Annotated in this window: 47 protein-coding genes, 1 tRNA gene, 2 pseudogenes and 1 other annotated feature; of the genes and pseudogenes, 31 read left to right on the top strand and 19 right to left on the bottom strand. The window is 64.6% G+C overall.

Translation table 11 applies throughout. The features are described from left to right. Positions 1–41 precede the first annotated feature (41 nt). The 11 genes from tuf to OXC99_05345 all read left to right on the top strand — a co-directional run bounded on the left by tuf (position 42) and on the right by OXC99_05345 (position 7,232). Positions 42–1,232, top strand: coding sequence for an elongation factor Tu (tuf, locus tag OXC99_05295; GenBank protein MCY4624401.1), 1,191 nt, complete (start codon positions 42–44; stop codon positions 1,230–1,232). Positions 1,233–1,239: 7 nt separating this feature from the next. After that, positions 1,240–1,404: a 50S ribosomal protein L33 gene (rpmG, locus tag OXC99_05300; protein MCY4624402.1), complete on the top strand. Its 165-nt coding sequence runs from the start codon at positions 1,240–1,242 to the stop codon at positions 1,402–1,404. A gap of 5 nt (positions 1,405–1,409) precedes the next feature. Then, on the top strand, positions 1,410–1,655 hold the full coding sequence (gene secE / locus OXC99_05305) for a preprotein translocase subunit SecE (protein ID MCY4624403.1): 246 nt from the start codon (positions 1,410–1,412) through the stop codon (positions 1,653–1,655). 24 nt (positions 1,656–1,679) lie between these two features. Continuing rightward, positions 1,680–2,279 carry a transcription termination/antitermination protein NusG gene (gene nusG / locus OXC99_05310; protein ID MCY4624404.1) on the top strand — a complete coding sequence of 200 codons (600 nt, stop codon included), beginning with the start codon at positions 1,680–1,682 and terminating at the stop codon, positions 2,277–2,279. A gap of 84 nt (positions 2,280–2,363) precedes the next feature. Continuing rightward, positions 2,364–2,792 (top strand): 50S ribosomal protein L11, encoded by a 429-nt coding sequence (gene rplK / locus OXC99_05315; GenBank protein ID MCY4624405.1) that lies wholly within the window; start codon positions 2,364–2,366, stop codon positions 2,790–2,792. After that, positions 2,793–3,527 (top strand): 50S ribosomal protein L1, encoded by a 735-nt coding sequence (gene rplA, locus OXC99_05320; GenBank protein ID MCY4624406.1) that lies wholly within the window; start codon positions 2,793–2,795, stop codon positions 3,525–3,527. It abuts the gene before it with no gap. Positions 3,528–3,715: 188 nt separating this feature from the next. Next, complete coding sequence (rplJ, locus tag OXC99_05325; GenBank protein MCY4624407.1) at positions 3,716–4,270, top strand: 50S ribosomal protein L10; 555 nt, start codon at positions 3,716–3,718, stop codon at positions 4,268–4,270. A gap of 27 nt (positions 4,271–4,297) precedes the next feature. Then, entirely contained in the window at positions 4,298–4,681 is a 384-nt protein-coding gene (rplL, locus tag OXC99_05330; GenBank protein ID MCY4624408.1) for a 50S ribosomal protein L7/L12, read from the top strand. Between the two features lie 196 nt (positions 4,682–4,877). Then, the gene (locus OXC99_05335) at positions 4,878–5,138 is read left to right on the top strand and encodes a hypothetical protein (GenBank protein ID MCY4624409.1); all 261 of its coding nucleotides are present in this window, start codon (positions 4,878–4,880) and stop codon (positions 5,136–5,138) included. 29 nt (positions 5,139–5,167) lie between these two features. Then, positions 5,168–5,881 carry a DNA repair protein RadC gene (gene radC, locus OXC99_05340; protein ID MCY4624410.1) on the top strand — a complete coding sequence of 238 codons (714 nt, stop codon included), beginning with the start codon at positions 5,168–5,170 and terminating at the stop codon, positions 5,879–5,881. 55 nt (positions 5,882–5,936) lie between these two features. Continuing rightward, positions 5,937–7,232, top strand: a complete 1,296-nt coding sequence (locus OXC99_05345; protein ID MCY4624411.1) for an MFS transporter — start codon at positions 5,937–5,939, stop codon at positions 7,230–7,232. Between the two features lie 25 nt (positions 7,233–7,257). Here OXC99_05345 and OXC99_05350 read toward each other — a convergent pair whose 3' ends face one another. Genes OXC99_05350 through OXC99_05360 form a run of 3 tightly spaced genes read right to left on the bottom strand, consistent with a single transcriptional unit; the run spans position 7,258 to position 10,365 of the window. Beyond that, positions 7,258–8,133 carry a DUF1932 domain-containing protein gene (locus OXC99_05350; protein ID MCY4624412.1) on the bottom strand — a complete coding sequence of 292 codons (876 nt, stop codon included), beginning with the start codon at positions 8,131–8,133 and terminating at the stop codon, positions 7,258–7,260. A 19-nt stretch (positions 8,134–8,152) separates the two neighbouring features. Beyond that, positions 8,153–8,995, bottom strand: coding sequence for an alpha/beta fold hydrolase (locus tag OXC99_05355; protein MCY4624413.1), 843 nt, complete (start codon positions 8,993–8,995; stop codon positions 8,153–8,155). A 23-nt stretch (positions 8,996–9,018) separates the two neighbouring features. Then, a complete protein-coding gene (locus OXC99_05360) occupies positions 9,019–10,365 on the bottom strand; it encodes an MFS transporter (protein MCY4624414.1) in 1,347 nt (448 codons plus the stop codon). A 140-nt stretch (positions 10,366–10,505) separates the two neighbouring features. Here OXC99_05360 and OXC99_05365 point away from each other — a divergent pair, with 140 nt between their 5' ends. The 5 genes from OXC99_05365 to OXC99_05385 all read left to right on the top strand — a co-directional run bounded on the left by OXC99_05365 (position 10,506) and on the right by OXC99_05385 (position 15,988). Continuing rightward, positions 10,506–10,643, top strand: a complete 138-nt coding sequence (locus OXC99_05365) for a hypothetical protein (GenBank protein MCY4624415.1) — start codon at positions 10,506–10,508, stop codon at positions 10,641–10,643. After that, positions 10,620–11,999, top strand: a complete 1,380-nt coding sequence (locus OXC99_05370) for a thioredoxin-like domain-containing protein (protein MCY4624416.1) — start codon at positions 10,620–10,622, stop codon at positions 11,997–11,999. The genes OXC99_05365 and OXC99_05370 overlap by 24 nt, the downstream gene beginning before the upstream one ends. Positions 12,000–12,126: 127 nt before the next feature. Beyond that, positions 12,127–12,477 carry an iron-sulfur cluster assembly accessory protein gene (locus tag OXC99_05375; GenBank protein ID MCY4624417.1) on the top strand — a complete coding sequence of 117 codons (351 nt, stop codon included), beginning with the start codon at positions 12,127–12,129 and terminating at the stop codon, positions 12,475–12,477. 76 nt (positions 12,478–12,553) lie between these two features. Continuing rightward, on the top strand, positions 12,554–13,633 hold the full coding sequence (locus OXC99_05380) for an aminomethyltransferase family protein (GenBank protein ID MCY4624418.1): 1,080 nt from the start codon (positions 12,554–12,556) through the stop codon (positions 13,631–13,633). Between the two features lie 27 nt (positions 13,634–13,660). Beyond that, entirely contained in the window at positions 13,661–15,988 is a 2,328-nt protein-coding gene (locus OXC99_05385; protein ID MCY4624419.1) for a xanthine dehydrogenase family protein molybdopterin-binding subunit, read from the top strand. Here the strand turns inward: OXC99_05385 and fabL are convergent. The 8 genes from fabL to OXC99_05425 form a co-directional block, all read right to left on the bottom strand. Further along, positions 15,985–16,755: an enoyl-[acyl-carrier-protein] reductase FabL gene (gene fabL / locus OXC99_05390; GenBank protein MCY4624420.1), complete on the bottom strand. Its 771-nt coding sequence runs from the start codon at positions 16,753–16,755 to the stop codon at positions 15,985–15,987. The two genes, OXC99_05385 and fabL, sit on opposite strands and share 4 nt — an antisense overlap. A 7-nt stretch (positions 16,756–16,762) precedes the next feature. Then, positions 16,763–17,509 (bottom strand): 3-oxoacyl-[acyl-carrier-protein] reductase, encoded by a 747-nt coding sequence (gene fabG / locus OXC99_05395; protein MCY4624421.1) that lies wholly within the window; start codon positions 17,507–17,509, stop codon positions 16,763–16,765. 19 nt (positions 17,510–17,528) lie between these two features. After that, on the bottom strand, positions 17,529–18,557 hold the full coding sequence (plsX, locus tag OXC99_05400; protein ID MCY4624422.1) for a phosphate acyltransferase PlsX: 1,029 nt from the start codon (positions 18,555–18,557) through the stop codon (positions 17,529–17,531). A 190-nt stretch (positions 18,558–18,747) separates the two neighbouring features. Further along, positions 18,748–19,194 carry a hypothetical protein gene (locus tag OXC99_05405; protein ID MCY4624423.1) on the bottom strand — a complete coding sequence of 149 codons (447 nt, stop codon included), beginning with the start codon at positions 19,192–19,194 and terminating at the stop codon, positions 18,748–18,750. A 195-nt stretch (positions 19,195–19,389) separates the two neighbouring features. Beyond that, positions 19,390–20,673, bottom strand: a complete 1,284-nt coding sequence (locus tag OXC99_05410) for an MFS transporter (GenBank protein ID MCY4624424.1) — start codon at positions 20,671–20,673, stop codon at positions 19,390–19,392. A gap of 61 nt (positions 20,674–20,734) precedes the next feature. Next, on the bottom strand, positions 20,735–21,406 hold the full coding sequence (locus tag OXC99_05415; GenBank protein MCY4624425.1) for a lysophospholipid acyltransferase family protein: 672 nt from the start codon (positions 21,404–21,406) through the stop codon (positions 20,735–20,737). Next, on the bottom strand, positions 21,399–22,079 hold the full coding sequence (gene cmk / locus OXC99_05420) for a (d)CMP kinase (protein MCY4624426.1): 681 nt from the start codon (positions 22,077–22,079) through the stop codon (positions 21,399–21,401). The genes OXC99_05415 and cmk overlap by 8 nt, the downstream gene beginning before the upstream one ends. A 41-nt stretch (positions 22,080–22,120) precedes the next feature. After that, positions 22,121–22,396, bottom strand: a complete 276-nt coding sequence (locus OXC99_05425; GenBank protein MCY4624427.1) for a hypothetical protein — start codon at positions 22,394–22,396, stop codon at positions 22,121–22,123. Between the two features lie 155 nt (positions 22,397–22,551). Here OXC99_05425 and gcvT point away from each other — a divergent pair, with 155 nt between their 5' ends. From gcvT to OXC99_05450, 5 genes are all read left to right on the top strand, one after another. After that, positions 22,552–23,691 (top strand): glycine cleavage system aminomethyltransferase GcvT, encoded by a 1,140-nt coding sequence (gene gcvT / locus OXC99_05430; protein ID MCY4624428.1) that lies wholly within the window; start codon positions 22,552–22,554, stop codon positions 23,689–23,691. 12 nt (positions 23,692–23,703) lie between these two features. Beyond that, a complete protein-coding gene (gene gcvH, locus OXC99_05435; GenBank protein ID MCY4624429.1) occupies positions 23,704–24,090 on the top strand; it encodes a glycine cleavage system protein GcvH in 387 nt (128 codons plus the stop codon). Between the two features lie 14 nt (positions 24,091–24,104). Next, positions 24,105–25,439, top strand: a complete 1,335-nt coding sequence (gcvPA, locus tag OXC99_05440) for an aminomethyl-transferring glycine dehydrogenase subunit GcvPA (protein ID MCY4624430.1) — start codon at positions 24,105–24,107, stop codon at positions 25,437–25,439. Beyond that, positions 25,436–26,911, top strand: a complete 1,476-nt coding sequence (gene gcvPB, locus OXC99_05445; GenBank protein MCY4624431.1) for an aminomethyl-transferring glycine dehydrogenase subunit GcvPB — start codon at positions 25,436–25,438, stop codon at positions 26,909–26,911. The genes gcvPA and gcvPB overlap by 4 nt, the downstream gene beginning before the upstream one ends. A gap of 81 nt (positions 26,912–26,992) precedes the next feature. Beyond that, a tRNA-Gly gene (locus tag OXC99_05450) sits at positions 26,993–27,067 on the top strand. An 82-nt stretch (positions 27,068–27,149) separates the two neighbouring features. Here OXC99_05450 and OXC99_05455 read toward each other — a convergent pair. Further along, entirely contained in the window at positions 27,150–27,923 is a 774-nt protein-coding gene (locus OXC99_05455; GenBank protein MCY4624432.1) for a phosphoadenylyl-sulfate reductase, read from the bottom strand. A gap of 364 nt (positions 27,924–28,287) precedes the next feature. Here OXC99_05455 and OXC99_05460 point away from each other — a divergent pair, with 364 nt between their 5' ends. Next, the gene (locus tag OXC99_05460) at positions 28,288–28,581 is read left to right on the top strand and encodes a hypothetical protein (protein MCY4624433.1); all 294 of its coding nucleotides are present in this window, start codon (positions 28,288–28,290) and stop codon (positions 28,579–28,581) included. Between the two features lie 15 nt (positions 28,582–28,596). On the opposite strand, the gene OXC99_05465 is transcribed toward OXC99_05460, so the two are convergent. Beyond that, positions 28,597–29,082, bottom strand: a complete 486-nt coding sequence (locus OXC99_05465; protein MCY4624434.1) for a Mov34/MPN/PAD-1 family protein — start codon at positions 29,080–29,082, stop codon at positions 28,597–28,599. Between the two features lie 155 nt (positions 29,083–29,237). On the opposite strand from OXC99_05465, the gene OXC99_05470 reads away from it, so the two are divergent. The 4 genes and pseudogenes from OXC99_05470 (at position 29,238) to OXC99_05485 (ending at position 36,022) form a co-directional block, all read left to right on the top strand. Beyond that, positions 29,238–30,551, top strand: coding sequence for a PDZ domain-containing protein (locus OXC99_05470; GenBank protein MCY4624435.1), 1,314 nt, complete (start codon positions 29,238–29,240; stop codon positions 30,549–30,551). Between the two features lie 574 nt (positions 30,552–31,125). Then, a pseudogene (locus OXC99_05475) lies at positions 31,126–32,571 on the top strand (ABC transporter substrate-binding protein). 157 nt (positions 32,572–32,728) lie between these two features. Further along, positions 32,729–34,633, top strand: coding sequence for an ABC transporter substrate-binding protein (locus tag OXC99_05480; GenBank protein ID MCY4624436.1), 1,905 nt, complete (start codon positions 32,729–32,731; stop codon positions 34,631–34,633). 123 nt (positions 34,634–34,756) lie between these two features. Further along, entirely contained in the window at positions 34,757–36,022 is a 1,266-nt protein-coding gene (locus OXC99_05485) for a Rieske 2Fe-2S domain-containing protein (protein MCY4624437.1), read from the top strand. Positions 36,023–36,620: 598 nt separating this feature from the next. On the opposite strand, the pseudogene OXC99_05490 reads toward OXC99_05485, so the two are convergent. The 3 genes and pseudogenes from OXC99_05490 to cimA form a co-directional block, all read right to left on the bottom strand. Continuing rightward, positions 36,621–36,902, bottom strand: a pseudogene (locus OXC99_05490) (BrnA antitoxin family protein). Next, the gene (locus OXC99_05495; GenBank protein ID MCY4624438.1) at positions 36,883–37,170 is read right to left on the bottom strand and encodes a BrnT family toxin; all 288 of its coding nucleotides are present in this window, start codon (positions 37,168–37,170) and stop codon (positions 36,883–36,885) included. Before OXC99_05495 ends, OXC99_05490 begins: the two are co-directional and overlap by 20 nt. Positions 37,171–37,247: 77 nt before the next feature. Beyond that, on the bottom strand, positions 37,248–38,858 hold the full coding sequence (cimA, locus tag OXC99_05500) for a citramalate synthase (GenBank protein ID MCY4624439.1): 1,611 nt from the start codon (positions 38,856–38,858) through the stop codon (positions 37,248–37,250). 63 nt (positions 38,859–38,921) lie between these two features. Beyond that, positions 38,922–39,153: a binding site (T-box leader), on the bottom strand. Between the two features lie 123 nt (positions 39,154–39,276). On the opposite strand from cimA, the gene recG reads away from it, so the two are divergent. The 5 genes from recG (at position 39,277) to OXC99_05525 (ending at position 46,137) form a co-directional block, all read left to right on the top strand. Next, positions 39,277–41,739: an ATP-dependent DNA helicase RecG gene (gene recG, locus OXC99_05505; protein MCY4624440.1), complete on the top strand. Its 2,463-nt coding sequence runs from the start codon at positions 39,277–39,279 to the stop codon at positions 41,737–41,739. A 128-nt stretch (positions 41,740–41,867) separates the two neighbouring features. Continuing rightward, on the top strand, positions 41,868–43,529 hold the full coding sequence (argS, locus tag OXC99_05510; protein ID MCY4624441.1) for an arginine--tRNA ligase: 1,662 nt from the start codon (positions 41,868–41,870) through the stop codon (positions 43,527–43,529). A 4-nt stretch (positions 43,530–43,533) separates the two neighbouring features. Beyond that, positions 43,534–44,712, top strand: a complete 1,179-nt coding sequence (locus tag OXC99_05515; GenBank protein MCY4624442.1) for a hypothetical protein — start codon at positions 43,534–43,536, stop codon at positions 44,710–44,712. Positions 44,713–44,791: 79 nt separating this feature from the next. Continuing rightward, positions 44,792–45,322, top strand: coding sequence for a hypothetical protein (locus OXC99_05520; protein MCY4624443.1), 531 nt, complete (start codon positions 44,792–44,794; stop codon positions 45,320–45,322). A 74-nt stretch (positions 45,323–45,396) separates the two neighbouring features. After that, positions 45,397–46,137 (top strand): YceI family protein, encoded by a 741-nt coding sequence (locus tag OXC99_05525; GenBank protein MCY4624444.1) that lies wholly within the window; start codon positions 45,397–45,399, stop codon positions 46,135–46,137. Between the two features lie 6 nt (positions 46,138–46,143). On the opposite strand, the gene OXC99_05530 is transcribed toward OXC99_05525, so the two are convergent. From OXC99_05530 to OXC99_05540, 3 genes are all read right to left on the bottom strand, one after another. After that, positions 46,144–46,680 carry a gamma carbonic anhydrase family protein gene (locus OXC99_05530; GenBank protein ID MCY4624445.1) on the bottom strand — a complete coding sequence of 179 codons (537 nt, stop codon included), beginning with the start codon at positions 46,678–46,680 and terminating at the stop codon, positions 46,144–46,146. Between the two features lie 46 nt (positions 46,681–46,726). After that, positions 46,727–47,239: an HNH endonuclease gene (locus OXC99_05535; GenBank protein MCY4624446.1), complete on the bottom strand. Its 513-nt coding sequence runs from the start codon at positions 47,237–47,239 to the stop codon at positions 46,727–46,729. A gap of 79 nt (positions 47,240–47,318) precedes the next feature. Then, the gene (locus OXC99_05540) at positions 47,319–48,755 is read right to left on the bottom strand and encodes a phosphoglucomutase/phosphomannomutase family protein (GenBank protein ID MCY4624447.1); all 1,437 of its coding nucleotides are present in this window, start codon (positions 48,753–48,755) and stop codon (positions 47,319–47,321) included. Between the last annotated feature and the right edge of the window lie 643 nt (positions 48,756–49,398).

Here is a 49,398-nt window from a genome sequence, read left to right on the forward strand (position 1 = left end):
CCGGCTGTGGGCTCCACAAAGCTGAGGAGGAGTTTTTCGCAATGGCCAAGCAGAAGTTCGTCCGGGACAAGCCGCACCTTAACGTCGGCACTATCGGTCACGTCGACCACGGCAAGACCACGCTTACCGCGGCGATCAGCTACGTCCTGGGCAAGCAGGATGACAACAAGACGCAGTTCGTGGCCTTCGACCAGATCGCCAAGGCGCCTGAAGAGAAGGCCCGCGGCGTGACCATCAACATCACCCATGTGGAGAATGAGACGGGCACCCGGCATTACGCCCACGTGGACTGCCCCGGCCACGCTGACTACATCAAGAACATGATCACCGGCGCGGCCCAGATGGACGGCGCCATCCTCGTCGTCAGCGCGCCCGACGGCCCCATGCCGCAGACGCGCGAGCACATCCTCCTGGCCCGCCAGGTGAACGTGCCCTCCATCGTCGTCGCGCTCAACAAGTGCGACGCCATGGACGACCCCGAGCTGCTGGAGCTGGTGGAGCTCGAGGTCCGCGAGCTGCTCACCCGCTATGGCTTCGACGGCGACGACATTCCGATTGTCCGCGTCTCCGCACTCAAGGCGCTGGACGACGACGCCGAGTCCATGCAGGGCATCCTTGACTTGATGCAGGCCGTGGACGACTACATCCCCGAGCCCGACCGCCCGCGCGACCTGCCCTTCCTCATGCCCATTGAGGACGTCTTCGCCATCAAGGGCCGCGGCACTGTGGTCACCGGCCGTGTCGAGCGCGGCATCATCAAGGTCCAGGACGAGGTCGAGATGGTCGGCTTCACGGACACCCGCAAGACCGTCGTCACCGGCGTCGAGATGTTCCACAAGCTACTGGACGAGGCCGAGCCCGGCGACGCTGTCGGCTGCCTGCTCCGCGGCGTGGACCGCGACCAGATCGAGCGCGGCCAGGTGCTGGCCAAGCCGGGCTCCGTGAAGCCGCACACCGAGGCTGACGCCGAGGTCTACGTGCTCACCAAGGACGAGGGCGGTCGTCACACGCCGTTCTTCCCCGGCTACAAGCCGCAGTTCTACATCCGTACCACGGACGTGACCGGTGAGATCGGTCTGCCGGAGGGCGTCGAGATGGTGATGCCCGGAGACAACATCAAGATGCGCGTCAAGCTCAGCGTCCCCGTCGCGATGGAGGAGGGCCTCCGTTTCGCCGTCCGCGAGGGCGGCCGCACGGTGGGCGCGGGCGTAATCACCAACGTGTCCCAGTAGGAGAGTCATGGCGAAGAAAGGCGACCGGAACGCCATTACCTTCCAGTGCACGGATTGCCGGGAGCGCAATTACCACAGCCAGAAGAACCGCCGGAATGACCCGCAGCGGCTGGAGCGGCGCAAGTACTGCAGCCGCTGCCGGAGTCACACCCTCCATCGTGAGGTTCGGTAGGCGTAATGGCGCGGCAAAACGTCCGTAGGCCGTCCCTGCAGCAGAGCATGAGCTCCGCCGCACAGCGGAGCATGTTCCGCTTGGGCTTCTTTGGAGAGGTCTACGCCGAGCTCCGCAAGGCTGAGTGGCCCACTCGCCAGGAGGCCACCCGGCTCACGGGCGTGGTCATCGCGGTGGCCGGCCTGATCGGCGCTATCCTTGGACTCCTGGACTTCCTCTTCAGCATCCTGGCTCGAAACACGTTGTCCTAGGGCCTTGGTGGAAGGAAGGACGCAATGACTACGCATGAAAACGTAGACCAGATGGTGGAAGACACCCAGGACACGCCCGACGAGGGGCATTGGTACATCGTCCACTGCTACTCCGGCATGGAGGACCGCGTCAAGAAGAACCTTGAACAGCGCATTGCCACCATGGACGTGCGAAACAAGATCTTTGAGGTTGTGGTCCCTACGGAAGAGGTGGTGGAGATCAAGGACGGGCGCCGGAGCCCCAAGCGGGAGAGGCTGTTCCCGGGCTACGTGCTCGTCCGGCTGAACATGGATGACCAGAGCTGGTATGTCGTACGGAACACGCCCGGCATCACCGGCTTCATCTCCGCCGACGAGGAGGGCGAGCGCAAGGCCCGCCCCGTCCCGCTGACGGAGAAAGAGGTCTATAACATCTTCAAGCGCATGGAAGACGCGCAGCCGCGCGCCAAGGTTGGGCTGGCCAAGGGCCAGAGCGTCAAGGTCGTCGACGGCCCGTTCAGCGAGTTCATCGGCGTCGTCGACGAGGTCATGGCGGACAAGGGCAAGGTGCGCGTGCTCGTGTCCTTCTTCGGACGCGAGACGCCGGTGGAGCTCGACTTCCTCCAGGCGGAACGCATCGGCTAGCAGCCGACAGGCACGGACACCGGGCGCCCGCTCGCCTCGAGAGAACTCGAAGGGCGGCCGGCGCCTCGATTTTGAGAGGCATTCATGGCAAAGAAGGTCAGGGCAATTGTAAAGCTCCAGATCCCGGCGGGAGAGGCGACGCCCGCGCCGCCAGTCGGTCCGGCGCTTGGTCAGCACGGCGTCAACATCATGGGCTTCGTCAAGGAGTACAACGCCAAGACGGCCAACCAGAAGGGCAACATCGTCCCCGTGGCCATCACGGTGTTTGAGGACCGCTCCTTCGCCTTCGTCACCAAGACCTCGCCCGCCTCGGACCAGCTCCGCCGCGCTGCCGGCGTCGAGAGCGGCAGCTCCGCGCCCCGCCGCGAGCGGGCCGGCACGGTGACGTTGAGCCAGGTGCGCGACATCGCACGCAACAAGCTGGAAGACCTCAACTCCCAGGATGTCGAGGCGGCGGTCGAGATGATCAAGGGCACCGCCCGAAGCATGGGCATTGAAGTGGTGGAGGGCTAGATGACGACACAGGCAAGCACCCGCTCCCGAGGAAAGCGCCACGACGATGCTGTCAAGCAACGCGAGCACCTTCACCCCTACCCGCCGGCGGAGGCCATCAAGATCCTGCGGGAGATGGCCCCGGCCAAGTTCGACGAGACGGTGGAGCTGCACATCAAGACCAACGCAGACCCTCGCCACGCCGACCAGCTCATCCGAAGCGTGACGCAGCTGCCTCACGGGACGGGCAAGTCCCAGCGCGTGGTCGCCTTCGTCCAGGGCGAGGCTGAGACCATTGCCCGAGAGGCCGGCGCTGACTTCATCGGCGACGCCGACCTCATCCGCAAGATCGAGCAGGAAGGCTGGGTGGACTTCGAGGTGTCCATAGCCACGCCGGAGATGATGGGGCAGATCGGACGTCTCGGCCGCGTCCTGGGCCGGCGCGGCCTTATGCCCAACCCCCGCACGGGCACCGTCGTCCAGCCGCAGGACATTCCCCGGGCCATCCGCGAGGCAAAGGGCGGCCGAGTCGAGTTCCGGATGGACCGTTCCGCCAACCTGCACATGCCCATCGGCAAGCTGAGCTTTGATGATGAGCAGCTCCTGCAGAACCTGGCGGCTGCCGTGGTGGCCATTACCGAGGCCCGCCCGGAGGCGGTCAAGGGCAACCTCTACAAGACCATTCACCTGACCTCCACCATGGGCCCCAGCCTTCGATTGAACGTCCAGGAGACGCAGGCCCTGAAGGTTGAGTAACCTCCAATTTGGAAGCGGGCTGGCACAGCCCAGGGGTTTCCGTTACAATTGTCAAGGTCGCCGAAGACCGTGGGTCGTCGAGAGGCGTAATGGCAAAGGCCCCCCACGCAGGTGGTGTGAAGTGCGCGATTCCGCGCTGCGCCCCGGTCTTCGGCCGGGGTTTTATTTTGGCAATGGGAGTGTGAGCGTTGCCGTCACAGAAGAACGTCGAGACACTGGACGACCTGAAGGAGCGGCTGTCCTCAAGCGATTTCCTCATCAGCACTGGCTTCACCGGCCTGAACGTCGCGGCGATGAACGAGTTCCGGCGCAAACTCCAGAGCCAGGGTCTGGAGTACCGTGTCGTGAAGAACACGCTCGCGACCCTCGCGGCGGAGGAAATCGGCGTCCCACAGGTTGCCCAGATCCTGACGGGCCCCACCGGCCTGATCATGGGCAAGGGTGACCCGGCTGAGGCCGCCAAGCTGCTCACCGAGCACATTCGCGCCGCGCGCATCACCATGCCGGTCAACGGCGCGATGGTCGATGGGCAGGTGCTCAGTTCCCAGCAGGTAAACGCTCTGGCCACCATGCCGCCGCGGCCCGTCATCATGGCGCAGCTCATGGGGCAGATCGCGGGGGTGGCTGCGCGGCTCGCCCGCTCCGTCAACAGCCCGGCGCAGGGCCTTGCCCTCGCCCTGAACGGCCCCGGCCGGGGCGTCGCAACCGTGCTGCAGCGGAACGCAGAGAAGCAAGCAAGCTAACAACAGAAACAAAGAGGAGGAAGGGCAATGAGCAAGGAAGAGATTCTGGACGGCATCCTTGGCCTGTCCCTGATGGACGCGGCCTGGGTGGTGAAGGAGTTGGAGGACAAGCTCGGCGTTAGCGCAGCCATGCCGGTCGCCGCGGCCGTCGCCGCTGCGCCTGCAGCCGCAGCCGAGGCCGCCGCGCCCGAGGACGAGCAGACCGAGTTCACCGTAACCCTGACCGACATCGGCGCCAACAAGGTCAACGTCATCAAGGCCGTCCGTGAGGTCACCACGCTGGGCCTGAAGGAAGCCAAGGACCTCGTCGAAGCCGCTCCCCAGGCCGTCCGCGAGGGCGTGTCCAAGGAAGAGGCGGAAGAGGTCAAGGCCAAGATCGAGGCTGCCGGCGCCCAGGTCACTGTCTCGTAGGGACGGGCGCAAGGCGGTCTATTCGCCCTTCGACAAGATAGGGGCGGGCTCAGGCCGAGCGGCACTGAAGCGAGTCGTTGGCCGCGGGCTTTCCTCATACCGGCGAATGCCGGTATGAGGAGGCGGGGGGAGCGGACAACCACGAGGGTTGCCACTACCAACGAACCGACTGGCACAAGCGGAAAGGCGGTAGCATATGAGCCGCCGTAAAGACAAAGAACGCTTTCTGGCAAACTGCCGCCAGAACCCTGACTACAAGGGGTTTCGCGGCTATGCCAACGATCCGTCGCGGTCGGGAAACACGCCTCTTGTTGCGGTGAACTGTTCCGTGTGCGGCAAGAAACGCAACGTGCCCGTTGGGGTTGCCGAGGAGCAGGGAGACGGGTACGTGTGCATGACGTGCCAGGACGAACAGACAGCCGTCGAGGCAACCGGCCCGTCGTCGCAGGCGCCATAGATGAAACGCAATGAGGGAGGACAACCACAGTGTCCGAGCTATCGCCTCCCTCCGGGTACCAGGGCAGAATCCATGACCTCCCCGCTGAGGAGCGGCCCCGTGAGCGGCTCCGCGACCAGGGGCCCGGCGCCCTGAGCAGCCACGAGCTCCTCGCAATTCTGCTCCGCACCGGCACAAGGGGTGAGGATGTCTTCACGCTCTCCAAACGCCTCCTCGCCATGCGGCAAGGGCTCTCAGGTCTCGCCCAGACCAGCTTCGGCGAACTGATGCAGCAGCACGGGCTGGGTCCGGCCAAGGCCGCCGAGGTGATGGCGGCGATGGAACTCGGCAAGCGCATCGCCTCGCTCCCCAGCGACGCTCGGGCCCGCGTCTCATCGTCGGCTGACGTCGCGCACCTGCTGCTGCCGGAGATGATGTGGTTGAGCAAGGAGAGCCTTCGCGTCCTGCTACTGAACACGCGAAACTACGTCATGGGCATCCGTGAGGTCTACAACGGCACCGTGAACTCCGCCGACGTCCGCGCGTCGGAAGTGTTCCGTGAAGCCGTCCGGGAGAACTGCAAGTCCATCATTGTGGTGCACAACCACCCGTCCGGCGACCCGACGCCCAGCCGCGAGGACGTGCAGGTTACGAGCAGGCTGCTGGAAGCGGGCAAGCTGCTGGACATAGATCTGCTTGACCACGTCGTCCTGGCCCGCGACGGATACGTGAGCCTCAAGGAGCGGCGGCTCGGGTTTCCTTAGGACCCAGCCGGCCAACATACACCCGCCTCACGGGGCAGAAAGCAGGCGCGTACCCTTGAGCACGGGACCCCTCGGCCGAAAGCGTCCCCTGCGCTACTACGGGTGGGTCATCGTCTGGATCACCGTCCTCTCCTCCGTGGCCTCCACCGTCATAGTCAATCCAACCGTTGGCGTCTTCGTCAAGCCGATGGTGGAAGACTTCGGCTGGAGCCGCTCGGTTATTGCGGGCGCCGTGGCCATCGGGACCATTGGCGGCGGGGTTGTCGCCCTGGGTGTCGGCCCCCTCATCGACAGGTTCGGCGCTCGATGGATGCTCTTCGTGAGTTTCCTCGCGATGGGCAGCCTCTTTGTTTACTGGAGCAGTGTCACGACCCTCTGGCAGTTTTATGGGGTCATCATCCTCACCCGGCTGCTGCTGCAGGGCGTCATCAACCTTACCAACCAGACCGTCCTGGCCAAGTGGTTCGTACGACTGCGCGGCCGCGCTCTGGCCTACGGCAACCTCGGACAGCGATTCGGCCAAGGCGCCGTGCCGATCATGGCGCAGACGATCATAAGCGCCGCCAGTTGGCGATGGGCTGCCGCCTCGCTCGGCTTCCTCGTATGGGGGCTTACGCTGGCGCCGGTGCTTCTCTGGATGCGTCGGCAGCCCGAAGACATGGGCCTTCGCCCCGACGGTGACCCTCCCGAGCGCCATGAGGCCACGGGCGCGCGCACGCAGGACGGCCCGACGCCCAGGCCTGAGATCCACTTCACGCTGTCGGAAGCGCTTCGGACGCGCACCTTCTACATCTTGTTGGCCGCTCTGTGCCTCACCAGCTTCGTAAACACGGGGATCAACTTCAACTTCATCCCGTACATGAGCGACCAAGGCCTGACTGAGGCTGAGGCGGTGGCCGTACTGACGATCTGGTCACTCATTGGGATCCCCGCCTCACTGGGCGCGGGCCTCATCGTCGAACGCATCTCCGCGCAGGCGGTCATCGCAACATTCCAAGTCGGCATGATTGTCGGCACGCTGCTGCTGATTGCCTTGGACAACATGGCGATTGGAGCGGTGTTTGCCGTGGTGCACGGCACGGCCTTCGCGGGCTCACTGCTTGCGCAGCAGGTCATTCTCGCCGACTACTATGGTTCGAGGCACCTCGGCGCGCTACGGGGGGTCGTCATGCCATGGCAGATGGCCACCAACGCCGTTGGCCCGCTGGCCGCCACTCTCGTCTTCGACACACAGGGCAGCTACGTCGTCATTCTGTGGATATACGTAGCGCTGCAGTCATTGGTCTTCCTGGGTTTGCTGGCAGCGAGGAAGCCCCGGCACCATTCCACGAGGGACAGCAGGGAGGGGTAGTCCGGCCAGGCGGCGCCCTTTCCGCCTACGGCCCACCATTCCCAGCCGCCGGCCGCGTCGACTCAATGATGCGCGCCGCCACGTCCGAGGCCGAGGGCGCCCCGTCCGTGTCCAGCTCCAGCGAGCCGAGCCACTGCATCCGCTCGTACGCCGCGCGGTGGATGCTCCCGTCGAGCCCCAGCGTATCGAGCATCTTTGCGACCTCCGGCATCTCCTCCGCCCGGCGGTAGGCCCGCTTCGGATTGCCGGGGACAAACCGGTCCACGAACTGCAGCACTCCCGCCATGGAGCGCGTGTACTGCGCCATCACGGTGTCGGCCACGCCGAGCGCCTCAGCCGCCAGCAGTATGTCCAGCGCCAGCGTGGAGACCCCCTTGGTCATGCCAGCGTGGCACAGCTTTGCGCCGGACGCCTGCCCGACAATCGGGCCCAGCAGCACGGTATTGATGCCGTATTCCCGCAGCGAGGCCACCTCCTGCGCGCGCGGCCCTGAAAGGTAGAAGCTCGCCCCGCCGAGGTTGCCAGGCCCGCCTACGATGCCCCCATCGACGACGTCCATCGCGTCGGCGGCCGCGTCCGCGATCTCCTGCACCGTGACCGGTGCGATGGCGTTGAACTCGCCGAACAGCGGCCGGACACCCACACGACGGGCCGCGTCCGCCACCTGACCCGCAACGAAGGGAGCGGTGTCGGATGCCAGCACCGAGAGGACCAGGTCCGACTGCCGCACCATCTCGTCAACGGAGCCCACGTCCTTGACTCCCGCCGCCTCCGCGTTTGCGCGCGTCCTTGCGCTGCGGCCCTCCAGCGTGGTCACCACCTGCGTGTGCACTCCCAGCGTCCGCGCGACGGCGCTGCCCATCTCTCCGATGCCCAGGAGGCCAATCGTGCCAAAGCTCATCCTGTACTCCTTACGAACGTCATGCCGCGGATTCTCCCAGCAGGAACGCCGTCACCTCCGCGTTGAACCGTTCCGCCTCTTCCATGTGAGGCCAGTGGCCGGCGTCAGGGAAGTAGAGGAAACGTGCCTCCGGGGCCGCCTCGGCCGCCGCGTGCGCGTGCTTCGCCGGGAACACCGGGTCCAGCGCGCCCCACACAATCATCAGCGGCATCTGCAGGTCTCGCAAGCTGTCAAGCAACCGATAGCGTCGCTTTATCCCGAAGACGTCGACGCCCTGGCGAAGCGATTTCAGCACGGCATCCCGGCCGCCGGGAAGCGACCTTGTGCGCAGCAATTCCTGAAAGAGCGCCTCAGGGTAGACCTTCCGCGGCCCGAACACCAACCGCATCATCGCCTTGGCGCTGCGGTGCGTAGGCCCTTCCAAAAACTCGCCCAGGAACGGCAGCGACATCACGCGAAGATAGCCCGCAATCTCCCGGCCGAGTCCCGCCGTGTTGATGAGCGCCAGATGCGATACGCGGTCCGGGTGATTGAGCGCCGTGAGCAGCGCGATCAGCCCGCCCATCGAGCTCCCCGCCAGCGCAGCCGTCGGCGCGCCGATGGCGTCAAGGAAGCCGAGGATGAAGGATACGCCCGCGTCCGTGGTGTACTTGATCCCCAGCTTCACGCTGTCCCCGTGGCCGGGAATGTCCGGCGCATACACCGAGAACCGTTCGGACAGCGGCCCGATGTTCTCTTCCCACGTGATGCAGGACGCCCCCAGCCCGTGGAGAAGGACTATGGGCGGCCCCTCTCCCGCGGCGGCATAGTGAATGTCCATGCCATCCACGGAGACGTGCTCGTGTCGCACAGCGGGAATCATTGCACTCGCCTTGGAGCTAGAGGTTACGAATCGCTCGGCCGAGGCGCCGTCGAGGTTACGGGGATAGGAGGGCGTCTGCAGTTATAGTACAGCAGCCCGGAAACGCCGTACAACAGCATGAAGACGAAGATGGCTGCACCGTAGCCCGATGTATCCGAGATCCATCCTGCAACGACGGGCCCGGACGCGGCGAAGGGTGTCGTGCCCATGCTGAGCATCCCCCAGAGGCGCGCGTAATGGCTGTTGCCGAAGTACTCGCCGAGGATTGCACGGTTCAACGCATGCGCGCCTTGTCCAAAGCCAAAAATGACGATGAAGACGTACACCAGCGGCAATTCATTCAGCAGCAACAGGAACAGTGAGACCGCCTCCAGTCCAACTATGATCCCCATGACCTTGCGCCGCTGGAAGAGGTCGCTGATGTAGCCTCCTGACAGCGCCCCAACAACCCCCATAGCTGCAAGAATACCCACCAGAACCCCCGCCTCGACGCCGGTGAACCCATACCGGTCCTGAAGCATTGGCGACATGTGCAGCACCATGCCTGCCTGCGCCATTTGACGGAGCGCCAGCGCGCCCATGAAAAGCCAGAACGCGTGGGCCTTGAACGCCTGCTTGATGGTGAAGTTCCTGCCCGGCATCTCGACCAGGGCGTGCGGCTTTCCGTCGGCTTGCCGGGCATCCAGCATCGCCGTCGATGCGGCCGATGGCTCCGGCGGATCGCCGTCGGGCAGCAGGCCCATGTCCTGCGGCCGGGTCCGGATGAGCTTGGTGACCGGCATGACCAAGACGAAGATGGCGATTCCCGTCACCACCGCGCCGGTTTCCCAGCCCCAACGCGAGATGATGAAGGCCAGCATCGGCGCGAGGATCACGCCGCCCATCGCCTGCGACGCCATGCCGATTCCCATCGCCCGGCCCTTCTTGCGGTTGAACCAGTTGTTGATCGCCGCCCAGTTCGGGGCAAAACCGCCGATGTTCGCCCCAAGCGACACCATGAACGTCCAAGTCACCACAAACAGCAGCAAATTCCGGGCAAAGAGGCCAAAGCAGATCATTCCCAGGCCCATGAGGAACATGCCCGTGATGATTGGCGGCCGTGGCCCAAAGCGGTCTATGAAGTAGCCGACAATCGGCGCGAGCACAGTGTTCTCCGCCCGTGCCAGCGCAATCGCCAGCGACGCGACGGTGCGGCTGATGCCCAGCGCATGCGATACGGGGTTGAAGAAGACCGTTGCGCCGTAGTTGGTGACGCCGGAGGAGAAGCCCATGACCAGGCAGTTGGCCGCAAGAATGTACCAGCCGTGGAAAACTCCCCGGCGTCTGCCATCCCAACGGGCTATGGGTTGTGGTGAGTCGCTGATTGCCATTGCTCTTTCACAATTGTGCGCGTAGGCACAACCTGCTGAGCATACCTGCTCATTGGCGCGCATAGCAAGCGGAGCGCCGGGGTGCGTTCGGCGGCGATGTGGTGCACAATGAGGGTGGCGCACTCGCCGCGGAGAGAGAAATGGCGGAAGCAACGGCAGGGGCAATCTACGCACCGGAGTTCCCGGACGGCCTGGAGTGGCTCAACACGAGTGCGCCTGTCCGCCTGGCGGACCTGAAGGGCAAGCTGGTGCTCCTGGACTTCTGGACATTCTGCTGAGTCAACTGCATGCACATACTTCCGCAGTTGCGGAAGCTGGAAGAGGCCTACCCCGAGGAGATCGTGGTGCTCGGCGTCCACTCCGCCAAGTTCCCCGCGGAGAAGGAGACCGACGCTGTGCGGCAGGCAATCCTCCGATACGACATCCGGCATCCCGTGGTGAACGACCGCGACTTCCAAGTATGGCAGCGTTACGCCGCCCGCGCATGGCCCTCCCTCTTCATCATTGACCCGGAAGGCAAGGTGCTCGGCAAGCACGAGGGCGAGTATCGCTTTGAGGACCTCGACAATTTCCTGCAGCCCCTCATCGCGGCCTACGACATCAAAGGCCTCATCAAGCGCAGTCCGACGACATGGACGTTGGAGCGCGACAAGCAGGCCGCTGAGAACGCCCTTGCCTTTCCCGGCAAGCTGCTCGCCGACGAGGCCAGCAACCGCCTCTTCATCGCCGACTCCGGCCACCACCGCATCGTCGTAGCCTCGCTCCACGGCGAGGTGCAGGACGTGATCGGCGACGGCGAACCCGGCCTGAGAGACGGAGATTACACCAACGCACAATTCAATGACCCGCAGGGCATGGCGCTCGACGGCGACATTCTCTATATCGCGGACAAGGAAAACCACGCCCTGCGCAAGGTAGACCTTGCAGCCCGGAAGGTGCAGACCATCTCCGGCATAGGACAGGCCGCCATGACCTTCATGCCTCCCGGTCCGGCCGGCGGCATGCCGTTGCGATCGCCGTGGGACGTGACCGTGCTCAACGGCACGCTCTACATTGCGATGGCCGGCACGCATCAGCTCTGGTCGATGGACCTTGCCAGCGCCATCATCGGCCCCTTCGCCGGCAGCGGACGCGAGGGCCTTAGCGACGGGCCGCTCGGGCAAGCGTGGCTCGCGCAGCCCACCGGCATCACCCACGACGGCGAGGTCCGCCTCTACTTCGCAGACAGCGAGACCAGCGCCGTGCGAGCCGCCGGCGCAGCTCCCGGCAGCAACGTCGAAACCCTCGTCGGTATAGACCTCTTCGACTTCGGTGACCGCGATGGCGTTGGGCAGCGCGCGCTCCTACAGCATGTGCAGGGCGTCTGCTACAGCAAGGGCGTCCTCTACATCGCGGACACCTACAACAACAAGATAAAGCGCGTGGACCCGCTTACCAGGGAAACCACGACACTCTTTGGCGGCACGGAGTCCGGCCTTCAGGACGGAGCATGGACAGACACCCGCCTCAACGAGCCGTCCGGCGTATCGTGCGCCAACGGCGCCCTGTACATCGCGGACACCAACAACCACGCCATCCGCGTAGCAGGCCTGGGCACGGGGCAGGTGGCCACTTTAGAATTAAAGGGACTGTAGCCGGCAAGGCAACATTGCATGCCGCCGTTGGGGATAGCATCTGACCATTGGCGAGCGTTGACAGCTTCCACCCCTCTGGCTACCATATCAATACTGCATCGGGCAGGTCATGTTTGGAGGAGGAGTTATGCCGGAGGCGGTAGCCCCACTGACGATCCACATCACGGAACGCGCAGCGAAGAAGGTAGCCTACTTCGCTGACAAGGACCGCAAGGGCGAGGAGTTCGGCCTGCGCGTGGGCGTGAAGGGCGGAGGGTGCTCCGGCCTCACCTACACGCTCTCCGTCGAGGCCGGCCCCCAAGAGGACGACAAGGTCATTGTGGACCAGGGCATCCGGCTGTTCGTCCCCAAGAAGAGCTTTGTCTTTCTGGCGGGCACAGAGTTGGACTTCTCGGACGGGCTGAACGGCAAGGGGTTCACCTTCGTCAACCCCAACGCCAAGAGCACCTGCGGCTGCGGGACCAGCTTCTCCGTCTAGCCCACACACGACGCAAACAGGGCCGCTTGTCCATGCTCCGCAGGACGGCGGCCTTTGTATATCCGAGGGAGAGGGAATGCAGCGGACACCACTCTACGAGGCCCAGGCGAAACTCGGCGCGACGTTCCGCGACGTGGCCGGCTGGGCCGCCGCCGCTGGTTTCGACAACACGGCCGCCGAGCACGATGCTGTGCGCACGGGCGCAGCCATCGCCGACACTTCGCACCGAGGGCGCATTGTCGCCCGCGGCAAGGACACGCTCGACTTGCTGAACCGCCTCAGCACCAACCTCGTTGACCCGCTGCCGGACGGCGCGGGCCAGACCACCGTCATCACCACCGGCAAGGGCCGCGTCCTCGACTGGATCACGGTGCTCCCCTGGGACGAGCGCTTCCTGCTCTTAACCTCGCCGGAGCGCCGCACCGAGGTCGCCGAGTGGATAGACATGTTCACCTTCGATGAGGACACCACGATCGAGGACGTCACGGAGGCCACCGCAATGGTCTCCATCCTCGGCCCGAACGCCGAGTCCCTCGTCGAGCAGCTTCTCGGCGTCCCGGCCGCCGCCCTTCCGCCCCTTGGCGCCGTCACGGTGTCATGGCAGGGCAGCGAGGCCCTCGTCGCGAGGACAGCGCCCGCCGGCCAGCCCGGCTTCGACGTCGTCGTGCCCGGCGAGCCGGCGGAGGCGCTATGGGATGCCGCGCTCAACCTGGGCGCGACGCCCATCGGCCGACACGCGCTCGAAGCGCTGCGCATCGAAGCCCGTGTGCCGCGATGGGGCGCGGAGTTCACTGACGACAACAATCCGCTTGAGGCGGGCCTCATCAACGAGGTCTCCTGGACCAAGGGCTGCTACACGGGCCAGGAGGTTGTCGCGAGGCTGTACAATTACCACCGGATACAACGTTTCATGGTAGCCATAGAGCTACCCGCCGACGCGGAGTGTCCTCCGGGCGCCGTCCTCATGGCCGATGGGTCGTCCGTCGGCCGCGTGACGAGCATCTCGCCCATCGCGCACGACGGTGTCCAGGAGGCGCTTGCGTCGGTCCGCTCCGGCCACGCGGCCGCCGGCAACACGTTGCACGTCGGAGAGAGCGGCCCGTCGGTTCAAGTCACATGGTCACCGGAAGAAGCTCAACAGGGCGCGGCGGCGTAGCCGCGACATAACTATTGGAGGGCTAGCATGGCATCCAACGGACACGGCAACGGCGACTACACCAACGGCTACCGCGTGGTGGGCACCCGGCCCGTGCGCCATGACGGCGTCGACAAGGTCACCGGCAACGCCCGCTTCAGCGCCGACATCAACCTGCCGGGCCTGCTCTACGGCAATGTCCTGCGCAGCCCCCACAGCCACGCCATCATCAAGTCCATCGACACCAGCCGCGCTGAGGCCTATCCCGGAGTCCGCGCCGTCATGACGGCGAAGGAACTGCCCCAGCTTTCCGGCCTCGTCGAGGACCTTGTTGAGGGATCTCTCCACAACTTCCGCTTCCTTAGCAACAACGTCATGGCCCTCGACAAGGCGCTCTACAAGGGCCACGCCGTCGCTGCGGTTGCGGCAACGAGCGCCGCAGCCGCCGAGCAAGCCCTCGAACTCATCGACGTCGACTACGAGGTGCTCCCCGCCGTCACCGACGCCCGGGAGGCACTGAAGCCCGGCGCGCCCATCCTGCACCCGCGCCTCCAGACGATGGAGACCGCCTACATCCGGGCAGGCGGCTATCGCGGCGAAGACCAGGAGGGCGAGCAGACCAACCTCGCCAACCGCTTCGAGTTCAGCATGGGCGACCTCGAATCGGGCTTCGCCGAGGCCGACGAAATCGTTGAGCGCGAGGTCCACACGTCGCCCGTGCACCAAGGCTACATCGAGCCCCACGCCGCGACGGCTCACTGGGGCCCCGACGGCAAGCTCACCATCTGGTCCAGCAGCCAGGGGCATTTCATGGTGCGTGAGCAGACCTCACGCCTCCTGAACATCCCGATTTCCCGCATCAAGGCCATCCCCATGGAGATCGGCGGCGGGTTCGGCGGCAAGCTGCTGGTGTACCTGGAGCCCGTGGCCGCGATCCTGTCCCGCAAGTCCGGCCATCCGGTCAAGCTGCAGATGAACCGCGCCGAGGTCCTCGAGGCCACCGGCCCCACTGCCGGCGCGCACATCCGCGTGAAGATGGGCGCAACCCGTGAGGGCAAGATCACCGCCGCCGAGGCCCACCTTGTCTATGAGGCCGGCGCCTTTCCGGGTTCGCCGGTGTCCGGTGGTTGCCAGTGCATGTTCTCGCCCTACGTCATCCCCAACGGCTACATCGAGGGCATCGACGTCGTTGTGAACCGCCCCAAGAGCGCCGCCTACCGCGCGCCAGGCGTCCCCGCCGCCGCCTTCGCCGTCGAGACAGTCGTCGACGAGCTGTGCGAGAAGATAGGCATCGACCCGCTGCAGTTTCGCCTCATCAACGCCGCCCGCGAGGGCGAGCGTCGCCTGACGGGGCCCGCCTTCGGCAGTGTGGGAATGTCCGACACTGTAGCCGCCGTGCAGGCCCACGACCACTACAACACGCCGCTTGAGGGCAAGTGGCGCGGCCGCGGCGTCGCTGCGGGCTTCTGGGGCAACGGCACCGGGCCGTCGACTGCCACTGCAAGCGTCAACCCCGACGGCACCGTCAGTCTCGTCGAGGGCTCGCCGGATATCGGCGGCACCCGCGCCTCCGCGTCCATGCACGTCGCAGAGCTGCTTGGGATCCCAGCTGAGGACATCAAGCCCACCATCGGCGACACTGACTCCATCGGCTACACTTCCAACACCGGCGGCAGCTCCGTCACCTTCAAGACCGGCTGGGCTTGCTATACCGCCGCCGAGGACATAAAGCAGCAGATGATCGCCCGCGCCGCCAAAATCTGGGACGTTGCCGTGGAGGATGTCCTGTACGAGGGCGGAGTCCTGAAGCACCGAACAGACAGCGCCCTGACGAAGACGTTCAAGGAAATGGCGGCGCAGCTCAACGCCACCGGCGGCCCCATCACCGGCAACGCGTCCGTAAACCCGCGCGGCCAGGGCGCCACCTTCGCGGTTCACCTCGTCGACGTTGAGGTCGACCCCGAGACCGGCAAAGTGGAAATCCTGCGATACACGGCTGCCCAGGACGTGGGCCAGCCCATCCACCCCAGCTACGTCGAGGGCCAGATCCAGGGCGGCGTCGTCCAGGGCATTGGCTGGGCGTTGAACGAGGAGTACTTCCTCGACGCCGAGGGACGGATGGTCAATTCCAGCTTCCTCGACTACAGGATGCCCATTGCGCTGGACGTTCCGCTGGTCGAGACGCTGCTCGTGACGGTGCCCAGCCCGGGACACCCCTATGGCGCGCGCGGCGTCGGTGAGGTACCCATCGTGCCGCCGCCGGCCGCCGTCGCCAACGCCATCCACAACGCCATCGGCGTGCGCATGCCGGACCTGCCGATGTCGCCGTGGAAGGTGCAGAAGGCGATTTCGGAAAGCGGCGCGGCCGTCGCCTAGAGCGTCAGCGACATCCCGCCGTCGACGACGATGACTTGGCCGCGGATCATCGCGGCTGCGTCACTGCACAGGAAGGCGACGGCCTTCGCGAGGTCTTCCGCCGTCAGCAACTCGCCGCCCGGTGTCTTGGACCGTGCGCTGGCCAGCATCTCCTCGCGATTGGGGAAGTGCTGGAGGGCATCTGTCTGCACGTAGCCGCCGGAGACGGCGTTTACCGTGATGCCCAGAGGCGCCAGTTCGACGGCCATGTAGCGCGTCACGGCTTCCAGCCCCGCCTTCGACACGCCGACTGAGAGGTAGTTCGGGAAGACGCGACCCGCGCCCAAGCTGCTGATGTTCACTACTCGCCCGCCCTCGCGCATCAGCGGGACGGCTTCCTTTGTGCACAGCCACGGCGCTTTGGTGTTGATGTTCAATGTCCAGTCCCAGTGCTTCTCCTCAAGCTCCAGCCCCGGCCGGTTCACCCCCGATGCGGCGTTGTTGACGAGGATGTCCAGCCGTCCAAACCGATCGCGCACTGCGTCCATCAGCTTGCGCACCTGCGCCGGCTCGGCCAGGTGCGCCGCCACGCGGATGCACCGTACGCCGAGCCCCTCAATCTCCTCCTGCGCGGCGCGCGCCTCCGCGTGATTGCGGAAGTAGTTGACCACGATGTCCGCGCCGAGCGTTGCAAGCTCGCGGGCGATGACGCGTCCGATGCCTCGCGACGCCCCGGTGACGAGCGCAACTCGCCCGGCGAAGGGTTTTTTGCGTTCGGGAGAGGTCATACCGGTCCTAGGAGATCACCAGGCCGCCATCGACGGCGATGGCCTGGCCGGTGATGTAGCTGGCGGCGTCAGAGGCGAGGTAGCCCACGAAACCCGCAATCTCTTCCGGCATCCCGAATCGCCCCATAGGCACCCGGTCCATGATGTATTTTTTCAGCTCCGGCGGCAGGGCTTCGACGATGTCCGTCTCGACGTATCCGGGCGCGACGCAGTTGACGGTGACGTTGCGCGACGCCACTTCCTTGGCCACGCTCTGCGTGAACCCGACCATGCCCGCCTTCGCAGCCGCGTAGTTCGCCTGCCCCTGGTTGCCGCGAAGGCCCACCACGGAGCCGATGTTGATGACCCTGCCCCACCGGCCGCGCACCATCGTGCGGATGCCCGCTCGCGTGCAGAGGAAAACGCTCCGCAGGTCCAGATTGACCACGCTGTCCCAGTCGTCGTCGGACATGCGCATCAGGAGCGAGTCCTTGATGATGCCCGCGTTGTTCACCAGCACCTCGACGGGGCCGAAGGCCTCGGCCGCCTGTGTGAACAGCCGCTCCACGTCCTCTACCCTGGTCACGTCACACTGCAGCGCCACGGCCTTCGTGCCGGCTTCCCTGACGCGTTGCACCACTTCTTCAGCGGCCTCCGCGTTGCTGACGTAGTTAACGACAATGCGCATGCCTTGCGAAGCAAGTTGAAGCGCAATCGCCCTGCCAATTCCCCGTGATCCCCCAGTGATCAGGGCTACTCTACCGTCAGATGACAAGCTCGTTCTCCAGTCTTTCCTACTCCGCGGTGCGCGTCCGCAGAGAGTTCAATTCCTCTTCCATCTTCCCGGCAAGCCCGGTCTCACACACGCGGACGGCCGTGTGTACCGCACGCGATATTCCGTTCGCCCTTGCCCGCCCATGACCGACGATGACGTTCCCCTTGATGCCGAAAAGCGGCCCGCCCCCGTTGTACTCAATGCGGTTCAGCAGGTAGTAGATGTCCTGGCCTACAGCGGCGGCGTCGGCCTCGGATAGATGCGAGGCGAGCCGGCCCGTCACGTAGCGGGCAAGGTCCTCGCCAAGCCCCTCGATGGTCTTTATCAGGATGTTGCCTACGAAACCGTCGCACACCACGACGTCCGCCTTGTCGCTGCCAAGGTCGTGGCCCTCGAGGTTGCCGACGAAATTCAGCCCGCTGGCCTGGAAGAGGGGGAAGGCTTCCCTGGACTGCCTGTTCCCCTTGCCCTCCTCCGTGCCCACGCTCAGGATCCCCACCCGTGGGTCCGTCACATCCAGGTACGTGCGGCTGAACGCGACGCCAAGCGCCGCGAAGTCCACCAGTTGCGACGGCCGACAGTCAATGCTGCTGCCCAGCTCCATGAAGACGGTCGTGGGCGCGTAGCCGAGGATCGGCCCCCCAAGCGCCGGACGTTCCAGGCCCTCCATCATGCCGAGCAACAGCGCACTCGCGGCCATCGCCGCGCCGGTGGAACCCATTGTGACGAAGGCGTCGGCAATGCCTTCCTTCACCATGCCAACTCCCACTACGGCGGAGGCCTTCGGCTTGGCGCGCAATGCCTGCAGCGGCGATTCGCTGTCCAGTATTACGCCCTCGGACGGGATGACCTTGATGGGCAGGCCACCGCCGCCCTGGCGGTCCACCTCCGGTTGCACGGCGTCGGCGTCGCCGACCAGCAGCACGGCCACGCGGCCTCGTCCCTCAGTTACGGCGGCCACAGCGCCCGCTACCGTCTCCGGCGGCCCGTAATCACCGCCCATCGCGTCGAGCGCAATACGCAGGGGTTGTCCGGGTGAATTCGTCATCGGCTCCTCTAACAGCAGGCGGCCCTGCTAAGTCAATGATGCGCGGATTATACGAAGGGCCGGTCAGGAAAAGCAAGAAGGGCGCCTGACGCACACTTCTCTCACTACGAAGTACGGCGCAAGCGCTGTGACACGCTTGCGCCGCCGAGTCCACATGACAAGCCGCTCACGATGGCTCGTTCGCGGCCGCCTAGCCTTCAGTGATTCTCTCGCCCTCGACCTGAAAGAGGCCGGACAAGCCATAGAAGCGACGCGGGGTCTCTGCGGTATCGTAGCAGTGATCTGACAGTCCAATCCCTTGGCCTGGGAAAGCAAGCTGGGCTTGGACACTGATTTCGCCCGACCTTAGGAGCCCGCCCAGGTGCCTGTCCGCGGCCGTCCCGTTCGCGAGCGTGCCGGCGAAAATGTATTCGTCGGGTTCAAAGTCAATCACCGTGCCGTCCGCCAAGCTGCCTGGGTCGGTTGTGGTCCATTCGCCGTCATAGAAGTCCAGGTAGTCGTCGGCGACCCAGTTCCCGTTGGCCCAGTATACGGGGAAGCCCTCACCGTACACCTCAGGGTTGGTGTAGGTGTTGTCTCGTGCGTCGACGTCAAGGGTGCTGCCCAACACGCGGAATTGGTCTGCGTACGCAGCCAACGCGACTACTACTTTGTCGCGAGTGCTTCCACTTCTGACGCCCTTTGTGCTGGATGAGGGGTGTTTCGCAGAAAAGGCCTCGCTTGACTCGACTCTAATCGGGTCACTGCCGGACGAGGGGTTCAAGTCTATTTGGACAAGGCAATAGCCAAGCTCAGGGAGGTTGAAGGCGGAGGCGATATGCGTGGAGCGCCCCTACGCCGAGGCCCGTTCCAGCGCCTGCTGCGTCGTGACGCCGACGATGCGGATCTGGCGCAGCAGCAGCACCGTGAGCGCCACCACCGCGACGACCCCCCCGCCGAGAGCCACGGCAAACTGCGGGCTCACCCAGTCAGCCACGAGACCCGCCTGCAACGCGCCCAGTGGCAGCATGCTCCATGTGAGGCTGAAGATGCTGAATACTCGACCACGGAGCTGATCCGGCACGAGCGCCTGCAGCGATGTTTGCACCATCACCATGTAGAAAGTGGTCGCCGCGCCGCCGATGAACAGCGCCACCAGAGAGAAGATGTAGTTGGTCGACACCGCAAATGCGATGACCGTCGCGCCGAAGACCACCGCGCCGCCAACCAGCCACAGCCCCTTATTGCGCGATTTGCTCATCGCCGCCGCCACAAGCGCCATGATTATTGCCCCGCCGCCCGCAACCGCGTGCATCTGTCCGAGGCCTTCCGGCCCCACGTTCAGGATGTCCGTCGCGAAGATGGGCATCAGGATGACGAAGGACATGCCGAAGAAGCTGTTGAGGAACGACAACCCAATGAGCACTGCGAAGACCTGGTTCTTGACCACGTACCCAATGCCCTCAATCAGGTTCTGCACCATGCTGCCGCGCGCGGCCCGGGGGATGGGCGGCACGCGCACCATCATCATCGCACCTGCCATCAGCACAAAGCCCGCAACCGCCAGGAACAGCGCCGACCCGGCGCCGGGCCCTGCGATCAGGGCCCCGGCTACCAACGGGCCGATTACGCGCGTCCCCTGCCACACGATGGAGTTCAGCGCGACGGCGTTCATCAGGTCCTTCCGTGCGATGAGGTGCGGGTACAGCGCCTGCCGTGACGGGTTGTCGAACGCCTGCGCCCCCGCGATAAAGAAGGATATCAGCAGCAGATTCCAGAGGGTGGCCATGTCCATCGTCACGAGCACGCCCATTACGGTCAGCAACACTGCGATGGTGATCGACACCAGGATGATGAGCAGCCGCTGGTCGAAGCGGTCGGCAATGACGCCGCCGTAAAGGTTCAGGAGCACCGTGGGCACCGCCGTCACCCCGCCCAGGTAGGCCAGCGCCTTTGGGTCGCCCGTGATGTCCCAGACAAGCCATCCCTGGATGACTAAGAGCATCTGAAATCCGGTGACGGAGAAGAGGAGGCCGGTGAAGTAGAGGCGGTAGTTGCGGTGCTGCAGCGCCGAGGTCACGGTTGCGAGACGCTCTTTGAGGGCGGGTTTCCGTTCAGACGTGGTCTGGGCTTCCATCTATGCTGTCTCGCGCGAACGCCCGGTGGGTGTAGGGCCGCCTGAGGCGCCGCGGCCGCCATTAAGTCGCTGCGTCCGTCCCTGGCTGGGCGTTCCTCCCGTAGACGCCATGATAGCGTTCAGGAAGGCAGGCCGCAATCCGCAACATAACGCTGTCCATCAACTCCTTGAGACGCTCCGGCTCCAGCCTGCCCTTCACGTCCGGCAGCGTAAACGGCTCACCGATGGTCACGGCAATGTTCCCCGTCGGCACCGCGACGCGCCAGATGGGCCCGACGCTCTCAGACCCTGCGATGCCCACCGGCAGTATCGGCGTTTGCGTCTTGATGGCCATCAGCGCGACGCCCGGCACGCCCTCACGCATGCCTCCCTCCGGGTGCCGGTGTGACTCCGGGAACACGACGACAGCGCGGTCCTCCCGCAGCAGCTTGCGCATCCACAGCAGCGCCTCAATGTCCTTGCCCTGCTCATCCGGGTTCAGCGCATAGGCGCCGTACGCGCGCAGGAACGTCCCGATGAGAGGCTTGAACAGCCCCCGCTTGGCGATGAAGTTCAGCCGCCGCGGCAGGCTCGCGCCCAGCAGCGGCGGGTCCAAGTTGCTTATGTGGTTCGCGGCTACCAGCAGCGGCCCCGCCATAGGCACGTTCTCCGTACCCGTGACGGACCAGTTAGCGAAGAGCCGAAGCGCCCCGCGCATCATCGAATTGGATACGGCGTACGTCTTGTCAGGCATTCCCACTCCGCTCCCCTGCCATCTCCAGCACCCTCTCGACGACCTGCTCTATTGTGAGGCTGTCCGTATCAATGACCACCGCGTCCTCTGCAGGTTGCAGCGGCGACGCCTCCCGGCTCGAGTCGATGTGGTCGCGCTCCCTCAGCGCCGCCTCCACTGCCTCCAGCGAGGTCTCCTTGTCCGTGCCCAACCGCTCCGAGTGGCGGCGCTTTGCCCGCTCCTCAACGCTCGCCTGCAGGTACGCCTTCACGTCCGCGCGCGCCAGCACCACGGTCCCGATGTCGCGGCCAACCATGACGATGGCCCCGTCCGCCGCCACGGCCTGCTGCTTCGCCACTAGCACGTGCCGTACGCCCGCGACGGCCGCCACGCGGGACACGACGCCTTCAACGTCAGGGCCGCGCAGCTTGTCGGTCACATCATCGCCGTCCAGCAGCACTCGCGTGCCCTCCGGCGCGTCGCCCAGCGACAGATCCGACGCGACCGCGCAGGCCGTCAGGGCATCGTCATCGGTAAGCGGAACATCGCCGCGGAGTGCGGCGAGGGTAACGGCCCGGTACATGGCGCCGCTGTCGAGGAACCGGAACCCCAGCGCGTCGGCGACACGCCGTCCAACAACGGTCTTTCCGGATGCCACGGGCCCGTCAATCGCGATGGTGGTGACCGTAGGCACCGTACCTCTTTCGCGTGAGGATGAGATCTGCCGGGACGCCCCTATTGCTCAGCGTCCTCCAACCGGGCTTTGACGTCGTTGTAGTCCAGTGTGATCATCCGGATGAACACGTTCCAGGTCGCCACCGCGCTGACGCCCACGATGAACGCGAACCAGATGGTGAGGCTCCAGCGCAGCTCATCCCGGCCGATGTTCGCGTCGATGACTGCCGGGATGGCGCCGAAGCCAACAAGAATGGCGAGGTTGACAATGGTGAATCTGATCGGGCACCCGGGGCTGTCATGCAGCCAGCGGTGTAGCCTGTAGCGCCAACTCACGGGTCCTCCTTGCAGCTGTTTGGCCGGAAACAGACCATTTCTAGCGAAACAGCATAGCGGACTGAACGCGAGCGAGCAAGCCGAGACAATGGGCCTCATTGACACGTCCTTTTGCGGCTTCATACGATGGATGCAACTGGTAATTGGAGCACGCCGTGAACTCCGACTCCGCCCCGCTGCTGCGCACCCCCCTCTACGATAGCCACGTCGCCGCCGGCGGGCGGATGGTCCCCTTTGCAGGATGGGAGATGCCCATCCAGTACCACAGCGTCATAGCCGAGGTGAAGGCAGTCCGCAGCGACGTCGGCATTTTCGACGTTTCCCATATGGGCCGGCTGAACATCTACGGCTCCGGAGCGGCCTCGTTCATGGACAGCCTTGTCACCTTCAGCGTCAAGACGCTCGCAACAGGGCGGGCGCGCTACGGTTTTATCCTCTCCGACAGCGGCGGCATCCTCGACGACGTCATCCTCTACCACACCCAGTTCGATGACGGCAGCGACTTGCTGCGCCTCGTCTGCAACGCGTCCAATCGCCTCGCCGTGATCGGGTGGATGGACCAGAATGCAGCAACATTCCCCGGCGTCACCTTCAACGACCACACGTACGAGACCGCGCTCATTGCCATTCAGGGCCCCCGCGCTTTGGAAGTCGTCGACGGCCTCTGCATCGGCGACCCCGGCCCCTCCGCGCTACGGCCCTTCGCCGCGGACACGTTCCCCTTCGCCCTTGGCGACGGTGTTAGAGCGGAGGGATTCGTAGGCCGCACCGGATACACGGGAGAGGACGGCGTCGAGATCGCCATCGACGCCGCGCATGCGCCCCGGTTGTGGGAGGCCCTCACCGCCGCCGGTGCAGTCCCCTGCGGTCTCGGGGCCCGCGACGTCCTGCGACTCGAGGCCGGTCTGCGCCTCCATGGCTCGGACATAGACCTCACCACGACGCCTCTCGAGGCCGCGCTTGAACGCTTTGTGAACATGGACAAGAACATCTTTCACGGCCGCGACGCGCTCGAGTTGCAGGAGGAGGACGGTCTCCGCCGCCGTCTCGTGGGTTTCCGGCTGCTTGGCGGAGGTGTCCCGCGCCACGGCTGCGCTGTACTCCATGAAGGCCACGCCATCGGTGAAGTTACCAGCGGCACATATTCGCCAATCCTTGACACTGGTATTGCCATGGGATACGTTCCGGCTGACCACACTGCACCGGGCCAATCGGTACAGATCGACCTGCGCGGACGGCTTGTTGAGGCGGAAGTCTCGGAGCTTCCTTTCTACCGGCGTCCTAAAACCAGCTAATTGGAGCACACCATGACTGAGCACCCCAGCGAGTTGCGCTACACCATCGAGCACGAGTGGGTGCGTGTCGAGGATGACGGCACGGCAACCATCGGCGTGACGTTCTTCGCGCAAGACCAGCTCGGCGACGTCGTCTACATCGTCCTGCCTGCCGTCGGCTCTATCCTGCAGGCGGGAGCGAGGATGGGCGAGATCGAGTCGGTCAAGTCTGTCTCCGACCTCTTCGTCCCGGTCAGCGGCGAGGTCATTGATACCAACCAGGAGGTCATCGATCACCCGGAGCGCGTCAATGAGGACCCGCATGGCGCAGGGTGGATGCTCCGCGTCAGGATGTCTGACCCGTCGGAAGTTGATCGTCTGCTCACCAACGAGCAGTACGACAGCGCAATCGCAACCTAGAACGCAGGGTGGAAATGCCTACTCCCTTCCCGCATTCCTACCTCCCGCACACGGAAGCGCAGCGCCGGGAGATGATAGACGCCGTCGGCGTTTCTTCCGTCGACGAACTCTTCGCCGACATCCCTGACGCCTTTCGCAACCCGGACATTACTTTGCCGCCTGCGCTGACCGAACTTGAGCTCCTCAGGGAGATTGGCGGACTTGCGAAGCGCAATGCCGTACCCGGCGAAGTGCCGTGCTTCGTGGGCGGCGGCGTCTACCGCCACTTCATCCCCAGCGTCGTCGGCGCGATGATTTCCCGCGGCGAGTTTCTCACCTCGTACACGCCCTACCAGCCAGAGGTGAGCCAGGGCACCCTCCAGGCTACCTACGAGTACCAGAGCATGATCTGCGAGATCACCGCTATGGAGGCCGCCAATGCCGGCATGTACGACGGCGCAAGCTCCCTCGCTGAGGCCGCTCTCATGGCCTGCCGCGTCACAGGGCGTCACAGCGTCATTGTCCATGACACCGTAAACCCGCGCTACCGCGCCGTCGTAGACACCTACCTGGTGCCCCAAGGCGTCGAGGTAATCACCGTCGCGCCCGGCGGCGAGTCTATCTCGGACGCGACAGCTTGTGTGCTGACGCAATACCCGGACTACTTCGGGGCCGTCCGCGACCTCACCCCGATTGCCGATGCCGCCCACGAGGCCGGCGCCCTGCTCGCCGTCAGCGCAGACCCGGTCGCCCTCGGCATGTTTCGAGCACCCGGCGAGTTCGGCGCGGACATTGTCACCGGAGAGACGCAGCCCATCGGCGTCAACATGAGCTTTGGCGGCCCGTTCGTCGGCTACTTCGCCTGCCGCTTGTCGCACATCCGGCAGATGCCGGGCCGCATCGCCGGCCGGACCGTCGACCACGAGGGCCGCATCGGCTACGCCCTTACGCTCCAGACCCGCGAGCAGCACATCCGCCGCGAGCGCGCCACCTCCAACATCTGTACCTCCGAGGCGCTCATAGCGACGGGCACGGCAGTGTGCCTGGCTGCCCTCGGCCCCGGCGGCTTGCGCAGAATGGCCGAGCTCAGCTACCAGAAGGCGCACTACGTCGCCGCGGAGATTGCGGCGCTGGACAGCTACGAGGTCGTGGACAACGGCCCGTGGTTCAACGAGTTCGTGGTCAGGTGCCCGCACACTGCGCTGGAGACCAACGCCGCGCTGTGGCGACGCGGCATCATCGGTGGCATAGATGCCGGAAGCGCCGTCGAGAACGGCCTGCTGCTCAGCGTCACCGAGATGCACACTCGCGCCGAGATAGACGCGCTGGTATCGGCGCTCCGCGAGATTGCAGGGAAAGGGGCGCAATGACAACAGACGGCGTCTTCGCGCAGCGAGGCCACCACAGCTTGTGGGACATCTCCGCGCCGGGCCGCTCCGGCGTGCAGTTGCCGGATTCCGACGTCCCTGAGCAGCCGATGCCGAACGCATCCCTCCTCCGGGAGGAACTGCGGCTGCCGGAGGTCTCGGAGTTGGACGTCGTGCGGCACTACACGCGGTTGGCGCAGAAGAACTTTTCCGTGGACACCAACTTCTATCCGCTCGGCTCCTGCACGATGAAGTACAACCCCAAGATCAACGACATGGTCGCGTCCCAGCCCGGCTTTTCCGGCATCCACCCATTACAGCCGGAGGAGACGGTGCAGGGCGCGCTTGAACTGATGTACCGGCTACAGCGAGACTTGCAGTCCATCACAGGTATGCCGGCCGGTTCCCTCGCGCCCCTGGCGGGCGCGCATGGCGAACTCGCGGGCGTCCTGATGATCAAGGCCTATCACGAGGCTCGCGGCGAGCCTCATCGCAAGGTCATGCTCATCCCGGACAGCGCCCACGGCACCAACCCCGCGTCCGCGTCGATGGGCGGCTTTGAGGTGGTAACCCTCCCCTCCGACATCAACGGCATCCTGGACATCGCCGCCGTCGAAGCCGCCGCCAACGACCGCCTTGCCGGCCTGATGATCACCATCCCCAACACCCTCGGGCTCTTCAACCCCAACATCGCGCACATTTGTGAGATCGTCCATAGCGCGGGCGGACTCGTCTACGGTGACGGCGCGAACATGAATGCCCTCTTGGGCCGTGCCCGCCCGTATGACCTTGGCTTTGACGTCGTGCACCTGAACCTGCATAAGACCACGAGCACGCCACACGGCGGAGGCGGCCCCGGCGCAGGCCCTGTGTGCGTCGGCGAGCGACTCGCCCGCTACCTACCTTCACCCGTAGTCGAGATGGTGGAGGACACCGAGGGCGCACAGTACCGTTTCGCCACGCCGACGAACTCCATTGGCGCGATGTCCGCAGGCCACGGCAATTTTGGCGTGCTGGTGCGCGCGTACACGTACCTGCGAGCCCTGGGCGCGGACGGCCTCCGCCAGGCCAGCGGCGACGCCGTCCTCAACGCCAACTACCTCCGCCGCAAGCTCGAGCACGCCTACCGCGTCGCCGTCGACCGCACCTGCATGCACGAGGTTGTCTTCACAGGCCGGTCGCAGCGCGAGAAGGGCGTGAAAGCGCTTGACATATCCAAGCGCATGATCGACTACGGCGTGCACCCGCCCACGATGTACTTCCCGCTCATCGTGGAAGAGGCGCTCATGGTCGAGCCGACAGAGACGGAGAGCAAGGAGACTCTCGACGCCTTCATCGAGGTCATGACAACCATAGCTCGTGAGGTCGACGAGTCGCCTGAGCTCCTGCACGAGGCTCCGCACGTCACGCCCGTCGGCCGCCTCGACGAGGCCCGCGCTGCGAGACAGCCGGATCTCCGCTGGCAAGCGCCCTAAAGCCGAGCCTTGCCCCGGCTCCGCCATTCAGCCTCGTTGATTGACACCCCGCAAAGCACGACCCTAGAATGAGATTCCACTGCGGGCGTAGCTCAGTGGTAGAGCCCTTGCTTCCCAAGCAAGTTGTCGTGGGTTCGACTCCCATCGCCCGCTCCATCCTAGACAATGTCATACCAGACACAAGAAAACCCCGCATGTGCATGCGGGGTTTTCTATTCTGCCAAGTTTCTGCCAGCCGCTATCCCCCGGGCGCGAGGTTCTTGAGGATGCTCAGAAAGCCCGGCTTCTTCTCGACCTGCGGCACATCGAAGTGCAGGCCGCACTCGGTCTTGTCGAAGCCCGCCCACCGGCCGGCCCGCGGGTCCTCACCAATCTGCACCGGGTGCGTGCAGTGCGTGCAGCCGAGGCTTGGGTAGCCCTGGTCGTTGAGCGGGTTGTAGGGCACGTCGTGCTCAGCGAGGTAGGATCGAGTCTGCGCCTCGTCCCACGCCGCCAAGGGGTTCACCTTCACCAGCCCGAACTTGGCGTCCCACTCGACGATGGCCACTTCCTTGCGCGTCGAGGACTGGTCGCGGCGGATGCCGGTGATCCACGCGTCGAAGTCCTCAAGGGCGCGGGCCGTCGGCTCCACCTTGCGCAGGTCGCAGCACAGATTCGGGTCGCGGGACCAGAGCGCCTCGCCGTACTGCGCAGCCTGCTCCAGCGGCGTCAGCGCTGACTTGAACGCTTGCGGCTCGATGCCGTACCGCTCGGCGACGAGATCACGGAGCGCGTACGTCTCGGGGAACAGGAAGTCCGTGTCCGCGTAGAACACAGAGACCGAGCGGTCCAGCTTGAGCGTCATATCGAGCAGCGCCATGCCGCCCACACCGCCGAAGCTGCACGCCAGTGTGACCTTGCCGGGGAACTGCTTCAGCGCCCACGCCAGTATCTCCTCCGGCGTTGCGCCCTCCAGCCGCCTGTTGGCGTCTTCAAGCTCCTCTGCGGTCCACTGCCTCTTCTGCGGTTCCAGTGTTGCGTTCTGCAAGGGTTCCTCCCAGTTCTGCTCTGTCTCGGCGTACAAAAAAATCGCCCTGGCTCATCCGCCGGGCGATTGCGTGATCTCTGCGTGCGTTCTGTGTAGTCCTAGCCGCTCAGACCCTCCATCCCGGCGGAAGCGGGCATACAACAGCAGCAACACACGCAACTGAAAGCTGTCGCGCTGTTGACAATCGTTTGTGCCTGCCGGGCCAAGGTCATCCGTACCTGCCTATTGATTTGTGACAGAGAATACAAGCGCTCTGAAAGCGTGTCAACCCCTTGTTCCAAATTGCCTTCACTTGCCCCCATCGCCGGGCGTGCCGATAATGGCTGCGCATTCACGACAGGAGAAGGAAATGCTCGCGGTGGTCCAGCGTCACGAGCTCGGCGGAGACGAGCATGTCCTGCCGCTCCTTCTTGAGGCCTACCCTATCGACACCGTCGGCCAGCTTCACTACTTCCTCGTGTTCTGGTGCCAGGCGGGCCGGGAGGCGATGACCGCCGCGATGGGCAAGGACCTCGTCGGCGATATGCTCGCTCTGCTTACCGAGTACGGCATCGACCCGGACCGCTGCCGCCTCGAGGAGTCGGACGGCGATGAGGACCCCAGCATCGGTCCGCCGCCCGACTGGTTCAACCGCAGGGACTAGGCGCCTGCCGACGTGCTACGCCTCCCCTGCAAAATGCGCAATCTCCACAAACGTCCGCGCATCGTCCGACCAATCGAACAGCTTGGCCTCGACAACACGCTCCTCGTCGACCCCCACGACCAGTTGCTGCACGGGGAACATCTTGCCTTCGCCCCACGGGTCCGTCGCGTTCTCTATGTCCACATTGGAGAGATATGACCGGCCATTGGGGTGCGAGTGGTAGATGATGCGCGGTGGCTCATCCGAGTCGATGCCCTGGTTGAAGGCCAGCACGTCCTCCTTGCTGAACACGTACGCCGTCTCAGCACCGCGCATCGACGCCGTCGGGTGGATTCCCTGCGATTGTGCGTTGTGGCAGGGCCGCACTGTCGTTACCGCGTCGCCATCGCGAGGGCCAGCCAGCCAGCCGCAGCATTCGGCCGGAAAGGACTCGCGGGCATGTGCGTATACCTCCTGCAGGATGTCTGGTGGAATGGTCAGGGGCACGGGGATATCGGACATGCGTGACTCCTCGTTGTGGTGCTATTCACCATAGGAGTTGCGCCGTCAGCAGGCAAGTGGAGTCGAGAAAAATCCGACCACGGGCTAACCTTCCGCACGGCAATTCCGTTCCCAACCTTGAACACGTTCTGCTGAAGAAACTTCAGGGGGGAACAATGAAGCGATTCTTGGGAATAGGGGCCTTGGCCCTTACGTTGGCTCTCATAGTGCCCGCCGCCGTGCTCGCCTTTTCGTCGACCCAGGATGACGGGCAGAGGTCGAGGGTCTCCGCCAGCGAGAACGACGGCTCGGCGGACTCCGGCGACAGCGACCCGAAGCCCTGGGCCGGCCTCTACGTCATGGAAGTCACTGAGCGGCTTGCCGAGAAGCTGGAAATTGACGCGGAAGACGGCGTCGCCGTTGTGAAGGTGGTAGAGGACGGACCTGCGGATGACGCGGGCATCGAGCAGGGCGACATCATCGTGTCCATCGGCGACAGCAACATTTCCACGGTGTCAGACGTCCGGGACGCCGTAGGAGCGGCGTCTGTAGGCGACACGCTCGCATTCACCATCAAGCGCGACGGGAGCGAGTCCACCTACAACGTTACCGCCGGCGAGATGCCCGCCGCTGACAGAGGCCGAGGATTTATGCACAGAGGGAAGTCCGGCATCATGGGCCCGTCAGGCGTTGGCGCCGTCATCGCATCGCTCAACGCTGACCTCGCCGAGAAGTTGGAGATCGAGACCGAAGAGGGCGTGGTCATTGTGAAGGTAACCGCAGACGGCCCCGCAGACGACGCCGGTCTGCAGTCGGGCGACGTCATCGTCTCCATTGGTGGAAACACAGTCGAAACCGTCTCCAATGCCGTGACGGCCGTACGCGACGCGGATGTAGGCGACACCCTCACTTTCGTGGTCGACCGCGAAGGCGAATCAGCCAACCTCTCGTTCGACGTCACTGTCGAGGAAGGCTATGGTCTCCGCGGCGCAAGCCTGAACTTGCGTGGGCTCGGAAATTTCCGGGGCGTCCTGTCCGGCGACGAGGAAGGGCCGGTCGACATCACGGTCAGCAAGGTCACGGTTTCAGCGATCGGCGAGGACTCCGTGACGCTGACTCCCACTGAGGATGGCAACGACGACATCACCGCCACGGTTACGAACGATTCCATGATCTTCAAGGACGGCGGGAAGGCCGAACTCAGTGACCTGGCCGTCGACGACGAGGGGTACGCAGTCGTCATTGACGGTGACCTGTCGGTCCTCTTCATCGGCGCCCTGGACGATATTGGCCGCGGCCATAGGCGCTTTGGACGCTTCGGTGGCGACGGTGGTGACGACGCCACTACATCCCGCCGGTTCAGCCGCGGTTTCGGCGGCGGCGCCCTCACGCTGCCGCCCGGATTCTCCGGCGGTCGAGATTTCCTCGGTCCGCTTAGCGGGCTGGAGGGCACGTTGGAGCGTCCGCCGCAGGGTGAGACCACCACGTAGCAGGCCAAAGACCACAGCCCCTCCTAGCAGGAGAGGCCGGTTCACGCCGGCCTCTCCTTTTGCTTTAAATAGAAATCATTGAGCAGGTGTATAGACATAAGGACGTTGCAGCAGGACAATGGTTGCAATACGCGCATTGCCAGACCCTCATCGACCGTGTGGCAACCCGGAACTGATACGGCCGTGGTCTGCAGACGAAGGAGGTTCCATGTTTAGCAGTTCTCTGCTCAGAAAGGTAGCCATTCTGGCCGCCCTGGCTTTGGTCTTGAGTGTGCTCGCAGCCTGCGGCAGTGACACCACCACCTCCACAACCACTACTGCTACGTCCTCTGGGTCCTCTGCTGCACCCCAGCAACCCCAAGCGCCGATGCCCGCTGAGGCGCCCTCGGGCGTCTTAGCTGACGTCGGGGCTCCCCAGGCGCCGGAAGCTCCTCAGGATCCCGTCGTAATCACCCCGCCAAGTATGGTGGAGCCTACGGTCGACCGAGTGGTCATTGCTTTCCCCGCACCTTCCACCGAGGGCAACGACCCGAACTTCGACTTCAGTTCACCACCCAGCGTGCAGCTCCGGCCCATGTATGAGTATCTGGTCGGTGTGAACCCGGAGACCGGCGCCTTTGAGCCGCAGCTCGCCGAAACATGGTCCGTCGAACCGGACGGTTTCGGCTTGCGCTACAAGCTTCGTCAGGGCGTCGAGTTTCACAATGGTTGGGGCACCGTCACGACTGCGGACGTTCAGCACGCGCATTGGAGCATCTCACGGGATGACTCTCTTCACGGCTTGGCAGCCCAGTTTCGCCGGGAGATTACAGAGATTCAACGGATCAACGATCTGGAATTCGTAATCCGACTGAACAAGGCCAACCCCGGCAACTTCAACGGCATCTCCCAGCTTATTGGTGGCTGGGAAATCTCCAGCAAGACCATGTACGACGAAATCGGTCAGCCGACGCTCGCGGAACAGCCAATCGCCGGGACCGGGCCCTACAAGTTCTCTGAACGGCAGCAGGGTCAATACGTCCGGTTTGCGCGGCCCTCCAACCCTCACTGGCGCGTTACCCCTGACTTCCCTGAATTGGAGATCCGCTAGACCTCAGAGGCCTCTACCCGGCTGGCGGCATTGCTGACGGGAGAGATTCACCTGACTCCCATTCCCTCGGACCTGGAAGCCCAGGTGATTAGCTCGGGTGGACGCCTCCTCAGCGGGAACGTCCCAGGTTTCCGCACTTTTTTCAACTTCCAGGGGTCATGGTGGACTGACCACGGGGACCCGTCCTCCGGACGCAAGTTCCCGGACAGCCCTTTGCTCGACCAGAATGTGCGCAAGGCGTTGAGCAAAGCCATCGACCGCGCCGCGCTTAACGAGGCCTTCTTTGGCAACGAGGCGGAGCAAGGGGTCCACAGCCACTTCCATCCCAGCCGGCTTGGCTGGAACCCGGCTTGGGTTGACAGGTTTGACGCCGAATACGGGTACGACCCTGCTGGCGCGCGTGCGGCCCTGGCGGAAGCGGGCTACAACGCCGACAACCCGTTGGAGACGAACCTGCACCTGATCAACCTCACCACGTACGCCGGTTCTCTTGACCTCATTGAGTCCGTGTCTGGGTTCTACTCCGACATTGGTGTGAAGGCAAACCTGATCACCCTGGACCCGGCCACAAGGAACGCCAAGTCCCGCGCCCACGAGTTCGACAACCACATCGGCCCCGTCTCCACGTCATCGGACATATTCCTGGCCTCGCGGGTCTATATGACCTCGTCCCACCCGGTGGCGGGCAACTATCAGGATGCGGAGATCAACGGGTACTACACGGAAGCCACGTCAACATTGAGCTTGGAAGGTCAGGACGCCGCGCTTCGCAAGTTGGGTGACCGTTCCTTCGGTCTCAACCAGTCAATCCCACTGTTTTGGATCCCGGCAAAGATTGCGATTGACCCCAGCGTCGTTGCGGACTACGTGTTCCCCGGCAACATCTCCGGCACTTGGACGCACATGTACAACATCCAGGCTGCCCAGTAGCCTGAGTTTCACAGCAACTAACGGTAACGCCCCTGGGGGTACGCCTCCGGGGGCGTTTCTTTATGCAACCGCCTCAGGTATAATCGCGGCAATTTCAGCAGCTCCGTCCGGCCTTCAGCAGATCGGGCAAGCCGTTAGGGACAGTTGGGGGGCCACGATGGGCAAGCGGGCATGTCTAGTTTTTGCCGCAGCAGCGCTGGCGTTGGGCGCTCTGGCTGGCTGCGGTGTTGAGGAGGAGCGGGTCACCGAGCAGGCGCCCACGCAGGATTCAACCCCGGCTCTCCAGACGCCAACGGCAGTAGTGGCAGTGCCAGCCACACCCATCACGCCGCCGCCGATCATCCCCACTGCGGTGCCAACAGCCAGCCCTGAGCCTGTCGGCAGCGCGACCCCGATGCCGTCGTCAACGGCGACACCCGCCACAGCCGTGCCCGCCCCGATGGAGACCCCCATCTCCGTTGCAGCACCCAGCGAGGACGCTACCGTCACCGTTCCGATCCTTGTGCCCGTGGTAGAGCGTGTGGTGTTTGCGCAGCCAGCCCCATCAGCAGAGGGGTGGGACCCCAACTTTGACTTCGGCCCGCCGGATGACGTGCAGACCCGTCCAATGTATGAGCACCTTGTCGAGGTCGACCCCGTCACGGGCGCCTTCCAGCCGGCGCTTGCCACGGCATGGAGCTTCGAGCCGGGGGGCCTCGGCATCCGCTTTCAGCTACGCGAGGGTGTTCAGTTCCACGGCGACTGGGGCGAATTCACCGCCAAAGACGTCGTCCATACCAACTGGAGCATCTCTCGGGAGGGCTCCGGCAACAACGCGTCCGTCTACTTCCGCTCTATAGTGAAGGAGGTGGAGGCCGTGAACAACTATGAAGTCGTCATCCGGATGACGCAGTCGGATACGGACTTCCCGCGTGCGATTGCGCCCCTTCAGGGCGCGTTTGCACTCACCAGCAAGGCCAACTACGACGAGGTGGGGCAACCGGCGCTTACGGGACCGCCGTCGGCGGGGACGGGCCCCTACATGCCCGTGGAGCGGGCTCCCGGAGAGTACATCATTTATGAGGAGGCCCCTCATGAGCACTGGCGCGGGCCTGTCGATTTTCCGGAAATGGAGATCCGTTGGGTCGATGACGACTTGGTCCGCCTTGCCTCACTGCTGGCAGGTGAGGTGCACATTGCACCCATCGCCCCCGGCGAGGAGCGAGCCGCTGTCGAACAAGGCATGGTGATGGTGCAGGGCAGCGCGCCGGACACCCGCATCTATCTGGACTTCATGGGGTCGTGGTGGAATACCCACGGGGACCCATCGTCCGGGCGGAAGCACTCCCACAGTCCGCTGTTGGACCGGAATGTCCGCGCCGCCATGAGCAAGGCCCTGGACCGTGACGCCATCAACGAATTCATTTTTGAGTTCGCCGGAGACAATGCAGTGTCTGGCCATTTCCATCCCTCGCGGCCCGGCTGGAACGACGATTGGGCAGAGCGCTTCCCGGAGGAGTACAGCTACGACCCGGAAGGCGCCCGTGGATTGCTGGCTGCGTCCGGTTACTCCCCGTCCCACCAGCCGCAGGTCGACCTGTATTACGGCGCCCTTCCGGCTTACCCCTGGGGTAATGATCTAATCGAGGTCGCAGGCGCGTTCTTCCTTGACGTTGGGGTCAGGGTCTCTTTCGTTGTCATGGACGAGACGGAGCGCAACGATCTGGCGCTGGCGCACGAGTTCGACAACCGGGTCAACCTCGTTGTGACTTCCACAACGCTGCTGGAAGCCGGCCGGCTGCATATGACGTCACTGGACCCGGTCGCCGGCAACCACCAGGACGCGCACATCAACGCCGCATACAACGCGGCAGCAGCCGCGCTGTCGCCGGAGGACCAGGATGAAGCGTTCCGGGCTCTAGGCGACCTGGTATTCGAGGAGTACGCGCACATCCCGCTCTTTTGGCTTCCGACGTGGGTGGCTGTCAACCCGGACATCGTCAGCAGCTACACATTCGCGGGCAATGCCTCGGGCAGCTGGGGGAGCTTCTACAGCATCGGAGCGGTGGAGAAAGAGCAGTGAAGCGCGCCTTAACAGGACAGGAGTGAAGGGGCGCCCCGTCCAAATTGACGCCCTTACCTCGCGCGTGTATGCTCGCCCGCAATAGCCAGACTGGCTGCAACCGCGACGACGGAGGGAAAGAACATGCTGACCAAGGAAGAAAACCGGTACATGACGGAGACCGGTCCGGGCACGCCGATGGGCGACTTCATGCGCCGTTTTTGGCACCCGGTGCTGCTCTCTGAGGAGTTGCCGGAGCCCGACTGCCCGCCCAAGCGGACCAAGATCCTGAGCGAGGAACTCATTGCTTTCCGCGACACCAATGGGGACGTGGGCCTTGTGGACAACTACTGCCCACACCGCAGGGCGAGCCTCTTCTTCGGCCGCAACGAGGAAGCCGGACTCCGCTGTGTGTATCACGGCTGGAAGTTCGACGTGAACGGCGACTGCGTCGACATGCCCTCGGAGCCCGCCGAGTCCAACTTCAGGGAAAAGGTCAAGATCAAGTCCTACCCCTGCCGAGAGGGCGCCGGCATGGTCTGGGCCTACATGGGCCCGCCGGAACTCCAGCCGGAAATGCCCAAGCTGGAATACCTGGACATGCCGGAGGACCAGTATGTCTCCACCAAGGTGATGTATGAGTCCAACTACGTCCAGGTCATTGAGGGTGAGATCGACACCGTCCACGCGTCCATCCTCCACAGCAACCTGAATTCGCTGGCCAAGTCGGACACCGCGACCACCATTGGCGGGCGCTATTCCTACCGCGACCGGCCGGCGCGCTTCTTCGTCGAGGACACGGATAGCGGCATCCTCATCGGCGCGCGCCGCAACGCTGAGGAGGACAGCTACTATTGGCGCATCTCTCGCTTCCTTTATCCCTACATCACCATGATCCCCCGCGAACCGCATGGCTCGGCCCGGTCCGGCCTCATCGTCCCCATCGACGACGAGAACTGCTGGTTCTTCTGGGTCCGCTGGAACCCCTACCGCCCGCTGGACGCAGAGGAGGTCCGCGCCTACGAGCTGATGAAGGCCAGCCTCGCCCCCGTCACGTACATGGGCCAGGCCAACAAGCGCAACGACTACATGATCGACCGCGAGATGCAAAAGACGGTGAACTACACCGGCATCCCGCAGAACAACGCCCGCGCCCAGGACGCCGCCATGACGGACAGCATGGGGACCATCGTCGACCGCTCCCACGAGCACCTCGGCACCACGGACATGGCGATCATCCGCATGCGCCGCCGCCTGGTGCAGGGCGCGCGGGAGCTTGAGGAAGGCATCGAGCCGTACGCCGCCGGCCACCCGGAGGTGTTCGCGGTCCGCTCCGGCGGCGCCGTCCTCCCCCGCGACGTTTACTTCACGGAAGACCCGTCCGTGCAAGACGACATCTTCGTGCGGTAGGACACTTGGCTAGGTACAGAAGGAGCTCCCGGCGTGGCAGCCGCGCCGGGGGCTCCTTCTACTGTTGATGCATCTACGCGAGTCAGGAGCCGTCGCCGGTGGGCGACGGCTTCCCGGTTCGCAGCATCCCATGCCCGCGCAACCACATGTCGCGCAAGCGACTGCGGTACGACGAGGCGTGGCCGCGCAAGAAAAGGCGGTCGCGGCCCGCCGGCGTCTCCCCGCAGCCGCAAACGCACGGCCCGCCGTTCGCGCGCTTCCACAAGCGCTCATCATAAGCGGCGGCCTCGTCAACAAGGACCGGCTTGCCACTGACACGCATGGACTCGACCACTGCAGCGACATTGTCCCATTGAGGCTGCGCGGTCACATAGCGCACACCCTCTTCCGCGACTTTGGCGGGCGGGCGCGGTGCACGGTTTGCCCAGGGAAGGTTCTGGTAGGGGTAAACATATGCAGGACCCTTGCTGGAGGAAACGGCGCGTTTTGGCCGCCAATCGGGCTCGTGGCGGAGCCTGTCCCGGACGTCGACTGCCTGGGCGATAAATGCGCTGTCGGCCACGTTGGGCAGCATCGGCAGGTTGGCTTGCTTCACCATCTCCATCACATGCCTGCGGAGCGCGGCGTTGATGGCTGTCTGGTAGTTCGACCTGCCGTCGGAGGCGTCCTGCCGGAACCACTCCAGCACGTCGGCGTCCAGCCGCAGAGTGATCTGCACTTTAGGCGGCTTGTAGAAGAGGCCGCTTACGGCGTTGTCCCAGACTTCCAGGCCCGTGGCCTCCGGTATGTCGGACAGGTCTATATCGCTATCCGGCAACGCCGCCAGCTTTGCCAGATCCGCCTTCTGTTTGGCCGTCAGTCTAGGTGCGTGTTTGTTCATACCATCGCTTTTCGCGGGATGTCATACGCCTTGCGGAAATAAGCCTGCCAATTGCTCCAGCTTCAACCTCGTCGATTCGTCCGGTATGAATAACCACGATGTACGCATTGCCTATCATTCCAAAACTGTGCCACCGCTGCTCACCCCCATGCCAGTCCTCCCGAATGCGGAGGAATCCATCGAAGAACACATGCACAGCCGTCTCAAAGTCGATGCCGTGCTTGCTCAGGTTCGCGGCGTTCTTGGCTTCGTCCCATTCCCAGGGCACTAGTCCCTCTTCGTAGTGACATTAGTGTAGTTACATGCAATTGAATTGTCAAGACATGGAGCTACACGTCATCGCGTCTAAAGCGGCTCGTTTGCGCGCTGGCGCCCGAGCAGCCACCACTCCAGGCTATCATGCAGCGCCATCCACGACGCCTCGATGATGTTGGCTGAGCAGCCCATCGTGTGCCACCTCGACTCGCCGTCCGTGGATTCCACGAGTACCCGCACCACGGCGCCCGTGCCCGTCCCCTGGTCGACGACGCGCACCTTGTAGTCCAGCAGCCGGACAGTTTCCAGTTCCGGGTAGAACGAGAGCAGTCCTTTGCGCGCCGCCTGGTCCATGGCGTTTACCGGGCCGTTGCCGCTCGCAGCAGTGTGGATGACCTGCCCGTTTACCTGCACCTTCACCGTCGCCTCGCACGCGACGCTGTCGGCATCGACGTCAGCCGGCCGGCGGTGCTTCTCCACGATGACCATGAAGTCCACCAGGTCAAAGGGCGGCCTGTAGTCCGGCATGGACCGGCGCACGAGCATCTCAAAGGACGCTTCTGCACCCTCGTACTGGAAGCCCGTGTTCTCCTTTTGCTTGATGGCGGCCAGGATGTCCAGCACAACCCCATTTTCGATGGTCTCCCGAGAGTCGTAGATGCCCATCTCCACCAGCTTCTGCACGACGTTGGCCCGGCCCGCCAGCTCGGATACGAGGATGTGGTTGGTGTTGCCCACCAGACCCGGCGCGACGTGCTGATAGCTCTCTTCCAGCTTGGCCACCGCCGAGGCATGGAGCCCCGCCTTGTGCGTGAATGCGCTGGCCCCCACGTATGGCTGGTAGGGGTTGGGCGTCCGGTTCACGATCTCACTGACGAAGTGCGACACCTCCATCATGCTCTTGAGCTGCTCCGCCGAGACGCACTCGTAGCCCATCTTGAGCTGCAGGTCGCCGATGACGGAGATGAGGTTGGCGTTGCCGCACCGCTCGCCGTAGCCGTTCACCGTGCCCTGCACCTGCGTCGCGCCGGCCATCACTGCGGCCAGCGCGTTGGCCACCGCGACCTCGCCGTCGTTGTGAGGGTGGATGGCAATTTCCGCCTCCGGTACGCTCTCCCTCACCTTGGCGACTATGGCCGAGACCTCATGCGGCAACGCCCCTCCGTTGGTGTCGCAGAGGACCACCCTGTCAGCCCCGGCTGCGGCTGCGGCCCGTACGCACTGCAGTGCGTACTCCTCATTGGCCTTGAAGCCGTCAAAGAAGTGCTCAGCGTCCAGGAGGACGGTCTTGCCGTGCCTCTTGAAGAAGGCCACGCTGTCGGAGATCATCGCCAGGTTCTCTTCCAGGTTGGTCTCCAGGATGTGCGTGACGTGCATGTCCCACGTCTTGCCGACCATGGTCACGACGGGCGTGTTCGCCTCCATGGCGTGCCGCAGCGTTGGGTCTGTCTCCGCCGAGCCGTTGGCGTGCCGGGTGCTGCAGAACGCCGCCAGCTTGGCGTGCCGCAGCTCCAGTGACTGCGCCTGCTGGAAGAACTCCGCGTCTTTCGGGTTGGCCCCCGGCCAGCCGCCCTCGATGTAGTCGATCCCCAGATCGTCCAGCTTCCGGGCAATCTTCAGCTTGTCCTCGACAGAGAGCGACATGCCCTCCTGCTGCGTCCCGTCCCGCAGCGTGGTGTCGTAAAGTTCAATCTTTGCCATACCTGTTCCCCTATTCGGCGCCTGATGCGCCCGTCTGTTGCGCACAACAAAAGACCCGTCCCACCAAGGGACGGGCTCTCACCCGCGGTACCACCCTTATTCCTCCCCTCAGGGAGACGCTTGGAGGGCGCCATCACGCCCCTTCCCGGTAACGGCGGGATACCGTTGCGCCTACTGCCCGTTTCAACGCAATGCTCGGGAGGGATTTTCGGCGGGCGCTCACCTGTCCGCTCTCACCATACCGGACTCGCTGAAGGCTGCATCCCCGGCTACTCGTCTCCGTCAACGCAAACTTAGGCTAGCACGAGTGTGCGGCACCGGTCAAGGAACGGCGTATTTAAGCCAACCCTGCGGTTTTTCGCTGGCATTGCCGCACTACCGCTGTGCGATAATGCCTGTACTCCCGCAGAGGTGCTCCGTGACCCTGAAACGCGCTCCGACATTCGCCCAGCGGCTGCGAGATTTTCGCCGAGTCCTGCAGCTCGAGGAGCGGCGCGGCTATGCCGACCGCGCAGTCGTTGGCGGCCTCGGCCGTTTCCTCGATCGCTGGCGAGCCGAACTCACGGAGGAGGAGGCCGACTCCCTGCCGCCGAGCCTCACAGCCGCGCTCGCGCAACGCCGGTACCACGACCTTTCGGCGGAGCTGCGGGAACGCTGGGTCCACGAGGCCCTCACCGCGCTCGGCGATCACGCCGCCGCCTTGGAGCCGCCACCAAAGGAGCGTCCTCCCCGTGCCGTAACACCACGCAAACTCACCCCGCCGCCCGCCGCGCCAACGCTCGATTCACCGCCAACCATCGTCCGAGGCGTAGGGCCCGGCATCGCGGCCAAGCTGGAGAACCTCGGCATCACCAGCGTCAACGACCTCTTGCGACACTACCCCTCGCGGCACCTCGCCGTAACCAGCGTCTCCGAGCTTGAGGGGGCACAGGAGACCGCCATTGCCGGCACGGTGTGGAGCGTTGGACGCCGGGGCTTCGGTCACGGCCAGCAGATGCAGGCGACGGAGGCCGTCGTTGGTGACGCCTCCGGCAACATTCAGGTCGTGTGGTTCAACCAGCCATTCGTCGCCCGGTACGTCAGCAGCGGCGACCGAATCCTGGTCAGCGGTTACTTCCGCGCCTACCGCGGCAGGCCTACTCTGGAAGCCAACAACTTTGAAGTCCTTCAGGAAGACGCTGACCCGCTCATGCCAGGGAGCCTCGTGCCCGTCTATCCCGCCACCAAAGGCCTCACACAACGCACGCTACGCCGGATCGTCGGCAACGCTCTCGACGCGTGGCTGCCCCGGCTCGCTGAACTGTTGCCTGACGACGTCCGTGAGCGGCAGCGGCTGCTGCCACTGCCAAAGGCCCTTGGCACGTACCACCGGCCGGAATCCGTTGAAGCCAAAGAGGAGGCCCGCCGCCGCCTCGCCTTCGATGAGATGATCGTACGGCAGCTTTTCCTGCTGGCCCGCAAGCACAACTGGCAGGAGGCGCCCGCCGTCCGGCTGCCGATGCACGTCGAGGTCCTCCGATCCTACGTCGACGCGTTGCCGTTCAAGCTAACCCGCGCCCAGCGCCACGTTCTGCGCGAGACGTTGGACGACATTGCGGAGGCGAAGCCGGCCCATCGCCTTGTGGAGGGCGATGTGGGCAGCGGCAAGACGGTTGTCGCCCTTGGCGCGATGCTCAATGCTGCTGCCCATGGCTACCAGGCCGCAATGATGGCCCCCACGGAGCTCCTTGCAGAGCAGCATTTTCAGACCGTTTCCAATCTGCTCGTGGGGTTCCAGAGGCCCATCAACGCGCCCAACCGCATCGCGCTTTACATCGACCCGCTGCCGCGCCCAGTCGTCGTTGGCCTGCTCCTCGGCAGTCACACGCAGCGGGAGAAGGCGGCCCTCCGCCGAGAGGCCCGCGACGGTGGTGTCGACATCCTCGTGGGCACCCACACGTTGCTGCAAGAGGCCACCGCCATCCCCAACCTCGCGCTGGCCGTGGTCGACGAGGAGCACCGCTTTGGTGTCGCTCAGCGCAACGCGCTCATGGGGAAGGGCGGCCTGCGCCCCCACCTCATCAGCATGAGCGCCACACCTATCCCTCGAAGCCTTGCCCTCACGGTCTACGGCGACCTGGACATTTCGACCATCGACGAGCTCCCGCCAGGCCGTAGGCCCAACCGCACGCGCTGGCTCCGGCCCGACGAGCGCGATCAGGCGGTCCGGTTCATCCGGAAGGAGGTCCGCGAGGGTCACCAAGCCTTCGTCGTCTGCCCAATCATCGAGGAATCCGAGTCGCTGCAAGTCAGCGCGGCGGTAGAGGAGCACCGGCGCCTGTCTGACGAAGTCTTCCCACATTTGCGCGTGGGCCTGCTGCACGGCCGCATGTCCCTGCCCGAAAAGAACGCCGCAATGGACAGCTTCCGCGATGGCGGGCTCGACATCCTCGTGTCAACGCCCGTGGTGGAGGTGGGCGTCGATATTCCCAACGCAACCGTGATGATGGTTGAGGCCGCCGACCGCTTCGGCCTCTCCGCGCTGCACCAGCTTCGCGGCCGCGTTGGCCGAGGTGAGGCGCCCGGCTACTGCATCCTCATGGCTGACGAAGTCAGCGACACCACTCGCATGCGCCTCGAGGTCCTCGAGGAGGAGACTGATGGCTTCCGCGTGGCTGAGGCCGACCTCCGCCTCCGCGGCCCGGGCGAACTCGCCGGCACGCGGCAGAGCGGCCTGCCCGATCTCCGGCTCGCGGACCTGCACGATGTTGATCTCGTGACCGCTACCCGTGACGAGGCAAACACAATCCTCACCCGCGACCCGCAATTGCAGGAGGACGAGCACCGCCTCCTCTCGGAGACGGTTGCGCGGCTTGCCGCGCGCATTGCCGAGCAGCCATAGCTGATGCTGCCTTTCCACTTGCGCGGGGGATTGCTGTATACTTTACCTACCAGGCACACGCCGATTGGTGACCGTGCCCACCTTTGATCCGGCGGTGAGCTACCCCTTGCCGCAAAGCGTGAGTGAGTATGCACGTTCGTGACCTTGTTGCGGCCCGCGTGACTGAGGCCCTCAACAAAGCGCAGACAGATCAGGCCCTTCCCACTGTTCCGGCACCCGGCAGCATCGTGGAACGCCCGCAGAACCCTGAGCACGGCGACTTCGCCAGCAGCGCTCCGCTCAAACTCGCCCGCACCATGCGTATGGCCCCCATGGACATCGCCCAGGCCCTCGCCGACTGCATTGCCATCGACCGCGAGATCGCGACAGTGGAAATTGCACCGCCCGGCTTCATCAATTTCACCCTCTCACCCGAGTGGCTGCAGCAACAAGTCGAAACGATACTCAAGGCAGGCGAGTCTTTCGGTTCCACGGACGCGGGCGCGGGCAAGCGTGTGCAGGTAGAGTTCGTCAGCGTCAACCCGACGGGCCCTGTCCACGTCGGCCACGCACGCGGCGCGGTCATCGGCAGCGTGCTCGCGTCGAGCCTCGCCGCCGCCGGCTACGAGGTCTCCCGCGAGTACTACCTGAACGACGCGGGCAGCCAAATAGACCTCTTCCACCAGTCACTGTTCGCCCGGTACGCACAGACGCTCGGCCGGGACGTCGAGTTGCCCGCCAGTGGGTACCAGGGCGACTACATGACGGAGTTCGGCGCGGATCTCGCGCAGGCCCATGGCGACGCCTTCCTGCAGATGCCCGAGGACGAGGGCGTCCGCGCAGTCGGCGTCATCGGCATCGAGCGCATGATTAAGAATATCCGGGACGACCTCGCCGCCCTCCGCGTCGAGTTCGACGTGTGGTTCAGCGAGCAAAGCCTCTTCGAGGCATCTGATTACGACACCGCCATGTTGATGCTCCGCGAGGGCGGGCACGTGACGGAGCGCGAGGGCGCGACGTGGTTTGTGTCCACCGCTCTCGGCGAGGACAAGGACAACGTTCTCATCCGCTCCAACGGCCTCCCTACCTACTTCGCCTCTGACGCCGCTTACCACTACAACAAATTCGTGGTGCGCAGCTTTGACCTCGTGACGGACATCTGGGGAGCGGACCACCAGGGCCACGTGAATCGCGTCAAGGCCGTCGTGGGCGCTCTCGGCGTGGACCCCGACCGGCTCAACATCATCATCGGCCAGATGGTCGCCCTGAAGCGCGGCGGCGAGTCCGTGCGAGCGTCCAAGCGCACCGGCGACATCATCACATTGCGCGAGCTCGTCGACGAAGTGGGCCCTGACGCCTGCCGCTACTTCTTCCTGTCGCGCTCGGCCGAGGCCCAGATGGAGTTTGACCTGGAGCTCGCCACCAAGGAGTCCCAGGAAAACCCCGTCTACTATTTGCAGTACGCCCACGCTCGAATCGCCGGGATCCTTCGCAACGCGCGCGAACGGGGGCTCGACTTCGCTGAGGGAGACGTGCACTTGCTCCGCGAGCCCGAGGAGCTCGCGCTGGTACGCCAGCTCCTTCTCTTGCCCGAGATCATCGAGACCATCGCCGAGACGATGGAGCCGCACCGGCTGCCCCACTACACGCTGGAGCTAGCCACCGCCTTTCACTGGTTCTATGACCAGTGCCGCGTCATTTCCGACGATGAGTCACTCACAAAGGCAAGACTCAAGCTGGTGGAGGCGTCACGGATTGGTCTGGCGCGGTGCCTGTCGCTGATGGGCATGGCCGCGCCCGAGCAGATGTAGCGCGATGAGCGAAGGGAGACACACCATCACCAACCGCAGGATCGCCATCACACTCCTCTGCCTCCTCATCGCACTCGCCGCCGGCGGCGGCTACCTCTACATCGACGAGCGCACCACGAGGAACCACCTGCAGCAGTCCCTCCACGACGCAGACCAAGCTCTCGCCGTCGAGCGGGAGGCCCGCAAGGAAGTCGAGATCCACAACCTCACTCTCCTCCAAGACAACACGGCCCTCACCTCGTCTCTCGCCGGCGTCAACGCCCAGCTCACCACAGCCGCGGACCTGGAGACCCAGCTCCGCAGCGAGATTGAGAACGCCGCCGACCGCTACGCCACGCTCACCAAAACGAAGGATAGCATCGACAACGAGCGCCGCGAGCTCTTCGCCGAGAACCAAACGCTCATCGCCACCCACGGCGACATCGCCACCCTGGAGGCCAAAAAACTCGATGTCCTCAGCGCCATCGCGGCCCTCGAGGACAGACGGCGCGCCCTCATCATCCCGGTAACACACACCGAGGGCTTCGCCTGCACCGGCTCCATGGAACCCAAGATCACCTGCCTCGACACCGCCACGTGGCTCACCAACCCTGAACCCCACGAGGTAGTCGTCGGCAGCGTCATTGCTTTCAACTCATCGGTCTGCTGGGACGAGGAAGACACTAGCTTCATCGCGCACCGCGTCATAGACATCGACGTCCGCGCCAGACAGGTCGACTACCGCCATCTCCCCCAGTTCTACGCCCGCCAGAACAACTACCTCACCAAGGGCGATGCCAACCCCGACACCGACTGCTGGGTCCCGCACGCGGCCGTCGCCGCCTATATCATCGAGCTCCACAAGAACACGCGGCCCGAGAACGCCTGGCTCCGCGACAGCGTCAACGCCGCCAAACGCGACTTCTTCCGCGCTCTCGACGACCACCAGGCCAAATACGACCACTATGTCGAGCTCCGCAACCTCCACAACTGCCCGGCCAGGGTCAGCCAGCCCTGCACCCGGTCTGACACCGACTTAATCCGCGCCTTCAACGCCGAGGAAAGAGCATCCACCATCCTCGATATCGAGAGGAGTCACTACACGTGCTGGATCAAAGTCGCGAGATCATCCTCCCCGTCTACTTTGCATGGAGACATCTGCGGGATCAACAGGGACTTCCTGCTCACCCAACGGACAACATGAGACACCACAAACACCCGCCACAGGCCCTTCAACAGGCTCAGGGGGAACGGCAGGGTCAACCGCCGCCGGGGGCAGCGGCATGATGAGCCGTCAGCCGGCGCAGGCCCCGGTGCGCGCCGGCATGCTCAGCGGAGGAGTCGCCGCTGTCGCCGCCGCCCTACTCTCGCTCCCGCTGGAGTCACCCCACGACGGGCTTCTGAACACGGTCAGCGTCGTTGTCATAACACTTATCGCTGGGGGCGTGGCCGGGTTCGCCTGGAAGCTCATTCCCGCCGGCCGGCCACGCACGATTCGCTTTTTCGCTCTCATGCTGCTCGGCTTTGCCCTGACCGCGGGCGCGACTGCGTTGGCGCAAACGCAGTTGGAGCGGGCCGTATCCTTTGGGCTGCCCATCGCGGCGCTGGTGGCGGTCATCATCAGCGGCGGCGTGCCGCTGCTTGCCGACAAGGGCCGCGCGTTGCCGTGGTGGCTGGCGCTGGCTGCGGTCGTGGTCGCGCTGGCTGTGGGCATCGCGCTGGGAGGCCAAGGCGACCAGGAGAGCGGGGAGCTGGAATTGCCGCCGCGCACTGCTGACTTTCAGCCCCACCTCAACGTTATCCTACACGGATGACTCCACGGCTGGACTGCGGTCAGAACACTAGAAAGGCAAGAATGTCGATGTTCAACGCAACCTTCGGGCGACTCATGACCCTTGCTCTACTCTCGGTGATCCTGCTCATCACGTTTGCAGCCTGCGGCGGCGATTCGGACGACGATACGGCCCCGGCGGAGCAGCCGTCCGCTTCCACCTCTATCGCGCCGGCCGCCGAACCGACGACCGCGGCACAACCCGTCGAGGAGCCGACCACAGCGCCGGCGCCCACAGCCGTGCCAACTGAACCAGCGCCCGAGCCACGGGTGACGGGTGAGGTTGACGGCATCACCTTCATCGTGGGCGCGGGGTCGGAGGCCACGTTCACCGTCGGCGAGGTGCTCACCAGCGTGCCGCTGCCCATCGAGGCCGTCATGCGGACTGAGGATCTCTCAGGCGAGGTCTATCTGGACGGCCGCGAATCCCGCGTAAGCATCAACCTGCAGACACTGTCCAGCGACCAGGAATTCCGCGATCGATGGGCCCGCAGCCGCCTGTTTGGTCAGCACCCCACCGGCACGTTCATCCTGCCCACCGCCATTCCTCTGCCGGAGGGCTTCACAGAGGGCGAGACGGTGAACACGGAGGTGACCGGCACGCTGGAGCTGCTGGGGCAAACGTTCCCCGTTACCTTCGAGATTCAGGCGCGGGACGATGGGGATGTCGTGGTCATCCTGGGGAAGACGACATTCACGTGGGATGACTTCAACATCGAGAAGCCGACCGCCCGGTCTGTGGTGTCGATCGAGGACGAGGTGCGGGTGAACGTGCTGATCAGCGCGAGGCCGGTGTAGGGGCGCTCAGCTTACCTCGCCCCCGTCGTCGAAGCCGCCCAGCTCGAGGTACTTTGCGCCGAGGGCTACGTAATGGTCCGCGTTGCGCTTGAAGCGCTCGATGTGGCGGTCCGTGACCTCGCCCTTGACCTCGGCCGGGACGCCCGTCATGAACGTGCGCGGCGGCACCTTGGCGTTCTCACGCACAACTGCGCCTGACGCGATGATGGAGTAGTCGCCGATCTCCGTCAGCCCGCCGTTGACCACCGCGCCGTTGCCGATCACTACGCCGTCGCCCACCTTGTCGGCGTGGCAGAGCACCCTATGGCCCATCACTACGTTGTCGCCGATGACCGCGCCGCGACCGTCGGTGTGGATGGTACTGTTGTCCTGGATGCAGGTGTTCTTGCCTATCAACACCTTGCCGATGTCGCCGCGGATGACCGTGCCGGGCCAGACGCTGCTGCCAGCGCCGATCTCCACGTCGCCTATGACGTAGGCGAACTCACTGACGAAGGCCTCCGGGTGGATCCTGGGCGTGAGCCCGTTCCATGAGCGTATCATCTGTCGTCGTACTCCCTGGTCAGATTGCGAGATTGCGAGGCGCGGGCTACTTCAGCCACGGCATGAACTTGCGCCATTCATCGAGGATTGCCCTGCGATGGAACATGGCGTAGGGATTGGGCTTGGGGGCGCGGGGTTCAGTGCGGAGGGCCATTCGGGCTTCCCTAGGGGTGTTTCCGGCTTTCTTATGGTTGCAGGGGATGCAGGCGCTGGTGACGTTTTCCCATGTATGGGGGCCGCCTCTGTGGCGGGGCATTACGTGGTCGATGGTGAGATCTTTGGTCTGCTTGCCGCAGTATTGACAAGTGTAGCCGTCTCTCAAGAACACCTCCTGTCTTGAGAGGCGTCTTTGCTGGACCGGTCGCTTGACCATGTAGATGAGCCGGATGACGGAGGGGACGTCAACTTCCTGCTGCGTCGTGTGGATAACGCCCCTGCCGTTCTCCAGCATTTCCGCCTTGCCCCGGCCAAGGAGCACAACCGCACGGCGGACGTTGCAAACGTTCAGAGCCTCGTAGTTCTGGTTCAGCAACAGTACCGGCAGCTCAAGGGCGCCCACTTGCGGCCTCCCCACTGGTATGGTTCCTGACAGCGACATAGTAGCAGAACTAGCGACTCTGCCCAACTCCCCCGACCGGCTACACCCCCGTCAGCGCGCGCGTGGCATCCAAGAGCTCTCGCACGCGGTCCGTGGACGGGGCCTCTGCGTAGATGCGGATGAGCGGCTCCGTGCCCGAGAAGCGCACGACGGCCCACTCGCCGCCCTCCATGCGGTAGCGGATGCCGTCGACGGCGTCGATGCCGACGACGGGGGCGCCCGCGAGCTGGTTGGGCGACATCTCGTGCAGGCGGTTCTCCACGGCGGCACGCTCCGAGCCATCGAAGACGACGTCCAGACGGTCGTAGTGGTGCGGGCCCACGAGGTCGTAGATCTCCTCTATGACGGCCGAGAGGGTCTTGCCCTTTCGCGCCACCAGGTCCAGCAGGAAGAGGGCGCTGAGGACGCCGTCGCGCTCCGGGATGTGGCCGCGAAAGCCGAAACCGCCGCTCTCCTCGCCGCCGATGAGCGCGTCCGTCTCCAGCATGAGCGGCGCGATGTACTTGAAGCCGACGGAGGTCTCGTGCACGGGCACGCGGTAGCGCTCGCCCAGCCGCAGCACCATGTTGCTGGTGGTCAGCGATTTCACGAGCGGGCCGCGAAAGCCGCGCACCTCCAGCATGTAGTAGGAGAGCAGGGTGAAGACCTGCAGCGCGGTGATGTACTCGCCGGAGCCGTCAATCGCGCCGACGCGGTCGGCGTCACCGTCCATGGCGACGCCGACGAGGGCGTTGGAACTGCGGACGGCCTCTCGGAGCGGGTCCAAGTTGCGCTCGATGGGCTCCGGGTTGTGCATTCCGGGGAAGGCGGGGTTGATCTCGCCGCGGACCTCGGTGAGGGTGGTCGCGCCGCCGGAGAGGAGGTCGCTCAGGTAGCCCGCGCCCGCGCCGTGCATCGCGTCAACGGCCACGCGGCAGCCGACGGCCCGGAGGGCGTCGAGGTCCACCAAGCGCGCGACGTGGGCGATGTACTCGGGCGCGGGGTCAATGTCCGTGACAAGGCCGGCGTCCTTCGCGGATTGGAGCGGGAGGCTGCGGACCTCTCCCGCGTCCTGGACTCGCTGGATCTCCGCCTCAAGGGCCGAGAGCACCTCGGGCGGGGGGCTTCCTCCAGAGCTGCCGCGGTACTTGAAGCCGTTCCATTGCGACGGGTTGTGGCTGGCGGTGATCATGACGCCGCCGGCCGCGCCGTAGTGCACGAGGTTGTAGCCGACGACGGGCGTCGGCGCGGGGGCGGTGCAGCGGAAAACGCGCAGGCCGTTGCCAGCGAGCACCTCGACGACGGCGTCAGCGAACTCCGCGGACTGGAAGCGGGTGTCGTAGCCAACGATGATGGGCTCACCACTGAGCCCCTGCTGCGCGTGGTAGTCGGCGACGCCCTGGGCGCAGAACCGGACGTTCTGGAAGGTGAACTCCTCAGCGATGATGGCGCGCCAGCCGTCTGTGCCGAACCTCAAGCGGACGTTGGTAGGGGGCATGCATCTCCTCCGGGCAATCTGTGGATGCTAGTGGGCTGCCGGGTGGGACAGCGTCACAAGGATGGTAGTGCATCCGGCGGGGTTGCGCCAAGGCCAGGGATGTTAATGGGAGCGGCCATGGCGGACACCTAGGATTCGATTCGATTCGAGTCGCTCCATGTGAAGTTCTGCAGAACGAGTCCCCTATGAAATGGGCATCTGCAGATACGACTCGATTGAACAGGGAGAGAGGGTACCGAGCCTTGACGAGCCGCCTACGAGTTACAAAGGACTGCGTTTTGGTGCAGTTTTGTGTCGCTCTTTCGGTACTCGGGGTGGTTGCGCGCCCGATGTTCTCGTGGTGGTTGCGCTTGGATGCGTATGTCATGGACTGAGGGTAGCGGGGGCGGCGGGTTCTGCGCGAGGGGGTTGTGTCAGGGTGGGGGAGAAACGCGGGGACGCCACCCCGCGTCCGCCCTTGCCCTGGGTTCCCGCCCCCGTATCGGGGTACGGGGCAAGCTTCGCGGGAACGACGGGGGGGGAGCGGATGCGGCGAAGAGGGTTGGGGGAGAGGGCTCCCCACCCGGCTCCTGGATACCGGCGTCCGCCCGGATGGAGGCGGTGGGTATTTGGGAGGCGAGAGTTTGTCTGGGAGAGGCAGGCC

The sequence above is a fragment of the Chloroflexota bacterium genome (assembly GCA_026713825.1).
Classification (GTDB): domain Bacteria; phylum Chloroflexota; class Dehalococcoidia; order Lucifugimonadales; family UBA1127; genus UBA1127.

Excerpts from the sequence above, each read along its gene's own strand:
- cimA (MCY4624439.1), bottom strand. The coding sequence starts at position 38,858 with ATGGCAAAGATTGAACTTTACGACACCACGCTGCGGGACGGGACGCAG.
- rplA (MCY4624406.1), top strand. The coding sequence starts at position 2,793 with ATGACGACACAGGCAAGCACCCGCTCCCGAGGAAAGCGCCACGACGAT.
- OXC99_05540 (MCY4624447.1), bottom strand. The coding sequence starts at position 48,755 with ATGCCCCCTACCAACGTCCGCTTGAGGTTCGGCACAGACGGCTGGCGC.
- OXC99_05525 (MCY4624444.1), top strand. The coding sequence starts at position 45,397 with ATGACCCTTGCTCTACTCTCGGTGATCCTGCTCATCACGTTTGCAGCC.
- rpmG (MCY4624402.1), top strand. The coding sequence starts at position 1,240 with ATGGCGAAGAAAGGCGACCGGAACGCCATTACCTTCCAGTGCACGGAT.
- OXC99_05365 (MCY4624415.1), top strand. The coding sequence starts at position 10,506 with ATGGCGGAAGCAACGGCAGGGGCAATCTACGCACCGGAGTTCCCGGAC.
- secE (MCY4624403.1), top strand. The coding sequence starts at position 1,410 with ATGGCGCGGCAAAACGTCCGTAGGCCGTCCCTGCAGCAGAGCATGAGC.
- rplK (MCY4624405.1), top strand. The coding sequence starts at position 2,364 with ATGGCAAAGAAGGTCAGGGCAATTGTAAAGCTCCAGATCCCGGCGGGA.
- OXC99_05335 (MCY4624409.1), top strand. The coding sequence starts at position 4,878 with ATGAGCCGCCGTAAAGACAAAGAACGCTTTCTGGCAAACTGCCGCCAG.
- OXC99_05360 (MCY4624414.1), bottom strand. The coding sequence starts at position 10,365 with ATGGCAATCAGCGACTCACCACAACCCATAGCCCGTTGGGATGGCAGA.
- OXC99_05410 (MCY4624424.1), bottom strand. The coding sequence starts at position 20,673 with ATGGAAGCCCAGACCACGTCTGAACGGAAACCCGCCCTCAAAGAGCGT.
- fabL (MCY4624420.1), bottom strand. The coding sequence starts at position 16,755 with ATGACCTCTCCCGAACGCAAAAAACCCTTCGCCGGGCGAGTTGCGCTC.
- plsX (MCY4624422.1), bottom strand. The coding sequence starts at position 18,557 with ATGACGAATTCACCCGGACAACCCCTGCGTATTGCGCTCGACGCGATG.
- OXC99_05350 (MCY4624412.1), bottom strand. The coding sequence starts at position 8,133 with ATGAGCTTTGGCACGATTGGCCTCCTGGGCATCGGAGAGATGGGCAGC.
- OXC99_05530 (MCY4624445.1), bottom strand. The coding sequence starts at position 46,680 with ATGATACGCTCATGGAACGGGCTCACGCCCAGGATCCACCCGGAGGCC.
- OXC99_05470 (MCY4624435.1), top strand. The coding sequence starts at position 29,238 with ATGAAGCGATTCTTGGGAATAGGGGCCTTGGCCCTTACGTTGGCTCTC.
- OXC99_05355 (MCY4624413.1), bottom strand. The coding sequence starts at position 8,995 with ATGATTCCCGCTGTGCGACACGAGCACGTCTCCGTGGATGGCATGGAC.
- OXC99_05515 (MCY4624442.1), top strand. The coding sequence starts at position 43,534 with ATGAGCGAAGGGAGACACACCATCACCAACCGCAGGATCGCCATCACA.
- OXC99_05375 (MCY4624417.1), top strand. The coding sequence starts at position 12,127 with ATGCCGGAGGCGGTAGCCCCACTGACGATCCACATCACGGAACGCGCA.
- gcvPB (MCY4624431.1), top strand. The coding sequence starts at position 25,436 with ATGACAACAGACGGCGTCTTCGCGCAGCGAGGCCACCACAGCTTGTGG.
- OXC99_05460 (MCY4624433.1), top strand. The coding sequence starts at position 28,288 with ATGCTCGCGGTGGTCCAGCGTCACGAGCTCGGCGGAGACGAGCATGTC.
- OXC99_05485 (MCY4624437.1), top strand. The coding sequence starts at position 34,757 with ATGCTGACCAAGGAAGAAAACCGGTACATGACGGAGACCGGTCCGGGC.
- OXC99_05380 (MCY4624418.1), top strand. The coding sequence starts at position 12,554 with ATGCAGCGGACACCACTCTACGAGGCCCAGGCGAAACTCGGCGCGACG.
- tuf (MCY4624401.1), top strand. The coding sequence starts at position 42 with ATGGCCAAGCAGAAGTTCGTCCGGGACAAGCCGCACCTTAACGTCGGC.
- OXC99_05480 (MCY4624436.1), top strand. The coding sequence starts at position 32,729 with ATGGGCAAGCGGGCATGTCTAGTTTTTGCCGCAGCAGCGCTGGCGTTG.
- OXC99_05385 (MCY4624419.1), top strand. The coding sequence starts at position 13,661 with ATGGCATCCAACGGACACGGCAACGGCGACTACACCAACGGCTACCGC.
- rplL (MCY4624408.1), top strand. The coding sequence starts at position 4,298 with ATGAGCAAGGAAGAGATTCTGGACGGCATCCTTGGCCTGTCCCTGATG.
- OXC99_05465 (MCY4624434.1), bottom strand. The coding sequence starts at position 29,082 with ATGTCCGATATCCCCGTGCCCCTGACCATTCCACCAGACATCCTGCAG.
- gcvH (MCY4624429.1), top strand. The coding sequence starts at position 23,704 with ATGACTGAGCACCCCAGCGAGTTGCGCTACACCATCGAGCACGAGTGG.
- argS (MCY4624441.1), top strand. The coding sequence starts at position 41,868 with ATGCACGTTCGTGACCTTGTTGCGGCCCGCGTGACTGAGGCCCTCAAC.
- OXC99_05415 (MCY4624425.1), bottom strand. The coding sequence starts at position 21,406 with ATGCCTGACAAGACGTACGCCGTATCCAATTCGATGATGCGCGGGGCG.
- OXC99_05520 (MCY4624443.1), top strand. The coding sequence starts at position 44,792 with ATGATGAGCCGTCAGCCGGCGCAGGCCCCGGTGCGCGCCGGCATGCTC.
- gcvPA (MCY4624430.1), top strand. The coding sequence starts at position 24,105 with ATGCCTACTCCCTTCCCGCATTCCTACCTCCCGCACACGGAAGCGCAG.
- nusG (MCY4624404.1), top strand. The coding sequence starts at position 1,680 with ATGACTACGCATGAAAACGTAGACCAGATGGTGGAAGACACCCAGGAC.